General features: G+C 69.3%; 42 protein-coding genes and 2 pseudogenes. 21 read left to right on the forward strand and 23 right to left on the reverse strand.

Annotated elements, in window-relative coordinates:
• A partial coding sequence (locus ACWELJ_RS17035; RefSeq protein WP_452367083.1) for a hypothetical protein occupies positions 1 to 840 on the reverse strand: 840 nt, incomplete at its 3' end.
• Positions 841 to 959: 119 nt separating this feature from the next.
• Between ACWELJ_RS17035 and ACWELJ_RS17040 the strand changes: the two genes are divergently transcribed.
• Both ACWELJ_RS17040 and ACWELJ_RS17045 read left to right on the forward strand, forming a co-directional pair.
• Positions 960 to 1574, forward strand: a complete 615-nt coding sequence (locus ACWELJ_RS17040) for a TetR/AcrR family transcriptional regulator (protein ID WP_452367084.1) — start codon at positions 960 to 962, stop codon at positions 1572 to 1574.
• A gap of 182 nt (positions 1575 to 1756) precedes the next feature.
• Positions 1757 to 2623 (forward strand): Ig-like domain-containing protein, encoded by an 867-nt coding sequence (locus ACWELJ_RS17045; protein WP_452367085.1) that lies wholly within the window; start codon positions 1757 to 1759, stop codon positions 2621 to 2623.
• Positions 2624 to 2645: 22 nt separating this feature from the next.
• On the opposite strand, the gene ACWELJ_RS17050 is transcribed toward ACWELJ_RS17045, so the two are convergent.
• The 6 genes from ACWELJ_RS17050 to ACWELJ_RS17075 form a co-directional block, all read right to left on the reverse strand.
• Positions 2646 to 3290, reverse strand: coding sequence for a response regulator (locus ACWELJ_RS17050; protein WP_452367086.1), 645 nt, complete (start codon positions 3288 to 3290; stop codon positions 2646 to 2648).
• The gene (locus ACWELJ_RS17055) at positions 3287 to 4447 is read right to left on the reverse strand and encodes a sensor histidine kinase (RefSeq protein ID WP_452367087.1); all 1161 of its coding nucleotides are present in this window, start codon (positions 4445 to 4447) and stop codon (positions 3287 to 3289) included. The genes ACWELJ_RS17050 and ACWELJ_RS17055 overlap by 4 nt, the downstream gene beginning before the upstream one ends.
• 120 nt (positions 4448 to 4567) lie before the next feature.
• Entirely contained in the window at positions 4568 to 5716 is a 1149-nt protein-coding gene (locus ACWELJ_RS17060) for an NAD(P)-dependent malic enzyme (protein WP_452367116.1), read from the reverse strand.
• 558 nt (positions 5717 to 6274) lie between these two features.
• The gene (locus ACWELJ_RS17065) at positions 6275 to 7828 is read right to left on the reverse strand and encodes an FAD-binding protein (protein ID WP_452367088.1); all 1554 of its coding nucleotides are present in this window, start codon (positions 7826 to 7828) and stop codon (positions 6275 to 6277) included.
• A gap of 51 nt (positions 7829 to 7879) precedes the next feature.
• The gene (locus ACWELJ_RS17070) at positions 7880 to 8146 is read right to left on the reverse strand and encodes a hypothetical protein (RefSeq protein WP_452367089.1); all 267 of its coding nucleotides are present in this window, start codon (positions 8144 to 8146) and stop codon (positions 7880 to 7882) included.
• On the reverse strand, positions 8143 to 8997 hold the full coding sequence (locus tag ACWELJ_RS17075) for a PHP domain-containing protein (protein ID WP_452367090.1): 855 nt from the start codon (positions 8995 to 8997) through the stop codon (positions 8143 to 8145). Before ACWELJ_RS17075 ends, ACWELJ_RS17070 begins: the two co-directional genes overlap by 4 nt.
• A gap of 71 nt (positions 8998 to 9068) precedes the next feature.
• Between ACWELJ_RS17075 and corA the strand changes: the two genes are divergently transcribed.
• Positions 9069 to 10136 carry a magnesium/cobalt transporter CorA gene (gene corA / locus ACWELJ_RS17080; protein ID WP_452367117.1) on the forward strand — a complete coding sequence of 356 codons (1068 nt, stop codon included), beginning with the start codon at positions 9069 to 9071 and terminating at the stop codon, positions 10134 to 10136.
• Positions 10137 to 10152: 16 nt separating this feature from the next.
• Here corA and ACWELJ_RS17085 read toward each other — a convergent pair whose 3' ends face one another.
• Genes ACWELJ_RS17085 through ACWELJ_RS17095 form a run of 3 tightly spaced genes read right to left on the reverse strand, consistent with a single transcriptional unit; the run spans position 10153 to position 12214 of the window.
• The gene (locus ACWELJ_RS17085) at positions 10153 to 10728 is read right to left on the reverse strand and encodes a suppressor of fused domain protein (RefSeq protein WP_452367091.1); all 576 of its coding nucleotides are present in this window, start codon (positions 10726 to 10728) and stop codon (positions 10153 to 10155) included.
• Between the two features lie 4 nt (positions 10729 to 10732).
• A complete protein-coding gene (locus ACWELJ_RS17090) occupies positions 10733 to 11227 on the reverse strand; it encodes a general stress protein (RefSeq protein WP_452367092.1) in 495 nt (164 codons plus the stop codon).
• Between the two features lie 51 nt (positions 11228 to 11278).
• Complete coding sequence (locus ACWELJ_RS17095) at positions 11279 to 12214, reverse strand: HpcH/HpaI aldolase/citrate lyase family protein (protein ID WP_452367093.1); 936 nt, start codon at positions 12212 to 12214, stop codon at positions 11279 to 11281.
• Between the two features lie 61 nt (positions 12215 to 12275).
• Between ACWELJ_RS17095 and ACWELJ_RS17100 the strand changes: the two genes are divergently transcribed.
• From ACWELJ_RS17100 to ACWELJ_RS17145, 10 genes and pseudogenes are all read left to right on the forward strand, one after another.
• On the forward strand, positions 12276 to 13601 hold the full coding sequence (locus tag ACWELJ_RS17100) for a magnesium transporter MgtE N-terminal domain-containing protein (protein ID WP_452367094.1): 1326 nt from the start codon (positions 12276 to 12278) through the stop codon (positions 13599 to 13601).
• Positions 13598 to 14185, forward strand: coding sequence for a DUF1003 domain-containing protein (locus ACWELJ_RS17105; protein ID WP_452367095.1), 588 nt, complete (start codon positions 13598 to 13600; stop codon positions 14183 to 14185). Before ACWELJ_RS17100 ends, ACWELJ_RS17105 begins: the two co-directional genes overlap by 4 nt.
• 156 nt (positions 14186 to 14341) lie before the next feature.
• Positions 14342 to 15778, forward strand: coding sequence for a lytic transglycosylase (locus ACWELJ_RS17110; RefSeq protein WP_452367096.1), 1437 nt, complete (start codon positions 14342 to 14344; stop codon positions 15776 to 15778).
• Between the two features lie 176 nt (positions 15779 to 15954).
• Positions 15955 to 16818 carry a lytic transglycosylase domain-containing protein gene (locus ACWELJ_RS17115; RefSeq protein WP_452367097.1) on the forward strand — a complete coding sequence of 288 codons (864 nt, stop codon included), beginning with the start codon at positions 15955 to 15957 and terminating at the stop codon, positions 16816 to 16818.
• Positions 16819 to 16871: 53 nt separating this feature from the next.
• A complete protein-coding gene (locus ACWELJ_RS17120; RefSeq protein ID WP_452367098.1) occupies positions 16872 to 18008 on the forward strand; it encodes an Mrp/NBP35 family ATP-binding protein in 1137 nt (378 codons plus the stop codon).
• Between the two features lie 175 nt (positions 18009 to 18183).
• Complete coding sequence (locus tag ACWELJ_RS17125) at positions 18184 to 18561, forward strand: DivIVA domain-containing protein (RefSeq protein ID WP_452367099.1); 378 nt, start codon at positions 18184 to 18186, stop codon at positions 18559 to 18561.
• Entirely contained in the window at positions 18558 to 19130 is a 573-nt protein-coding gene (locus tag ACWELJ_RS17130) for a DNA-3-methyladenine glycosylase I (RefSeq protein ID WP_452367100.1), read from the forward strand. Before ACWELJ_RS17125 ends, ACWELJ_RS17130 begins: the two co-directional genes overlap by 4 nt.
• Before the next feature lie 165 nt (positions 19131 to 19295).
• Positions 19296 to 19463 carry a DUF3117 domain-containing protein gene (locus ACWELJ_RS17135; protein ID WP_071343635.1) on the forward strand — a complete coding sequence of 56 codons (168 nt, stop codon included), beginning with the start codon at positions 19296 to 19298 and terminating at the stop codon, positions 19461 to 19463.
• A gap of 69 nt (positions 19464 to 19532) precedes the next feature.
• Positions 19533 to 19727 (forward strand): annotated as a pseudogene (locus tag ACWELJ_RS17140) (putative RNA methyltransferase); the annotation flags it as partial.
• Positions 19728 to 20198: 471 nt separating this feature from the next.
• Positions 20199 to 20801, forward strand: a pseudogene (locus ACWELJ_RS17145) (methyltransferase domain-containing protein); the annotation flags it as partial.
• 40 nt (positions 20802 to 20841) lie between these two features.
• On the opposite strand, the gene ACWELJ_RS17150 reads toward ACWELJ_RS17145, so the two are convergent.
• Complete coding sequence (locus ACWELJ_RS17150; RefSeq protein ID WP_452367101.1) at positions 20842 to 21747, reverse strand: LysR family transcriptional regulator; 906 nt, start codon at positions 21745 to 21747, stop codon at positions 20842 to 20844.
• Positions 21748 to 21816: 69 nt separating this feature from the next.
• Between ACWELJ_RS17150 and ACWELJ_RS17155 the strand changes: the two genes are divergently transcribed.
• The gene (locus tag ACWELJ_RS17155; RefSeq protein WP_452367102.1) at positions 21817 to 22320 is read left to right on the forward strand and encodes a GNAT family N-acetyltransferase; all 504 of its coding nucleotides are present in this window, start codon (positions 21817 to 21819) and stop codon (positions 22318 to 22320) included.
• A 43-nt stretch (positions 22321 to 22363) separates the two neighbouring features.
• Here ACWELJ_RS17155 and glgA read toward each other — a convergent pair whose 3' ends face one another.
• Positions 22364 to 23533: a glycogen synthase gene (glgA, locus tag ACWELJ_RS17160; RefSeq protein WP_452367118.1), complete on the reverse strand. Its 1170-nt coding sequence runs from the start codon at positions 23531 to 23533 to the stop codon at positions 22364 to 22366.
• Between the two features lie 177 nt (positions 23534 to 23710).
• On the opposite strand from glgA, the gene glgC reads away from it, so the two are divergent.
• Positions 23711 to 24925 (forward strand): glucose-1-phosphate adenylyltransferase, encoded by a 1215-nt coding sequence (gene glgC / locus ACWELJ_RS17165; protein ID WP_452367103.1) that lies wholly within the window; start codon positions 23711 to 23713, stop codon positions 24923 to 24925.
• A 99-nt stretch (positions 24926 to 25024) separates the two neighbouring features.
• Positions 25025 to 26212, forward strand: coding sequence for a DUF7373 family lipoprotein (locus ACWELJ_RS17170; protein WP_452367104.1), 1188 nt, complete (start codon positions 25025 to 25027; stop codon positions 26210 to 26212).
• 12 nt (positions 26213 to 26224) lie between these two features.
• Here the strand turns inward: ACWELJ_RS17170 and ACWELJ_RS17175 are convergent, their stop codons facing one another.
• From ACWELJ_RS17175 to ACWELJ_RS17200, 6 genes are all read right to left on the reverse strand, one after another.
• Positions 26225 to 26719 carry a hypothetical protein gene (locus ACWELJ_RS17175; protein ID WP_452367105.1) on the reverse strand — a complete coding sequence of 165 codons (495 nt, stop codon included), beginning with the start codon at positions 26717 to 26719 and terminating at the stop codon, positions 26225 to 26227.
• A gap of 87 nt (positions 26720 to 26806) precedes the next feature.
• Entirely contained in the window at positions 26807 to 27043 is a 237-nt protein-coding gene (locus tag ACWELJ_RS17180) for a hypothetical protein (RefSeq protein ID WP_452367106.1), read from the reverse strand.
• Positions 27044 to 27257: 214 nt separating this feature from the next.
• The gene (locus tag ACWELJ_RS17185) at positions 27258 to 28919 is read right to left on the reverse strand and encodes an ABC transporter permease (protein WP_452367107.1); all 1662 of its coding nucleotides are present in this window, start codon (positions 28917 to 28919) and stop codon (positions 27258 to 27260) included.
• Positions 28916 to 29851, reverse strand: coding sequence for an ABC transporter ATP-binding protein (locus ACWELJ_RS17190; RefSeq protein ID WP_452367108.1), 936 nt, complete (start codon positions 29849 to 29851; stop codon positions 28916 to 28918). Before ACWELJ_RS17190 ends, ACWELJ_RS17185 begins: the two co-directional genes overlap by 4 nt.
• A 40-nt stretch (positions 29852 to 29891) precedes the next feature.
• Positions 29892 to 30527, reverse strand: a complete 636-nt coding sequence (locus ACWELJ_RS17195) for a TetR family transcriptional regulator (RefSeq protein ID WP_452367109.1) — start codon at positions 30525 to 30527, stop codon at positions 29892 to 29894.
• A 265-nt stretch (positions 30528 to 30792) separates the two neighbouring features.
• Entirely contained in the window at positions 30793 to 31440 is a 648-nt protein-coding gene (locus ACWELJ_RS17200; RefSeq protein WP_357091424.1) for an O-methyltransferase, read from the reverse strand.
• Between the two features lie 235 nt (positions 31441 to 31675).
• On the opposite strand from ACWELJ_RS17200, the gene sigE reads away from it, so the two are divergent.
• The 5 genes from sigE to ACWELJ_RS17225 are packed head-to-tail and all read left to right on the forward strand — an operon-like array spanning position 31676 to position 35745.
• Positions 31676 to 32365: an RNA polymerase sigma factor SigE gene (gene sigE / locus ACWELJ_RS17205; RefSeq protein WP_452367110.1), complete on the forward strand. Its 690-nt coding sequence runs from the start codon at positions 31676 to 31678 to the stop codon at positions 32363 to 32365.
• A gap of 55 nt (positions 32366 to 32420) precedes the next feature.
• Positions 32421 to 32825 (forward strand): hypothetical protein, encoded by a 405-nt coding sequence (locus tag ACWELJ_RS17210; protein ID WP_357283308.1) that lies wholly within the window; start codon positions 32421 to 32423, stop codon positions 32823 to 32825.
• 10 nt (positions 32826 to 32835) lie between these two features.
• On the forward strand, positions 32836 to 34395 hold the full coding sequence (locus ACWELJ_RS17215; RefSeq protein WP_452367111.1) for a S1C family serine protease: 1560 nt from the start codon (positions 32836 to 32838) through the stop codon (positions 34393 to 34395).
• 13 nt (positions 34396 to 34408) lie between these two features.
• Complete coding sequence (gene tatB / locus ACWELJ_RS17220; protein ID WP_452367112.1) at positions 34409 to 34846, forward strand: Sec-independent protein translocase protein TatB; 438 nt, start codon at positions 34409 to 34411, stop codon at positions 34844 to 34846.
• 59 nt (positions 34847 to 34905) lie between these two features.
• Positions 34906 to 35745 (forward strand): hypothetical protein, encoded by an 840-nt coding sequence (locus ACWELJ_RS17225; protein ID WP_357091433.1) that lies wholly within the window; start codon positions 34906 to 34908, stop codon positions 35743 to 35745.
• A gap of 40 nt (positions 35746 to 35785) precedes the next feature.
• On the opposite strand, the gene ACWELJ_RS17230 is transcribed toward ACWELJ_RS17225, so the two are convergent.
• From ACWELJ_RS17230 to ACWELJ_RS17250, 5 genes are all read right to left on the reverse strand, one after another.
• Positions 35786 to 36709, reverse strand: a complete 924-nt coding sequence (locus ACWELJ_RS17230) for a glucosyl-3-phosphoglycerate synthase (protein WP_357091435.1) — start codon at positions 36707 to 36709, stop codon at positions 35786 to 35788.
• Entirely contained in the window at positions 36706 to 37578 is an 873-nt protein-coding gene (gene folP / locus ACWELJ_RS17235) for a dihydropteroate synthase (protein WP_379093716.1), read from the reverse strand. Before folP ends, ACWELJ_RS17230 begins: the two co-directional genes overlap by 4 nt.
• A 180-nt stretch (positions 37579 to 37758) precedes the next feature.
• Positions 37759 to 39528: a long-chain-acyl-CoA synthetase gene (locus tag ACWELJ_RS17240; protein WP_452367113.1), complete on the reverse strand. Its 1770-nt coding sequence runs from the start codon at positions 39526 to 39528 to the stop codon at positions 37759 to 37761.
• Positions 39529 to 39583: 55 nt separating this feature from the next.
• The gene (locus tag ACWELJ_RS17245; RefSeq protein ID WP_452367114.1) at positions 39584 to 40135 is read right to left on the reverse strand and encodes an LOG family protein; all 552 of its coding nucleotides are present in this window, start codon (positions 40133 to 40135) and stop codon (positions 39584 to 39586) included.
• Positions 40129 to 40594, reverse strand: a 466-nt coding sequence (locus ACWELJ_RS17250; protein ID WP_452367115.1) for an LOG family protein, incomplete at its 5' end; no start/stop codon positions are given. The genes ACWELJ_RS17245 and ACWELJ_RS17250, both read right to left, overlap by 7 nt.

The following is a 40594-nucleotide window of genomic DNA, read 5'->3' on the forward strand; positions in this document are numbered from 1 at the left end:
AGCTGGTAGGCGACCGTGAACAGCAACGGTCGCAGCCCATCGAACTCGTCCACCCCGGCCGGCCGATCCGTATCCATCCCCATGTCCGAAGCCTAACTCCGCCGCCAGATGCCACCGATGCTGCTCGATGAACCGCCCCGGCAAGGTCGCCGGAAACTGAACGGTGAGAAGCGCTTTCAGAGTTCCGTCCTGTTCGCCGAACTGGTGGCGGACCCCGCCGATGACCACACCGTCATCGAGAACCGCGTGCCCCGCGATCTGCAGCGGATACCGGGTGTCGACCGGAACGGTCAGCGCATCGCTCGCGGTGTAGTCGACCAGGAACCGGGCCGGCATGGGCGACCCGCCGGTGGTCTCGACGACCTCCTGACGACCATCGGGCAGGCCTCTGAGCAGATAGTGGTCCGGGCAGGCGGCGACCATCTCGGCCTCACGGTTGTCGGCGACCAGGTTCTCGAACCACGCCGCGAACCGTTCCGCGGAGTAGCCCGGGACCTCCAGGCGAATCGCGGAGTGTTCGGTCCGATCGCGGCTCAGCGCCAGCCCAGCGCGAGCCATCCGCTCCGACACGATCAGGTCCCGTTTGAGCAGTGCGTAGATCCCGGCGTGCCCGAGTCGAATCTTCAGTTCGGTCAACGCGACTCGCCGCACCTCGAGTGGCGCGTCGAGCAACTCCGCCATCGTGCGATCCGGCAGCAGTTCAGCGAGAGCCCGCTCCCCGAGCCGGGAGGCGAGCTTCTCCAGCACGGCGGCGGCACGCCGTGATTCCCACGCCCGCACCTGATCTCGCGCGATCCGCCGTCCACCCAGGTCCGCGCGAATCTCGATGGGCTCGGCCATATCGGTGTCCTCTCGTCCCCAGCCTTAACGCAAGTAAACCTAGCATTAAGACGAGAACGCCGGGAAGGCTAAAGCCGGGATTGTTAGCTTTCAACCTCCGAACCTGTTATGAACAGGGCATGGACCAGCCCGGAGACCGCGACCATCCGGATTCACCCCCGCGCCGCAGGACTGGAGGCCGATCCGCCCGAGTCCGCCAGGCCATCCTCGCCGCCACCCTCGACCAGATCGCCGACCACGGCATCGAGGGCCTCACCATCACCGAGATCGCCACCCGGGCCGCCGTCGCCGAGACCACCATCTACCGCCGCTGGGGCACCCGCACCGCCCTCATCGCCGACGCCATCACCGAACTGGCCGCCGAAGCCAACCCCATCCCCGACACCGGCGTCCTCCGCGAAGACCTCCGTCAACTGGCCGCCCAGATCTCCGCACTCATCACCCGCCCCGGCATCCCCCGCCTCCTCGGCGCCATCCTCGCCCTCTCCCCCGACCCGGAGGTAGCGGCCGCGCGCGAGCATTTCTGGACCACCCGCTTCGACCGGAGCGCCGCCATCGTCCACCGAGCCGTCGAGCGCGGCGAACTCCCACCCGACACCGATCCGCACGACGTGATGGAAACTCTCTCCGCCCCCTTGTATTTCCGCCTCCTCACCGGCGACCACCCCCTCGATCCCCCCTTCATCGACCGCTGCATCGCCCACACCATCACCCTCTACGCCACCTCGGGATAACCGAGACGCGGACGCCGCAGATGGTCGTTTGACCAGCAGAGCGGACGATCGGACACCCATCTGACATGGGTTCATTTCGGAATTGGGTCCGCAGGAGTAAACGGCGTGATCTAATTCCGCCAACTCGGGTGAATCCGTGCCTCGATGACGATGTCGAGGGCACCCGGTGCGTGGGAGAAACGATGGTGGACAGAAGTATGCAGCGGGCGGCCGGGTCTGTGGCCGCGTTCGCGGTGGCGGCCGGGTTCGCGGTTGCGGCTATGCCTGGCATGGCCTCGGCCGCGTCCGGGACGGTGACCTGGAACGACGGGAACAGCAAGTTCACACGGACCGTGTCGAACACCAGCCCGATCGCCGGCGAGGTCGTGACCGTGTCGACGACGTTCGAGCGGACCGGCATCCCGGTGGAGTACATCTACTCGATCAAGGACGCGCACCCGACCTGCCTGACCCCGGTCGCGGGCTCCGCGAAGATGGGCGGCGACCAGGTCTCGATCGACACCTCGGCGCCGGACGCCGTCAGCGCCTCGTTCAGCATCATCAAATACCCGGTGTACCCGAACATCTCGCCGAAGTCGCAGACCTTCGAGGTGCAGTACACCGTCGGCGTCAACTGCGCCCGCGACACCCCGCTGGCCACCTCCATGAGCTACACCGGCTCCCTCGGCGCGGGCAACTACACCAACAAGGGCCCGGCCATCACCGTGTCCAGCGACGCCGTGTCGACCACCGTGCTCACCGACGTGAGCGGCGCCAAGGTCAACACCCCGGTCACCCTGGAGGCCACCGTGTCCCCGGCGGCCGCGGGCGGCACCGTCCAGTTCAAGGCCGGCGACCAGGTCCTCGGCGACATCCCGGTCAACGCGAACGGCAAGGCCACCATCGTGTGGACCCCGGGCGCGGCGGGCTCGTACACCATCGGCGCGAACTTCTCCGGCCGCACCGGCGTGGCCGCCTCGTCCACCACCAAGGTGGTCACCGTGGCCGACGTGACGACCCCCACCCCGACCCCGACGCCCAAGCCGAGCACCGGATCCTTCGGATTCTGATCCCCGCCACGGGCTCGGCCGGCTACCCGCCGAGCCCGTGCTGGTGGGCGAACACCACCGCCTGAACACGGTCGCGCACACCGAGTTTGGCGAGCACCCGGGACACGTGCGTCTTGATCGTCTCCTCGCCGACACCCAGCGCGGCCGCGATCTCGCCATTACTGCGAGCGTCGGCCAGCAACAGCAGCACCTCCCGCTCGCGGGCGGTCAGCTGCGCCAGCTCGGGCGGCTCCACCGGCGGCGCGATCCCGGCCGCGAAACGCGGTGCGAGCCTGCGCGTCATGGACGGGTCGATGACCGCGTCACCACGCACCGCCACCCGGATCGCGGCCACAAGCTCTTCCGGGGGAAGACTTTTCAACAGGAATCCGCTCGCGCCCGCCGACAGCGCCCGATGCAGATTGGCCTCACTGTCGTAGGTGGTGAGCAGCAGCACTCTCGTACCACCCGCGGCGACGATCGCCTCGGTCGCGGCCAAACCGTCCAGCTTGGGCATGCGGACATCGAGAATCGCCACATCGGGGTGCGTACGAGCGGCAGCCTCGATCGCGGCGCGACCGTCACCCACCTCCGCCACACACTCCAGATCGGGGTGAGCGTCCACCACCGCGCGCAGGCCGGAACGGAAGACCGCGTGATCGTCGGCGATCAGGACCGTGATGCTCATGCGACTCCGATCGGAACGGAAACCCGGATATCCCACCGGGTTCCGGACGAATCGGCGCCGTGGGCCACGGTCCCTCCGAACAGTTCGGCTCGGCGGCGAATGCCGTCCAGACCGCGATGCACGTCCGCACCCGGCGCTCGGACCGCGATCGGATTGGTCTCGCGAATCTCGACCATCCCTGGGCGGTAAGCGATTTCGAGCTCGGCCGGGTCACCGCCGTGCCGCAGCGCGTTGGTCAGCAGCTCCTGCACGACCCGATAGAGCATGACGTCGAGCGACTCCGGCAGCACCGGCGCCGCGCCCGAGACCGTCACGCGTACGGCCAATCCCGCCTCCCGCACCCGCCGCACCAGGTCGTCGATATCGGCCAGCCCGGGCTGGCGCTCACCGTCGTCCTCGCGGCCGTGCAGCAGATCCAGCTGCCGCCGCAGATCCACCATCGCCGCCCGGCTACTGGTCTCCACCGCGCCGACCGAGCGGGCCGCCGACTCAGAGTCACTGCGCGACAAGGCCATTCGAGCCACACCCGCGTGAATCCCGATCGCGCTCACATGATGGGAGATGACATCGTGCAGATCCCGCGCGATGGCCTCCCGCTCATCGGCCAGCGCCCGATCCAGCGCCGCCCGCTGCTCCTGCCGCCGCAACCGCTCCCGCTGCTCCAACTCCGCGATATAGGCCCCGCGCGCCGCCGTGTACCGGCCCACCAGCCACGGCACCACCCCCGCCCCGAGCGCCGAGATCACCAGCCGCACCGGATTGTTCGCGCCCGCCAGCGCCGCCATGGCGTTCACCGTCAACGCGCCGCCCGCCAGCAGCGTCACGGTCAGCACCGACACCACCCCGCTCAGCCACGCGCCCGCCTGATACCCGGCCACCAGGAACCCGACATCGAAAACCCGCGCGGTGAGCCCGTAATGGTGGGCGAACCACGCCACCGACACCTTCACCACCACCTGCGCCACCGCCACCGCGGCCGCCGTCGCCGCCGGAGCCGCCAGCGCCAGATCCGCGGCCACCGTGGCCACGGTCAGGACGGTGGCCGCCACCGGCGCCAGGCCGAACCCACCGCACATCACCATCTGGGCGCCGTCCAGCACGGCCGCCACCGCGGCCACCAGCAGCGACTGCCGGGCCAGTGACCTGGTCACATCCATGGCCGCACGGTACCGCCCGGACCCCGCCTCCCCCGTGTGGGGGACGACCAACACCCGCGAACGCACAAGGGGCGCTTCGTCGATGACGAAGCGCCCCTCGCGGCTCGGCTCAGCGTGCGATCACGCGACGCCCTCGGCGCGGGCGGCATTGCCCACGGCCTCGGCGACCGCCGGGGCCACGCGCGGGTCCAGCGGGCTCGGGATGATCTTGTCCGCGGACAGCTCACCGGCGACCACATTGAAGATCGCCTCGGCCGCGGCCACCTTCATACCCTCGGTGATGCGGCGGGCGCCGGCATCCAGCGCGCCCTTGAAGACGCCCGGGAAGGCCAGCACATTGTTGAGCTGGTTCGGGAAGTCGCTGCGGCCGGTGGCCACGATGGACGCGTACTTGGCGGCGACCTCGGGGTGGATCTCCGGGTTCGGGTTCGACATGGCGAACACGATGGCCTCCGGCGCCATGGACGCGATGAGCTCCTCGGCGATGGTGCCCGCCGACAGCCCCAGGAACACGTCCGCGCCCGCGAGCGCCTCGGCCGGGCCGCCGGTCACGCCGCGCGGGTTGGTGCGCGCCGCCAGCGCGGTCTTGTACTCGTTCAGGTCGCCGCGGTCCCGGCTCACGATGCCCTTGGAGTCGAGCACCACGATGTCGGAGACGCCGGCGGCCAGCAGGATGTCGGTGCACGCGACGCCCGCGGCACCCGCACCCGAGACCACGACCTTCAGGCCCGACATGTCCCGGCCCTGCACCGCGGCCGCGCCCTTGAGGCCGGCCAGCACCACGATGGCGGTGCCGTGCTGGTCGTCGTGCATGACCGGGCAGTCCAGCGCCTCGACGACGCGCTTCTCGATCTCGAAGCAGCGCGGGGCGGAGATGTCCTCCAGGTTGACCGCGCCGAAGCTCGGGCGCAGGCGGATCAGGGTCTCGACGATCTCGTCGGGGTCCTTGGTGTCCAGCACGAGCGGGATCGAGTCCAGCCCGGCGAACTTCTTGAACAGCGCCGCCTTGCCCTCCATCACCGGCAGCGAGGCGCGCGGGCCGATGTCGCCCAGACCCAGCACGGCGGTGCCGTCGGAGACGACCACGACCAGGCGCTCGGCCCAGGTGTAGGTCTTGGCGAGGGACTCGTCCTCGGCGATGCCGAGACAGACCTTCGCGACGCCCGGGGTGTAGGCGATGGACAGATCCCGCTGGGTCTCCAGCGGTGCGGTGAGTTCGACCGAAAGCTTGCCGCCAAGATGCCCGGCGAAAATTTCTTCCGTGGTGATGTCGGACAGGTTCGCGCCGTTGGACGCTGGGGCCGCACCAGCATTCGAGGGGGCCACAGCGGCATTCACTGCTTCAGTCACGGGTGACACGCTTTCACTCCTGATCGGTTCGGACTCAACCGTTTGACGGTTACCGTTCGGTAATAGCTGTTTTTATGGTTTCGGTGCTCATATATATCTTTTCGCCGCGACGGAATAGTCGACGGCGGCACAGATCGTCGAGCGAGAACCGGAGGGGTGTGTCCGGACGAGACAGTCGGGGTGATCCCGGGTGAACCCGCGAGTCGGAGTTCGTGATCACCGAGTGTCCCGGGCCGGGCGGTGGCTGCGGCCGGGATCGGCCCATTCTGCCAGTCGCTGCGACGGGGTGCCAAATCGACCCCGGGTCCGTCGCGTCGCCTCACCATCGTTGCAGAGTAGGTCATCCGCGTCACGCGCGGGTGAACGGAAACTCGCTGGTGGGAACCCGAACTCGGAGAACTGTCACAACCCGGTCGCGGGGACGGCTGTGAGGTTGTCACGGGGGCTGGTCGACTGATCAGTAACCTACCGCCCGGTTCACGCCGGCGCCGCCTCGGCTACCACGGGTTGCGGTCGCACCCACACGGATTCGAGACCGCCGGAGAGCAACCGTACTCGCCAGTCACTTCCCGCACCGGGGTGGTCGGTACGCCGATGCATACCCCTGGTCTCGGTCCGGGCGAGCGCCGAATATTTGGTCCACCGGGCCACCGCGAGCAGCGCCGCGGCCTGCCGCGCCCACAGCCGGTCGGGCCCTTTTCCGCCCAGCGCCAATTCCACCCCCGGCCACAGACCGTCCAGTTCACCGATGCTGTCGCGCAGACTGCCGTCACTGCGCCAATAACTGCGCCGCAGCGGCAGGGTGTGCTCCTGGACCAGCCCCACCACCGCCCGCGGATCCAGGCGGGACTTGTCCCCCAGACCCACGCCCGGGACCGGCCGCGCCTTGCCCAGCTTGCGGCGCGTCGCCGCGAAACCCGCCGCGCCGGCGCCCGCCCACACCCCCGACGAGATCGACCACGCGCCGTTCTGCCCGCCGAAACCGCTGACCGCGCCGGTGATCGGCTCCCGGGTGGTGACATCCCCCGCGCCGTAGAGGCCGGGCACGGTGGTGGCGCAATCCGTTCCCACCAGGCGCAATCCACCCGTGCCGCGCACGGTGCCCTCCAGCACCGCGCACAACGGCACCTGACCGGTCAGGCTCGGACCCAGCCGCAGCAGCTCCGCGCGGACCGCGTCGGGTAGCTCGTCCAGTGCGGCGTACACCCGCCGGCCATCGGCGATGGCCGCGAAAGCCTGTGCCCGCGAACCACATCCCTGCCCCCACAGCACCGACCGCGATTCGTCGTACAGGGTCGCGAAATGCATGACCTGGTCCGAGGCGAACACCGCCGACACCGGGCGGCCCCCGAGCGGCCGCGAATCGGCCACCGGGGCCAGCGAATACGCGTTGGAGAACTCCATGCCCGACAGTTCGGCCCCGGCCTCCGCGCCCATGAGCAGGCCGTCCCCGGTATCCACATCGGTGCCCGCGCCGCCGGAGAGGAACGCGCAGCCGCCGGTGGCCAGCACCACCGCGCGGGCGCGCACCGTCCAGTTGCGGTCGCCGTGCAGCGCCACGCCCGCCGCACCGGACACCACGCCGTCCTTGTCGGTGATCAGCTGCAACGCCGGGTGATGGTCGAGGATGCGGACCCCCGCGATCACCATGCTGCGCCGCAGCCGCCCCAGGTACTTCGCGCCGTCGAGATAGACCCGCGCCGGACGCTCGGCGTGTTCGCCCCGGAAGCGGAAGCCGCCGTGCACCAGCTGTCCGACCCGGCGGTGCGTCTCCTCCAGCACCCGGTACATCCAGTCCGGCTCACCGAGCCCGCCGCCGTGCGCGAAGTTCTGCAGCACGGCGTCCTCGCGGGCCGCGCCCACCGGGATGTTCCACAGGGTGACCCCACCCCTCGCCGTCGGTCCACTGGATCCACAGCGGGCCTTGTCGGCGACCAATACCCGCGCGCCCGCGGCGGCCGCGGCAAGGGCGGCCCAGGCTCCGGCCGGGCCACCTCCCAGCACCAGCACATCGGCGTCGAATTCGGTCATAACGACAAATGTTCGACGACAGTTCAACCGGCCGCAACCGTTATGCGTATTTCAATTCCACCACTGCGCCCACAGCAGATATCCCGCTATCGCGAAAACTATCAAGCATCCGAAAAAAGCGGCAAAACCTTGACGCCTATCCGCATAAATCTGGGCGGCGACAACCGCCAGTGCGGCTGCCACATGCCACGTCACCGACTCCGCTCCGGGGCCCGGAAAACCGCGCCGAGCACCGATGCTCGCGGCCCCGGCGACGGTCACCGCCAGCACCACCGTGCCCCCGGCGACGATGCCGCTCAGACCCCGGAACACCTTCACGCGGTGATCACCGGAACCCCACTGGCTTTGCCCACAATTTCCTCGAATTGCGTTGGGTCGGTGGTGAATTCACCGAGCCGAATGGTCTTGTTGGCGCCGTGGTAGTCCGAGGAGCCGGTGGTCAGCAGCCCCAGCTCGGCGGCCAGCCCGCGCAGCACCTCCCGGTCGGCCTCGTTGTGATCGATATGGTCGATCTCCAGACCACCCAGCCCGACCTCGGTCAGCTCGCGAATGTGGTCCAGCGCCAGCAGCCGTCCCCGCTTGCGGGCGCGCGGATGCGCCACCACCGACACCCCGCCCGCCGAGGCCACCATCTCGACCGCCCGCCGCAACGGCGTGTCGGCCTTCTCCACGTAGTAGCGGCCGTGCGGAGCCAGCAGATCCTGGAACGCGGCATCCACCGTCGGCACCACGCCCGCCGCCACCAGCGCCCGAGCCAGATGCGGACGGCCCGCCGACGGGCCCACCGAGGCCATCACCTGATCCGGATCGATGGGCAGGCCGTCCGCGGCCATCTGCTCGGCCATCGCCCGCAGCCGCACCACCCGCTCGGCGCGCAACCGCTCCCGCTCCTGCGCGAAGGACTCGTCGGCCGGATCGAACAGGTAGGCCAGCAGGTGCACCGGCACCGGATAACCGTCCTCGCCGAGCCCCACACACGACATCTCCATGCCCCGGACCAGCGTCAGCCCCGGCGGCAGGGCGGCCACGGCCTCGGCCCAGCCGGAAGTGGTGTCATGGTCGGTGAGGGCCACCACGTCGAGACCGGCGGCGGCGGCCTTCGCGATCAGTTCGGCCGGGGTGTCCGTGCCGTCGGACGCGTTGGAATGGGTGTGGAGATCGATACGCACCCCACCTATCTTGCCTGCGGCGCAAACGATCACCCCGACCCGGGACGATTAGCATCGTCGATGTGTCCTCCTTGCCGCCGCTGCCCTCGTTCCACTGGCCCGGGCGGACCGGCGAACCCACGCCCGCCGAACCGGCCGCACCGCACGGCGCGATCGTCGACTGCGCCGTCTATGTGGACGGGCGGCGACTGTGGGACCACTGCACCTACAAGAACGCCCTCGCCGAGGTCCGCGAGCGCAAGGACGGCTTCGTCTGGCTGGGCCTGCTCGAACCCGGCAAGGAGCTGATGGCCGACGTGGCGCGGACCTTCGGCCTGCACGCGCTGGCCGCCGAGGACGCGGTGACCGCCCATCAGCGGCCGAAACTCGAACGCTACGACGACATCCTGTTTCTGGTGCTGCGCACCGTGCAGTACCTCGAACACGAGCTCAACACCGTCGCCGAGATCGTCGACACCGGCGAGATCATGGTCTTCACCGGACCCGACTTCGTCATCACCGTGCGCCACGGCGACCACGGCGGACTGGCCGGCGTGCGAAAAGCCCTGGAGGCCGACCCCGCTCAGCTCGCCATCGGGCCCAGCTCGGTGCTGCACGCGGTGGCCGATCATGTCGTCGACGACTACGTGGCGGTCACCGCCGACATCGAGGAAGACGTCGACGCCATGGAGGAGGAGGTCTTCACCCCCGCCAACAAACTCCAGATCGAGGCGATCTACCAGCTCAAACGCGAAGTGGTGGAACTACGCCGGGCCGTGAAGCCGCTGCAACTGCCACTGCAGGTGCTCACCCACGACACCACCCTGCCGCTGCCCAAGGAGATCCGCCGCTACCTGCGCGACGTCACCGACCATCACACCGCGGTCACCGAGCAGATCCTCGACTTCAACGAATCCCTCAGCGCCCTCATCAATGCCGCGCTGGCCAAGGTGAGCGTCCAGCAGAACATGGACATGCGCAAGATCTCCGCCTACGCCGCCATGGCCGCGGTGCCGACCATGATCGCGGGCGTCTACGGCATGAACTTCGATTTCATGCCCGAACTGCGAACCCATTACGGCTACCCGATCGTGATAGCCGTGATGCTCGTCCTCTGTGGGATCCTCTACGTCAATTTCCATCGGAACAAATGGCTTTGAGCAACCCCGCGGCGAGCTAGAGGCTCGCCGCCGAACGGGCCGGATCGCGGACGTCGATGCCCGCCTCGGCCCACGCGTCGCGCAGCGCCGCCGCGCCGCGGATGCGCACCCACGCCGCCTCGGTCGCCGTGATCGGCGCGACCGTCAGGAACCGCACCGGATCCGCGGGATCCGGCAGCACCACCTCGGGAATGTCGCTGTCGCCCAGCAGGACCGCCGTGAAGGGCGCGTTGGTCCACAGCGGCTCCCCCAGATCCAGCAGCGCGTCGGCCTGCAGCACCACACCCTCCACGGCGGGAGCCGCGACCAGCACGCCCAGGGTCCGGGTCAGCCCCGACCCCGCGCCCGCGCCGCCGCGCAGGGTCAGCACCAGCTCCGCGCGCGGGCCCCGGACCGGATCGGCCAGCGCCGCCGCCGGATCCGTCATCGGATGCCGGGAGCCGCCCAGCGTCGAATAGTGCACGAACTCGCCGTCCGAGATACGCAGGATGTCGATGGGCTCCAAACCCAGGAACGTCACCGACGCCGCGTCCGCGGACTCCACCCCGAAATGTCCGAGCACCGCGGCCCGGACCTGGTCCATCACCTCCATCGATCTAGATGGCCAGTCTGGCGAGCATGTCGCGCGCCTGCTCGGCGGTCTTCGGGTCGCAGAGCACGTCGTAGCGGCCCGCCACCAGCTGCATGGTGGAGGCGAAGTCGCGCTGCCCCCGGGTCGCCGCGTACGGGATGGACGCGGAGATGAGACCGAAGATGATGCCGCCGACCAGGCCGACCACCAGCGGGCCCAGGGCGCCGCCGGAGGTGAACATGCTCAGCAGCAGGCCCAGGAACAGACCCAGCCAGGCACCCGAAACCATGCCGCCGCCAATGACTTTGCCCCAGGTCAGCCGGTACAGCACGCGCTCGACCTGCATGAGGTCGACACCGACGATGGTCACGCCCTCCACCGGGAACTGGTTGTCGGCCAGGTAATCGACCGACCGCTGCGCCTCCGCGTAGGTTGGGTAGGAGCCGATCGGCCAGCCCGACGGCGGCGTCGGCAGGGCGGGCTGCCGGCCCCGGCTCGCATTCCCCATGGGATTCGTCATGACTCCATCATCCTATTTCTCACCGACACCCGCCGGTTCGCCGTGCCGATTTCAGCGGGCAGGCGTGGTGCGCGCCATTCCGGCGGCCCGACCCTTGTCCGCGATCACCTGAGCCATCTTGGCGCTGGCCTCGTCGATCATCTCGTCCCCGAGCATGACCGCGCCGCGCGCGCCGCCCTCGGCGGAGGTGTGGAAGGCGTACGCGTCGAGGATCTCCTCGGCCCGGTCGTAGTCGGCCTGGCGCGGGCTGAAGATCTCGTTGCACGCGGTGATCTGATCCGGATGCAGCACCCACTTGCCGTCGAAACCCAGTGCCGCCGTGCGGGCGGCGTTGCGGCGGAAGCCGTCGATATCGCGGACCGCCAGATAGGGGCCGTCGATGGCCTGCAGGCCGTGGGCGCGGGCCGCGAGCAGGATCGTCATATAGATGTGGTGGTAGGCGTCGCCGGGCTCGTAGCCCTCGGGCTGCTCGCCCACCACCAGGGTGCGCATATTGATCGAGGCCATGAAGTCGGCCGGACCGAACACCAACGTCCGCACCCGCTGGCTCGCGGTCGCGATGGCGTCGATATTGCGCAGCCCCAGGGCGTTCTCGATCTGCGGTTCGATGTCGATCCGCCCGACCGGCAGGCCGTTGGCCTTCTCCAGCTGGGTCAGCAGCAGGTCCAGCGCCCGCACCTGGCCGGCGTCGGTGACCTTGGGCAACAGGATGGCGTCGAGTTCGGAGCCCGCGCCCTCCACCACCGTGATGACATCGGCGTAGGTGTACTCGGTGGTCCAGTCGTTGACCCGGACCACGCGGATCTGGGAACCCCAGCCGCCGGAGTTGAGGGCCGCCACGATATTCGCCCGCGCGGCCGCCTTCGCCGCCGGTGCGACCGCGTCCTCGAGGTCCAGGAACACCTCGTCGGCGCCCAGCCCCTTGGCCTTCTCGATCATGCGCGGGTTACTGCCGGGTACGGCCAGCACCGATCGGCGCGATGTCATGGGTCACTCCTTCTCGTGGCGCGGCGTTTCGGACGCGCTGGACCCACTAGCCTTATCAAACATGGCAGCGACGAAGGTTTTCGCCGCCCGGTTGGCGGGCTTGGTTGTACTGGGACCGGACGGCGAGTCTATCGGCCGCGTCCGCGACATCGTGATCTCCATCCGGTACGACCGGCAGCAGCCCCGGGTACTGGGCGTTCTGGTCGAATTGCCCACCCGGAAGCGGATTTTCGTGCCCATGCTGCGGGTGCAGGCCATCGATCCCGGCGCGATCACCCTCACCACGGGAACCATCAGTGTGCGCCGTTTCGAGCAGCGGCCGGGCGAACTGCTGGCCATCGCGCAGATCCTGGACTCCACCGTGCGGGTCGCCGACCCCGAGCTCGAGCATCTGGCGGGCGTGGACGTGGTGGTGGTCGACCTCGGCATCGACAAGGGGCGCACCCGCGACTGGGTGGTGTCCCGGGTCGCGGTCCGCGAACGCCGCCGCCTCGGTGTGGGTTTCGGCCGCCGCGGCGCGGTGCACGTGGTCGACTGGGCGCAGGTGCGCGGGCTCACCCAGACCGAACTGAACATGCCCGGTCAGGACGTCACCCAGCTGCTGGGACAGTTCGAGGGCATGCGGCCCGCCGACGTCGCGCACATGCTGCGCGAGCTGCCGCTCAAACGCCGCATCGAGGTGTCCGCGGCCTTCGACGACGAACGCCTCGCCGATGTGGTCCAGGAGCTGCCCGAGAACGACCAGGTGGAACTGCTCGAGCAGCTCGGCGTGGAGCGCGCCGCCGACCTGCTCGAGGCCATGGACCCCGACGACGCGGCCGACCTGCTGGGCGAGCTGCCCGCGGGCGAGGCGGAATCGCTGCTGGCGCTGATGGATCCGGAGGATTCCGAACCGGTCCGCCGCCTGCTCGAGCACGCGCCGTACACCGCGGGCGGTCTGATGACCCCGGACGCGGTGGTGCTGACCGCCTCCACCACCGTCGCCGAGGCGCTGGCCCGGATCCGGGATCCCGAGCTCACCCCGGCGCTGGCCTCCATGGCCTTCGTGGTGCGCCCGCCCACCGCCACCCCGACCGGCCGGTACCTGGGCTGTGTGCACTTCCAGCAACTGCTGCGGGAACCGCCCGCGAACCTGGTCGGCGGCATCGTGGACACCGATCTGGTGCAGCTGCGCCCCGATGCCCCGCTCACCGCGGTCACCCGATATTTCGCCACCTACAACCTGGTGTGCGGACCGGTCGTGGACGCGGAGAATCATCTCCTGGGCGCCGTCAGCGTCGACGACGTGCTCGACCACCTGCTGCCCGAGGACTGGCGTGAGCAGGACGAGGATAATCACGATGTGCACGGGTTGCCCGTGATCGAAGGGACGGGAGGCCGCGCATGAGCGAAAGGCTCGACAAATCCAGTGCGCGCCAACGCCTGGAGACACCCCTCGAGAATCGGTTCCGCGGCCTGGACTGGGACGCCGAGGCGCTCGCGGTCACCAGTGAGCGGATCGCCCGATTCCTGGGCACCGGCCGCTATCTGGTGATCCAGACCGTCATCGTGGCGGTGTGGATCCTGCTCAACGTGTTCGCGCTGCGGCTGCAGTGGGACCCGTACCCGTTCATCCTGCTGAACCTCGCGTTCTCCACCCAGGCCGCCTACGCCGCGCCGCTGATCCTGCTGGCGCAGAACCGGCAGGACAACCGCGACCGGGTCTCGCTCGAGGAGGATCGGACCCGAGCGGCTCAGACGAAGGCCGATACCGAGTTCCTGGCCAGGGAGCTGGCCGCCCTGCGACTCGCCGTGGGTGAGGTCGCCACGCGCGACTACGTGCGCAGGGAACTGGACGACATCAAGGAGACCCTGGTCAGATTGGAGAAACTGGCCGTCGACGGGGAGATCGTCCAGGCTCGGAAAGCAAAGAAGGGTACCGATCGAAAGGCTACCGAGGTCGCGATTTCGGCACAGAAAGATGGCGACTGACCACAGAAGTTGTACCGAACAAGCTGACTCATGGGTAACCTGGATCACGTTGTTCCGAGCGACCGACCCAGACACTGCCGCAGCACACGTGTCACCACGGGGCTCCGGCCGCACGACTGAGGGGATTGTGTGGTGGCGAAGAGAATTTCTGCTCCGGTGACAGCGTCTGCGCTGTTGATAGCGGGCCTGGTCACCGCCGGTTCCGCCACCAATACGACGATCCATCCTGTCGCCCCGCAGGCCGCGCCCGACGCGTTGCTCGCGGCGTCCGCGGCGACCAACGCGAGCCTGAACACACCCGTCGACACGCCGTCGGATCGGCTCGTCGGACTGGTTCCGGCGGCTCCGGAGGCGCCCCGCAAACTCAGCGCAATGACCCCGCCCGCGGATGGCTCGCCGCTGTTCGGCGGCACCGTCCCGCTGCGCGACATCGCGCTGCCCGGCGGCGGCGGGCTGCTCGGCATCCCGGAGATCGTGCTGGCCGCCTACCGCAATGCCGAACTGGCACTGCAGTCTTCGGATCCCAACTGCCATCTGCCGTGGTATCTGCTGGCCGGCATCGGCCGCATCGAGTCCAACCACGCCAACAACGGCCGCACCGACGCCGCGGGCACCACGGTCACCCCGATCTACGGTCCGGCGCTGGACGGGACACTGCCCGGCAACGAGATCATCAAGGCCGCCGACGGCAATTACGTGCGCGCCGTCGGGCCCATGCAGTTCCTGCCCAGCACCTGGTCGGTGTACGCGGCCAACGGAAAGGGCAGCGGCACACCCGATCCCAACAATGTCTTCGACGCCGCGCTGGCGGCCGGCAAGTACCTGTGCTCGGGCGGCCTGGATCTGGCCGACTCGCAGCAGCAGCTGCGGGCGGTGCTGCGCTACAACAATTCGGTCTCCTACGCGGCCAATGTGCTCAGCTGGGCCAACGCCTACCGGACCGGCGGCGCGCCGCAGCAGGTGAGCATCTCGCCGGATCTGGTGCCCAACAACTACGTTCCGGTCAACGGCCCGGACATCACGGTGGCCTCCACCACGATTCCGGCCGGACCCGCGCCGGAGGGCACCCAGCAGACGGTCGTGACCACCACCCCCGGCGCGACCCAGGTGATGATCACCATCGCCGGCCTGCCGCCGATCCCGTGCGGCATCTTCTGCCCGGCCACTCCGGCCGTGCCCGCCAATCCCTGTGAGCAGGTGGCGGTTCCGGCCCCGGCGCCGGATCAGAAGCCCGCCGACGCGGCCACCGATCCGGCCGCCGAGGATCCGGCCAAGCCCGCCGACGCCCAGCCCGCCGATCAGAAGCTGGGCCCCGACGGCAAGCCGCTGCCGAAGGATCAGCCCATCATCACCACCTGCACCGCGCCGGTGCAGCAGGCCGAGAACAAGCCGCAGGACCAGCCGCAGCAGGGTGTTCAGCAACCGCAGGACCAGCAAACGGTGACGCCGTCCAAGACGCCGGAAGCGCAGCCGCAGCCGCCCGTGGCCGCCGCCCCGGAGGCCGTCGATCCGACCACTCCGGCGCCCGGCATCACGCTGCCGTTCGGCATCACGATCCCGCTCCCGGCCCCGGCGCCCGCGCCGGTTCCGTAACGAAGGTGTGATTCGCGAGTTTCGGCGCGCCGCTCCGGAACTCGCGTTTGACTAGGGATTCTTTCAAAACCTGAAGGTTGATCACGAAGATGTAACAAGAAGGTCTCGGATGAGGTAACGTGACCTGTGTTGCATCTCCCCGGTATCAACCGATGGCAATGGAGGGTCACCACACAGTGGGTCGTCACCGTAAACCCCCGGTCCCCAGAGTTCGTCGTGGATCGGTCATCGCATTGACCGGACTCGTGCCCGCAGGGCTCGCCACAGTTACCGGAGCGAGTGAGGGCCACCTCACCGACAAGCTCGCGGCAACCGTCCAGCACCAGTTCGGTGACGACGAGCAGCTACCCGCCCCGGAGGCGGCCCCGCCCGCTCCGGCCCCCGAACCCCTGCTGCACGAGGCCAAACAGGTTGCGCCCGTGGGCCCGCCGGAGATCAAGTCCGTCGCCCTGCCCGAAGGCCGGGTGCCCGCCGCCCGCGCCGCCGGACCGCTCGGCATGCCCGGCATCGCCCACGACGCCTACCAGAACGCCGAACGCGTGCTGGCCGTGGAGAACCCGACCTGCAACATGCCGTGGAACATGCTGGCCGGCATCGGCCGGGTGGAATCCACGCACGGCTTCGGCGGCAAGGTCGACGAGGACGGCAACCCGCTGCAGCCCATCTACGGCCCGGTCCTCGACGGAAGCCTGTACGGCAACAACGTCATCCAGACCTCCGAGGGCGGCGACCTGGACGGCCTGTCCGGCAGCTACCGCCGCGCCGTCGGGCCCATGCAGTTCCTGCCCGAGACCTGGCGCAAGTACGCGGCCGACGGCAACGGCGACGGCATCGCCGATCCGCAGAACATCTACGACGCCGCGCTCACCGCGGGCAAGTACCTGTGCTCCGGCGGCCTCGACATGCGCGACCCGGGCCAGCAGACCCGGGCCATCCTGCGCTACAACAACTCCATGGCCTACGTCGCCAACGTGATGGCGTGGGAGACCGCGTACGGCTCCGGCGTCGCTCCCGCGGCCGCCGCCCTCCCCCGTATCTGACATGAGTGTGCCCCGCATCGGAGCCCGAAACCGGCGCTCCTAGACTTGGGCCCATGCCAGTGGTTACGGAATCGGATGTGCGGGGCGCGCTCGCGAAGGTGAACGACCCGGAGATCCGGAAACCGATCACCGAGCTGGGCATGGTGAAGAGCGTCGATGTCGGCGCGGACGGCGCGGTCAAGGTCGTGATCTACCTGACCACCTCGGCCTGCCCGATGAAAACCGCCATCCAGGAACGGGTCACGAAGGCCGTCAACGACGTGCCCGGGGTCGGCGCCATCACCGTCGACCTGGACGTGATGAACGACGAGCAGCGCACCGAACTGCGCCGCAAGCTGCGCGGTGACGCCGCCGAGCCGGTCATCCCGTTCGCCCAGCCCGGATCCCTGACCCGCGTGTACGCGGTCGCCTCCGGTAAGGGTGGCGTCGGAAAGTCCTCGGTCACCGTGAATCTCGCCGCCGCCATGGCCGCGAAGGGCCTCTCGGTGGGCGTGCTGGACGCCGACATCTACGGCCACAGCGTGCCGCGCATGCTGGGCACCGAGCAGCGACCCACCCAGGTCGAGCGGATGATCCTGCCGCCCATCGCGCATGACGTGAAGGTCATCTCGATCTCCATGTTCACCCAGGGCAACACCCCCGTGGTGTGGCGCGGCCCGATGCTGCACCGGGCGCTGCAGCAGTTCCTGGCCGACGTCTTCTGGGGTGACCTCGACATCCTGCTGCTGGACCTGCCGCCGGGCACCGGCGACGTGGCCATCTCGCTGGCCCAGCTGATCCCCAACGCCGAGATCCTGGTGGTGACCACCCCGCAGCTGGCCGCGGCCGAGGTCGCCGAGCGCGCGGGCAGCATCGCCCTGCAGACCCGGCAGCGGATCGCGGGCGTCATCGAGAACATGTCCTGGCTGGATCTGCCGGACGGCTCGCGCATGGAGCTCTACGGCTCCGGCGGCGGTCAGACCGTGGCCGACAACCTGACCCGCACCATCGGGGCGAATGTGCCGCTGCTGGGCCAGATCCCGATCGAGCAGCAGCTGCGCGAGGCGGGCGACGAGGGCACCCCGATCGTGCTGCGCGCTCCCGAGAGCGCTTCGGGCAAGGCGTTGCTCGACATCGCCGAGAAGCTCTCGGTGCGCCGTCGCGGCCTGGCGGGCATGTCGCTGTCCATCGACACCACCCGCCACCTCTAACTCCCCCGCCTCTCCGGGACTTCAGCGCCCGGCTAGGAGCCGTTGATACCCATGCATGCGGGTCGGCGGTCGAGTGCCAACCCGATTCTGGGCGTACCCGGGGAGTTACCCCGACCGTCACGAAATCTGTTGTCACGTTTCGTAACGTCACGAGAGCCCGCCTAAACTCCCGGGCATGCTCACCATGCTGCTGTACGTGCTGATCGTCGGACTGGTCGCCGCCCTGCTGTTCCTGGTGGCCAGTGCGATCTTCGGGCGGTCCGAGGAGCTCGGGCCACTGCCGGAGGGCACCACGGTGACCGTGCTGCCCGTGGCGGGCATCAGCGGGACCGATGTGCGGGCACTGCGCTTCCAGCAGGTGTTCCGGGGCTACAAGGCGGGCGAGGTCGACTGGGCGCTGACCCGGCTCGCCGCCCGCATCGACGAACTCGAGGGGCAGCTCGCCCGGGCGACGGCTCCGGCCGCCACGCCGGAGGAGACGCCACGCCCGGACAGCGAACGGGAAATCCCAGAAGTCCTGCCGGCCGAGCCCGGCCCCGAGAGCGCGCGATGACCGTGCCGATGGAATCGGACGGCCGAATTCGGTGCGGTTGGTCGGAGGGGTCGCAGCTGTACCGGGATTACCACGATCAGGAGTGGGGTCGCCCGCTGCACGGCGATGACGCGCTGTTCGAACGGGTATGCCTGGAGGCCTTCCAATCGGGGCTGGCGTGGATCACGATTCTGCGCAAGCGGCCCGCGTTCCGGGCGGCATTCGCGGGGTTCGCCATCGAGCGGGTGGCGGGGTTCGGGGACGCCGATGTGGAACGCCTGCTGACCGATCCGGGCATTGTTCGCAATCGAGCCAAAATCGAGGCCAGCATCCACAATGCGCGGGTTGCGCGGGATCTCGGTGAGAGTCTCGACACCCTGCTCTGGAGCTTTGCCCCGGCCCCGCGGAAGCGGCCCCGGAAAATGTCCGATGTGCCCGCTGTCACCACCGAATCCACCGCTCTCGCAAAAGAACTCAAGCGACGCGGGTTCAAATTCGTCGGACCCACCACGGCGTACGCACTCATGCAAGCGACAGGGATGGTAGACGATCACATCGCCGATTGCTGGGTGAATGTGGGGACACGCTGAACGCCACGTCGGTCGGTTTTTGGAACTCAGGTACCCGCCCCGATCCGCGATAGGGAAGAATGGGCAAGGTGTAGCCCGCCACATACCGGCGGGCTGCCTGGTTGGTGACAACTGGAGTTCCATGAAAGTGCGCAGCAGACCGCGCAGATCTGGAGGGAGCAGAGGATGGCGGCCATGAAGCCCCGCACCGGGGACGGTCCCCTCGAGGCAACCAAGGAAGGGCGTGGAATCGTGATGCGGGTTCCACTCGAGGGTGGCGGGCGTCTGGTCGTCGAGCTCACGCCGGAGGAAGCCGCGGCGCTCGGCAAAGAGCTCACCGAAGTCACTGCCTGACCGCTCGACTCACCTCGTGCCGGTAAGGCCGATCGTCGGCCGCTGGGCCCCGGGCTTACCGGTACCACGGTGAACAACACAGCACATTCCTCCACAGTCGGCCCGGCCGAGCCTTCCCCCACGGAACGGCTCCTCGCCTGCGCCGACCTGCTGGCCTGCCCGCAGTGCGGGGGGCCGCTCACGGCTCCCGCCGACCCGGCCCGACCCGACCGGACCCTGCGCTGCCCACACGGCCACAGCTTCGACTTGGCCAAGCAGGGCTATGTCAGCCTCCTCACCGGCGCGTCCACCAAGATGACCGGCGACACCCCGGCCATGCTCGACGCCCGCGCCGCCTTCCAATCCGCGGGCCATTTCGCCCCGATCGCCGCCGCCCTCGCCGCGGCGATCGCGGCCATCGCCCCCGGCCCCGCGACAGCGCCCGAAACCGGCTTCGACACTGCGGTATTCGGAGCGGAGTCGGCGACGGCTGCCCTCCCGGCCGAGGACCGACCGGGTCCAGACCACAATCCCGGCGAAGCAGACGCGACTCCGCGCGGACGACGGCACCGAGCCGGTATCACCGCGCCCGGATCGTCCGCGCTCGCGGCCTCGGCCCTGCGCGTGACCGCCATGCTCGCCACCGGCTCCGAACGACTCGCGGCCGGCGCGGGTCCGATCACCGATCCGAATCCGATCGGCGTGGTCGCGCGTCCGCTCGACGGCGAGGCGCACCCGCGCGCGCCTCTCGGTGGCGATGGTGTCCACGACCCGGCCGCCGGCGGGCGCGGCCCGGGGGTCCTCGAGATCGGGGCCGGGACGGGTTACTACCTGGCCGCGGTACTCGACGGCACGCACGAGGCGCGCGGCATCGCGCTGGATGTGTCCAAGGCGGCGGCACGGCGGGCGGCGCGGGCGCATGCGCGGGCCGGGGCGGTGCTGGCGGACGCGTGGCGCGGGCTGCCGGTGCCGAACGGCGCGATGAGTGCGGTGGTGTCGGTGTTCGCGCCGCGCAATGCCGACGAGGTCGCGCGGGTGCTGGCGGCGGACGGGCGGTTCGTGGTGGTGACGCCGACGCCGCGGCATCTGCGGGAGTTGGTCGGACCGCTCGACATGGTGAGTGTGGACGCGGCCAAGGCGGATCGGCTGGCCGGATCGCTCGGGGAACGCTTCGAGTTGGTGGGGCGGGAGCCGGTCGAGTACCCGATGTCGCTCACCCATGCGGATGTGGCGAACGTGGTGGCGATGGGCCCGTCGGCGTTCCACGGGGACGCGGGGCGGGCCGAAGCGATTGCGGCACTGCCCGATCCGGTGGCGGTGACCGCTTCGGTGACGGTCTCGGTGTACCGAAAGCGCTAGGCCGGGCGGATCCGGTCTCCGAAGCACGTGGGGCGCAGGGCTATTCGCGCGGTGCGGTCGGGCGGTTCGGGAGCAGGGCGAGCAGGTTGTGCACCAAGGGGCGGTCGTCGCCGGCGCGGGTCGCCGTATAGATGGTGGTGGCGGCGTCGGTGCCCGTCAGCGGGATGATGCGCACCGAGTCGGGCGCGGTGAAGGTGGCGCTGCGCGGCGCGATGGTGATGCCCAGGCCCGCCGCCACCAGGTAGAGGATGATCGTCCAGTTGGTGGCCTCCTGGACGATATGGGGGCGGCGGCCCGTTTCCAGCAGTGGGGTGAGGTTCTTCTCGTAGGCGAGTTCGCCGGCCGCGCGGGGGAAGAAGACCACGGGGTGGCCGGCGAGTTCGGCGCCGGTCAGGGTGGTGCGGGTGGCGTCGGGGTGGTCGGCGGGGAGGACCGCGACGAACGGTTCGGTGATGAGTGGGGTGGTGACCGTGCCGGGCTGGTCGTCGGGGTCGCGGACGATGGCCATGTCGAGGGTGCCGGTGGCGAGGCGGGCCATCAGGTGGCTGGTGAAGCCTTCGGTCAGGTCGACGTGGACGAGCGGGAAGCGTTCGCGGAATTCGCGGACGCCGCGCAGGGGTTCGAGCGGCAGTACCGAGGGGACGAAGCCCAGGTGCAGGGTGCCCTGGCCGCCCTGGCCGATGCGGACCACCTCGGCGAGGTCGCGTTCGGCGTGGCCGAGCAGGGCGGCGGCGCGGTCGCGCAGCACGATCCCGGCCGGGGTGAGGGCGACGGTGCGGGAGGTGCGGTCGAAGAGCCGGGTGCCGAGCAGCGTTTCCAGTCGCTGGATCTGCTGGGTGAGTGCGGGCTGGGCGATGTGCAGGCGGACGGCGGCGCGCCCGAAGTGCAGTTCGTCGGCGACGGCCAGGAAATAGCGCAGGTGCCGCAGCTCCACCCCGGTGCTCATAAGCCGATGATATCGATCGCAGCTATCAAGTATTGGACGTTATGGTTCCAAGTCCGACATGCTTTTCTGGTGACTCAGCAGACGGAAGCCGGAGCCCTCGAGCTCGATTCGATCGTGGTCGCGCCGATGGCCGGGCCCGAGGACGCGCGCGCCTTCAAGGACCTGAATCTGGAGTGGATCGAGGCCTTCTTCTCGGTCGAGGCCGCCGATCTGGCGACCCTCGACAACGCGGAGGCCATCGTGGCGGACGGCGGCGCGGTGCTCATCGCCCGCCTCGACGGTGCGGCCGTCGGCTGCGTGGCCCTGGTCCAGGAGCATCCGGGCGTCTTCGAACTGTCGAAGATGGCGGTGTCGCCGCGCGTCCGGGGCCGGGGCATCGGCCGCGTGCTGCTGACGGCGGCCATCGCACAGGCGCGCGAGCTCGGTGCGAAGCAGTTCTTCCTGGCCAGCAATGCCCGGCTGGCCAGCGCGGTGCACCTCTACGAGTCGATGGGTTTCGTCCACGTCCCGCCGTCGGAATTGCCGCCCAGCCCGTACGACCGCGCCGACGTGTTCATGCGCTATCCGCTCTGACCCGGCCCCGGTGAATCTCTGACCCGGCCCCGGTGAATCCGGCTCAGCCCTTGCGGACCTGGTCGTAGATGCGGGCGGTACGGGCCGCGATCTGCGTCCAGTCGAAGTGGTCGATGGCCCGGGACCGCCCGGCGGCGCCCATGGCGGCGGCCGTGACGGGGTCGGCGGCCACGGTGTTCACGGCCCGGGCCAGGGCGCGCTCGTAGTCGTGGGGCGCGTGCTCGTCGTAGTGCACCAGGCGGCCGGTCTCCCCTTCGGCCACCACCTCCGGGATGCCGCCGACGTCGGAGGCGACCACCGCGGTCCCGCAGGCCATGGCCTCCAGGTTCACGATGCCCAGCGGCTCGTACACCGAGGGGCACACGAAAACCGTTGCGGCGGCGAGCACCTGCCGGACCAGTTCGGTCGGCAGCATCTCCTTGATCCAGAACACCCCGTCGCGATCGTCGCGCAGCGCCCGGACCGCGGTCGCCACCTCCGCCTCCATGGCGGGTGTGTCGGCGGCTCCGGCCAGCAGCACCAGCTGGATGTCGGGGTCCAGGTGGCGGGCGGCGGCCAGCAGATGCGGCACGCCCTTCTGCCGGGTGATGCGCCCGACGAAGGCCGCGATCGGCCGGTCCTGCGACACGCCGAGTTCGGTGAGCACGTCACGGGAGCCGAGCGCGGGCCCGCCGGGATGCCAGACCCGCGCGTCGATGCCGTTGTGCACCACGTGGACTTTTCCGGGATCGATGTCGGGATAGGCGTCGAGGACGTCGGCCCGCATGCCCGCGCTCACCGCGATCACGGCGTCGGCGTAGGTCATGGCATTGTGTTCCGACCACGACGAGAGCCGGTACCCGCCGCCGAGCTGCTCGGCCTTCCACGGCCGCCGCGGTTCCAGCGAATGCGCGGTCAGCACATGCGGAATCCCGTACAGCTGCGCGGCCAGATGCCCGGCCAGCCCGGTGTACCAGGTGTGCGAGTGCACCACGTCGGCGAAGCTCGCGGCATCCGCCATCCGCAGCTGCGCCGACATCATCTGCACCGCCGAATTGGCGGTGTACAGCATCGGATCCGGTTGATGCACCACGGCATCCGTCCGCGCGACCCCCATGCAGTGCACGGTCACATCGCACAGTTCCCGCAGCCTGGGCACCAGTTCGGTGACGTGCACCCCCGCCCCGCCGTACACCTCGGGCGGGTATTCGCGGGTCATCATCGCCACTCGCAGTCCACGAGCACCGTTGGAGCGGAAACTCACCGGTCCAAAATAATCGCTCGTCCTACAGGTCACCAACGCGACGCCCGCTCACGAGTTCGCGGCCGTCTCGATTCTGGAAGGAGGGAAGAATCGAGACCTCGGGGCCGCGAACCCGCCCGGAGCGAAGCGGAGGGCAGAATAAGCAGCGTGAGGAGCCAGCCGCACGTACTCGGGATCGTGCTCGCCGGTGGCGAGGGAAAGCGACTTTTTCCACTCACCAAGGACCGGGCCAAGCCGGCGGTGCCCTTCGGTGGGGCGTACCGGCTCATCGATTTCGTGCTGTCGAATCTGGTGAATGCCGGCTACCTGCGGATTTGTGTTCTCACCCAGTACAAGTCGCATTCGCTGGACCGGCACATCTCGCAGACCTGGCGGCTGTCCGGATTCGGTGGGGAGTACATCACTCCGGTGCCGGCGCAGCAGCGGCTGGGGCCGCGCTGGTACACCGGCTCGGCGGACGCGATCATGCAGTCGCTGAACCTGATCTACGACGAGGACCCCGAGTACATCGTGGTGTTCGGCGCGGACCACGTGTACCGGATGGATCCCGAGCAGATGGTGCAGGCGCACATCGAGTCCGGGGCGGGCGTGACGGTGGCGGGCATCCGGGTGCCGCGCAGTTCGGCCGGCGCCTTCGGCTGCATCGATTCCGACGAATCCGGCCGCATCATCGGCTTTCTGGAGAAGCCGGTGCATCCGCCGGGCACCCCCGACGACCCGAACGTCACCTTCGCCTCCATGGGCAACTACGTGTTCACCACCAAGGTGCTGGTGGACGCCATCCGCGCCGACGCCGACGACAATGACTCCGACCACGACATGGGCGGCGACATCATCCCGTCGCTGGTGCGCGGCGGCGCGGCCGCGGTCTACGACTTCTCCACCAATGTGGTGCCGGGCGCGACCGACCGCAGCCGCGGCTACTGGCGTGACGTCGGCACCATCGACGCCTTCTACGACGCCCACATGGATCTGGTGTCGGTGGACCCGGTGTTCGACCTCTACAACAAGCACTGGCCGATTCGCGGGGCGGCCGAGAACCTCCCGCCCGCCAAGTTCGGCCGCGGCGGGCTGGCGCAGGAGTCGATCGTGGGCGCGGGCAGCATCCTGTCGGCGGCCACCGTCCGCAATTCGGTGCTGTTCTCCAATGTGGTCGTCGAGGACGGCGCGACGGTGGAGGGCAGCGTCCTCATGCCGGGAACCCGGATCGGCCGCGGCGCGGTGGTCCGGCACGCGATCCTGGACAAGAACGTGGTCGTGACCGAGGGCGAGATCATCGGCGTCGACCTCGAGCGCGACCGGGAACGCTTCGCGGTCAGCAACGGCGGCGTGGTGACCGTGGGCAAGGGCATCTGGGTCTGATCGCGACACGGTAATAGGAGTGGACAGTCGGCGGCTCTTGGCCCGAAAATCTTCGGATAGGGAGCGCTGCCGACGCAGGGCCGCGCGGGAGGGATCATCGTGGGCCGTCCGGCGCGGGTCGTCACCGCAGTCACCTGTCTCGTCCTGATCGCCGCGCTGGCCGCCGGCTGCGGCCGTTCCGGCACCGCCGTCCCCGGTGAGCTGGATGTCCGCACCCTCGACACCGGGTCCTATCCGGTGAACCGCTACACCTACGACCCCAACAATGGCGGCAAGGGCGCGACGCTCGAGGGCATCCGCATGACCGCGGCGGTGGCTCCCGCGGTGAAGATCGATCCGGCGTTGAACATCGGCCGCGGCGGCGCGGTGCTGGCCAGTGTCGATGATGTGCTCAATGTCAGTCACCTGGCCTCCGCGGTGAAGAACGTGCTGGTGAATCGCGGCTTCGTGGCCGGTTTCGCGGCCAGCGGCTCCGATCGTGAGGACGTCAACGACAATCCGGATCCGAACGGCACCACCATCACCACCCGGGTGCTGCGCTTCCCGACCGCGGATGCCGCGAAGCTGGCGGCCCGCGAACTCGAGGACGCCGACTTCAGCGTGGCGTTGAACGCCAACCAGAAACTCACCCTGCCCGACTATCCGGACGCGTACGCGCACTGGCGGCCGGGCGTGCCGACCATCGGAGTGGCGATGGCGCACAAGGAGTTCGTGATCTCGCTGTTCATCCTGCGCCCCACCGCCGACCAGCAGGGCCTGCTGTCCTGGTCCAAGAAGACCTTGGACGCGGAGGTCCCGGTGCTGGACGCGTTCGCGCCGACCCCGACCGATCAGATCGCGCAGCTGCCGGTGGATCCGGATCGGCTGCTGGCCCGCACCCTGGTGATGGACCGCGATCACCGCACGGTGGATCCGGACAAGTTCGCGGTCTTCCCGGCCAACTGGCTGGTGCTGCCGTCGGATGATCTGGGGTTCTGGACCAAGCTGGTGTCCGATACCGGCGCGAGCGAGATGTCGGTCGCCGACGGCGGTTTCGTGATCCGGGTGCGCGACGCGCAGGCGGGCTCGGATCTGGTGGCCGGAATGATCCGGAACCTGCAGGAGACCGCCGCGAGCGCCGTGGACAAGGTGCCCGACTCCCAGTGCGTGCACCGCTCCTCGGACAAGAAGCCCAGCCGCTGCTACGTCCGCTACAAGCAGTACGTGGGTGTCGCCGACGGGGCCAATGACGCCGAGGCGCAGAAGAAGGCGGTCGCGCAGTACGCGCTGCTGGCCAACAGTCTGTAGCGAATCCGGGCCTCAGAAGCGGATGCGGTCCGCGTCCAGCAGCCGCCAGGCGGCGGGCCGATGGGCGCGATCGCCGGTGACGGGTTCCGGCTCGGCGCAGCGCGGGCACTCGGATTCCGCTGCCGCGCAGTCGGTTTCGTGCTCAGCCGGGCACGGCCCGGCCGCGCCGCGGGAGATGGTGTGCCGGGCCCGGGTGGACTCGCCGCGCGGCGTGCTGTCATCGCGGAACCGGTAGTCGCGAAAACCGAACGGCTGCAGCAGCGCTCGCAGGAATTCCACGCCGTCACCGGGCAGCACGGTGCGCTGCTCGCCGAGGATGTCGACGCCCTGGTGGTACCAGACGCGCGCGACCAGCCCCTCGATCGGATCCACCGCCCGGAAGGTGGCGCGGCCGTCCGCGGCGAGCCGGAATTCGGCGATGCGCCGCCACTGCCCGCCGTCGCGGAAGTACAACCCGACCACGGCCGGTACCCGCTGACCCATGGGAACCCCCACTCGTCGAACCATTCTCGTGGAGTATCCGACCGTGCCGTCCGGAAACCTGGAGAGCCGTCCGGAAACCTGGAGACCGTCCGGAAACCTCTACGCGCCCGATCAGTTCGTGATTCCAGGTCCGATCGAGAACCCGGGCGCCGGAGTACCGGTGCCGCAAAACGGCTGACACGAGCCCGTCGTGGTGGGCACGTATCGCGATTCGCGGTCGTCGAATCGGGCCCCGCTCACCAGCATGAGCACCAGCAGCGCCACGCCCAGGATGCCGCCGAAGACGACCAGCGCCGGCCACAGCCATCCCGTCGGCAGGTGTACCCCGAGGGCGAGTCCCTCGAACATCTCCCCCACCTCCTAGCCATAAATCGATCCCCTTCTGGGGTACACCCCCGGCCCCGCCCGAATCCACCCCTGGACACTGCCTCTGCGCCGCCACCGCCGCCCTGACACCGCACCCGCACCGGCAGCTGATGATTCGCTGTGGGCACGCCCGCGCCCCGGGCACGCGAACGGCCGCCCCGGATGTCCGGAGCGGCCGTTCGCGGGGCGGTCGCGGTCAGGCCGAGCGCAGGTCCCGGCGACGGAATGCGATGAGCCCCACCGTGATCAAGGCCACGTCGACCAGGAGCAGCACCACGATCGGGGTGGCGGTGAACGCCGCGCCCGGCACCTTGGGCGCATGCTCGAAGGGGTTCAGATCGCGCAGCCATTGCGGCGCACCGGACAGCGAGCCCAGCAGGAACGCGGCGATGGCGGCGGTCAGCACACCCCAGGCGACGGAACTCCAGCGCGGCAGCAGCCCGAACAGCGCCACGGTGACGGCCGCGAAGGTCCACACCGCGGGCACCTGCACCAGGGCCGCGGCCAGGGTCTGGCCCAGTTTGCCGCCGACGTCCCCGGCGGCGCGCCCGTACACCAGTCCGGCCAGCCCGGCCGACACGACCAGGGCCAGCAGCGGCCCGAACAGCCCGTACGCCAGATGCGATGCCACCCAGCGGGTTCGCGACACCGCTCCGGTGAGCACGGTCTCGGCGTGCGCGGTGCTCTCCTCGGCGTGCAGCCGCAGCGTGGCCGATACCGCGTAGGCGGCCGCGCCGACCGCGACCATCGTGAACGCGTAGTTCACCATCGCCTTCTCCAGCGAGTCCGAGCCGCCCATCCGGGTGATCAGATCCTTGATGGTCTGGCTGGTGCCGAGTTCGTCGCCGATGCCGTGCACCACGCTGCCGATCAGCAGCCCGTACAGCCCGAGCCCGACGGTCCAGGCCAGCAGGGTGCCGCGCTGCAGCCGCCACGCGAGTCCGAACGGACCGTTCAGGGCGGCGCCGGCGGTGGCCGCGCCGGGGCGTTCGGCGAGCAGGCCCGCACCGATATCCCGGTGCGCCAGCAGGTAATACGCGGCCACGGTCAGCACCACGGTGGCGGCCAGATGCAGCAGCAGGATGGCGAAGTGGTCGCCGGCGTACGGCCGCACCTGCAGTGACCAGCCCTGTGGTGAGAGCCAGGTGAGCGGACTGGTCGGCCCGTCGCCGGCGCGGGCGTCGCCGACGGCCCGCAGTGTGTAGGTGACGCCCAGCACCGCGAACGCGAGCCCGCGCGCCACCCGCGCGCTCACCGACAGCTGTGCGGTGACCGCGGCGACCGAGGCGAACACGATGCCGGACGCGGCCAGCGCCAGCCCGAACGCCAGCGATCCGGTCTTCGGCACCGAAGTGCCGGCGAGACTGACGAATCCGAGCAGCCCGGTCGCCAGCGCCGCGCCGTAGGTCATGATCAGCACCGCGGTCAGGCCCGCGAACCGCCCCACCCGGGTGGCGGCGAGCAGTTCGGTGCGGCCGGTCTCCTCGTCGGCGCGGGTGTGCCGGATGACGGTGAGGATGGTGGCGACGCCGATCAGCGTGTGGAACATCCCCGCCTTCCAGATGCCCACCGCCCCCAGGTCGGTGGGGTTGTAGACCGGCCCGTACATGGCGAGCTGGGCGGGGCTGGCGAGAATGCTGGCCGCGAGGTGCGCCAGATCCTGCGGTGTGCTGTAGATCTTCTCGACGCTCTTGATGTAGACGCTGCCCAGCGGCAGCGACAGCAGCAGCACCCACAGCGGCAGCACGATCCGGTCGCGCCGCAGGTACAGCCGCAGCAGCTGCCCGGTGCCGGTGAAATCGGCCGCGCGCAGCGGTGATTCGGCGATGCGGGGCGCGGTGGCGGTGACGGCGGTCATTTCGACACCTTCTCCCGCTCGTCGGCGGGCGCACCGCCGTCGAGCGAATAGTGGCGCAGGAACAGTTCTTCCAGGGTGGGCGGCTGGCTGACCAGGCTGCGCACGCCGGCGTCGCCGAGCACCCGGATGAGCTCGCCGAGGTGTTCGCTGTCGACCTGGCAGTGCAGGGTGTTGCCCTCGACGCTGATGTCCTCGACGCCGGGCACCCGGCTGAGATCGCCGGGGCTGCCGATCATCTCGGCGGTGATGGAGGTGCGCGACAGGTGCCGCATCTGGGCGAGCGTGCCGGTCTCGACGGTCTTGCCCGCGCGAATGATGGTGACCCGCTGGCACAGCTTCTCCACTTCGGACAGTATGTGGCTGGACAGCAGCACGGTGGTGCCGCGCGCCACCGCCTCGGCCACGCATTCGCCGAACACCTGCTCCATCAACGGGTCCAGGCCCGAGGTGGGTTCGTCGAGCAGCAGCAGTCGCGCGTTCGACGAGAACGCCGAGACCAGCGCCACTTTCTGCCGGTTGCCCTTGGAGTAGGTGCGCGCCTTCTTGGTCGGGTCCAGTTCGTAGCGCTGGATCAGTTCGGCGCGCCGGGCCTGGTCGATGCCGCCGCGCATACGGGCCAGCAGGTCGATGGTCTCGCCGCCGGACAGCGAGGGCCACAGCGTGACATCGCCTGGCACGTAGGCGATGTCACGGTGCAGCGCCACGGCGTCGGTCCACGGGTCGCGGCCCAGCACCCGGGCCTCGCCCGAGGTGCGGGACAGGATGCCGAGCAGCACGCGGATGGTGGTGGACTTCCCGGCCCCGTTCGGCCCGAGGAAGCCGTGCACCTCACCGTGCGCGACCTCGAGGTCGAGGCCGTCGAGGGCGTGCACCTGCCCGAAGTTCTTGTGCAGGTCCCGGACTTCGATCGCCGGGGTGGCGGGAGTGGTCATCGAATCTCCTTGTAGGAAAACGATTGTGGGAACCGAAGGGTTATTCGGCTTGCTGTCGCAGGTAGGCGTCCAGCATGGTGCGGTCGGCCAGCAGACCGTTGCTGAAGAGCTCGAGCGCGGGCAGCATCATGTGATCGGCGTACTCGCGCAACGCCTTCCGGTAGTCCACCGGCCCGTCGTGCTCGGCGGCGTACAGCTGCAGGAACATCATCATGCCGCCGCCGTTCTGGGTGGCGATGTAGCGCGCCATGGCCGCGATGTCGGGCACGGCGCGCACGGTGCCGGACGCGATCCCGGCCCGCAGGTACAGCTCGGTGTCCTCGACCATGTGCTCGAAGAAGTTCCGCAGCAGTGGCCCACCCGCCTGGAGACTGCGCATCAGGTAGGCCATCAGCGGCGCGAATTCCTCGATCTCGGCGAGCTGCCGCATCGTCGCGGTGGGCGAGGGGTCCTGGAGCGACTCCAGCTTGGCGGCCTTGACGGTCGCGCGTACCTGGTCGTCACACGCCTCCCGGAGTCCGTCCTTGGACCCGAAATAGTGGATGACCAGCCCGGGGGACACTCCGGCGGCGGTGGCGATGGCACGCACGCCGACTCCGAACCCCTGCTCCCCGAACACGGTGATCGCGGCGTCGCGAATCCGCGCCCGGGTGGTCAGATCGTCGATTGAACGCACGTTTAACAGATTAAACACTCGTTCAAAGCGGGCGCAAGAGGGAGCGTGTGACCCATTCGGTCCGATTGGTCATCAGAGAAATATGGCGCGCGCATCGGGGAGATCCGCGGTCCGGCATCAGGGAAATCGGCGGATCCACGCGGATTTTCCGCGCGCGGAAAAACGCCCGCGAACAATGATCGCGGCGCGGACTATCGACGGGCGGATCACCCGGGCAGGGTCGAAATCATCACCGGCCGTGGGCTTCTCGCCCCACGCCGCCCGCTCAGCCGCGCGAGGCGCAGAGCAGGCCGTCCCCCACCGGGATCAGCACGCTGGTCAGATCCGGGTCCTCGGCGATCGCCCGGGTGGCGGCGCGCACGGCCGTGGTCTGCGGATCGCGCTGGTTCGGATCCGGCACCCGCCCGCCGAGCAGCGCGTTGTGCAGCAGGATCGCCCCGCCCTCGCGTAACAACCGCACCGCCTGCGCCACGTACTGCGGGTGCTCGAGCGGCGCGGCGTCGATGAAGACCAGGTCGTAGGCCCCGTCGGCGAGCCGCGGCAGCACGTCGAGGGCGCGGCCGTTGATGAGCCGGGTGCGCGCGGGCGCGATCTCGGCCGACCGGAACGCCTCGCGGGCCGCACGCTGATGCTCGGGCTCGGAGTCGATGGTGGTCAGCGTGCCGTCCTCGCGCATACCGTCGAGCAGCCACAGCCCGCTCACCCCCGCCCCGGTGCCGACCTCGACCACGGCCCGCGCCCCGAGCAATTGGGCGTACATGCTGAGCAGCGCGCCGACGGCCGGCGCGACCGGGGCGGCGCCGAGTTCGAGGGCGCGTTCGCGCGCGCCGACGAGGATGTCGTCCTCGGCGACCGATTCCTCGACGTATTCGAGGTTGCGCTGCAGGTTCTGTGCCGCGGGAGTCAGGCTCACGAAGTAGAGGCTAACGGCGATACACCGGTAAGGCGTGGCGGTGACCGGCCGGTGTGGCGATTTTTCTCAGGTGTCCCTCAGCCTCTGCATACGGCCGCCACATCACGACCGACCAGAGTAATGCTCACGCCAGGCCAGCGACCGCGGGCTCGGGAACGGGAACAGCCGATCGAACGGATGGGTTGACACCGGTAACCGAGGTTCACGGTCCCGAGTAGGAGGTAACCCCATCCACATGGTCGACGCGGCGCGTGAACACGCCAACACCCTGCCCCCGCAGATTCAGCCGCACGACAGCGACACCCCGCTGGACGGTGCTGTGCTGCTGTCCCCCGCCGACGACGAGGCCGCCCTCACCGGGACCGCCGCCTTCGACGCCACCGGCGACCGCAACGTCATGCCCACCTGGGACGAACTGGTCCGCGAGCACGCCGACCGCGTGTACCGCCTGGCCTACCGCCTGACCGGTGACCCGCAGGACGCCGAGGATCTGACCCAGGAAACCTTCATCCGGGTGTTCCGGTCCCTGCAGAACTATCAGCCCGGCACCTTCGAGGGCTGGCTGCACCGCATCACCACCAACCTGTTCCTGGACATGGTCCGGCGCCGCAATCGCATCCGCATGGAGGCGCTGCCGGAGGACTACGACCGCGTCCCCTCCGAGGGTCCCGATCCGGAGCAGGCCTATCACGACGCCAACCTGGATCCGGATCTGCAGTCCGCGCTGGACTCGCTGGCCCCGGAATTCCGTGCCGCCGTGGTGCTCTGTGACATCGAGGGTCTGTCCTACGAGGAGATCGGCGCGACGCTGGGCGTCAAGCTGGGCACCGTGCGCAGCCGCATCCACCGAGGACGTCAGGCACTGCGCGAGCAACTCGAGCATAATGGGGTGGAGCGGCGCATCGCCGCCGAGCAGATCGGGTGACCCGCGGGCAGCGCTCGCCCGAAGAACTCGAATCGTCCGGAAGGGTGTGCAGCGTATGAACGGCGAGGACCGACCGCACCGTCGTCCCCCGCGTTTCGCCCCCACCGAGCATCTGGCCAGTGAGGCCATCGCCGCCTACGTGGACGGCGAACTGCGCATGAACGCGTATCTGCGTGCCGCTCACCATATTTCCGTGTGCCGGGAGTGCGCGGCCGAGGTGGACGCCCAGCAGCAGGCCCGGATCGCGCTGCGGCAGTCCTCGGATCAGATCTCCGCGCCACTGAGCCTGCACGACACGCTGAGCCGGATTCCGCGGGCGCTGTTGCAGGAGTGCGCCAATCACCCCGCGCCTGATCCGGCCGACCGGGATCGCGGTCCGCTGGCGCGCGGCATGAGTTCCTTCGGGCTGCGCCAAGATTCGTTCGACAGCAGACGGTGGACCTCGTGGTGGCGCAAGTAGAGTCCATAGCGTGACCACCGAATCGAAGAACACCGGGCCCGAGCCCGAACGGGAGGCGACCTCCGATTCGGCGGCCGATCGGGGGAACCTGCGGCCGTCGGACGCACCGGTGCTGGGCCCGCGGCCGGTGTACCGGCCGCATGTGGACAATCACACCGCGCGCGCTTTCCGCCGCCCCAACGGCCTGAACGGCTCGTTCGCGGCCCGCACCGCGGGTGCGGCGGCCGCGGCGGCGCCGGGGGGATCCGAGATTCAGAACCGGCCGCCGGATTCGGTGCTGGCCGAGGCGTTCGGGCGTCCGGAGGGTTCGTCCGAGCTGTTGCAGCGCGATCCCGAGGCCAAGGACGAGAACGCCGCGCCGAGCGCGCCCGCCGATCCGTGGCGGGATCCGAATTCGACCGCGCGCCTGGGCACTCCGGCCGTGCCGCAGCCCCCGGCGCCACCGCTCACCCCCGGGCCCAAGCTGGGCGCGCGCGAGGTGCTGTTCGGTGGCCGGGTGTCGTGGCGGGCGCTGTCGCTGCTGGCCGCCATCGCCGCGGTGATCGGCCTGATCGGTGGTTTCGTCGGGGCCTTCACGGGTTCGTCGGCGTCGGCGCTGACCTCTCGCAAGGTGTCGTTGCAGTCCGCGCCCGCCGCGCCCGAGTCGCACAACCAGATCACCAAGGTGGTCAACGCGGTGATGCCCGCGGTGGTGACGGTCCGCGCCTGGCTGGGCGACACCGGTTCCACGGGTTCGGGTGTGGTGATCGACGGCGAGGGCTACATCGTCACCAATAACCACGTGATCTCGCTGGCCGCCAATGACAAGTCGGGCAAGGCCAAGCTGGATGTGGTGTTCTCCGACGGGCAGCGGGTGCCGACCCGCATCGTCGGGCGCGACACCAAGACCGATCTGGCGGTGCTCAAGGTCGACGTGAAGAACCTGTCGGTGATCCAGCTCGGCAGTTCCGGCGATGTGCAGGTCGGCGACGAGGTGCTGGCGCTGGGCTCGCCGCTGGGCCTGGAGAAGACGGTCACCTCCGGCATCGTGTCGGCGCTGCACCGGCCGGTGAAGGTGGGCGGCGAGGGCACCGACACCGATGCCACCCTGGACGCCGTGCAGACCGACGCCGCGATCAACCACGGCAACTCCGGTGGCGCGCTGGTGGACATGCAGGGCCGGCTGATCGGCATCAACTCGGCCATCAAGTCCGAGAGCGGCGGTTCGGTGGGCCTGGGCTTCTCGATCCCGGTGGATCAGGTCAAGCGCATCTCGCAGGCGCTGATCCACAATGGCGAGGTGTTCCACCCCGTACTGGGCGTGAGCGCCAAGACCAAGCTCGTCGCCAATGACGTGATGAGCGGCGCGGCGGTGGCCGACGTGCAGGCCGGGGGCCCGGCCGCCAAGGCGGGCATCGTCGAGGGCGACGTCATCGTGAAGGTCGGCGACCGTGACGTGTCGGGGCCGGAGGAGCTCACCGTGGCGGTGCAGTCGCACGAGATCGGTCAGACCGTGAACGTGAAACTCATTCGCGACGGCCGTGAGGTCGATGTTCCGGTGACGCTGGAAACGGATAAGAAGAACGGGTAGGTAGCCTGTACTCGTGTTCAGCAATATCGGCTGGGGCGAGATGCTCATTCTGCTTGTCGCCGCCCTCGTGATTCTGGGTCCGGAGCGACTGCCGGGCGCCGTTCGCTGGACCGCGCACGCCTTGAAACAGGCCCGCGATTACGCCACCGGCGCTTCCCAGCAATTGCGCAATGAGCTCGGCCCGGAATTCGACGAGATCCGGAAACCATTGGAACAGTTGAACGAACTGCGGGGTATGAATCCACGGTCGATGGTGACCAAACACCTGCTGGACGGGGACGACTCGATCCTGAACAGCTTCACCGACCTGACCAAATTCGACAAGCCGGGCAGCACCGCGAACAGCGGAAACGGTTCCAGCAATACCGGATACGGCCCGATTTCCATGCCGCCGGAACAGAAACCGCTGGAGCGCAACGAACGTCCGCCGGTGGATCCCGACGCCACCTGAGATCAATTCTGTCTACCGGACTTGACGCATGACGCTGTCCAGCTATCTAGACTGCGCACATGTCGGCCGACGAGGTGGCCCGGGTATTCGCGATCGAGGACAAGGTCGAACGCCTGAAAGCCGCCACCGAAGGCGTGGCAGCCGCGCAGCAGCAGATCAATGAGCTGACGCGCATCCGCCGCGCAGTCATCCGCGAACTACATGCCGAGGGCTGGACGTTCGCCAGAATCGGTGCGGCCGCGGGCCTTTCCCGCGCCCGCATCCATCAGGTGAGCACGCAGGGCCCGGTGCCCGAGGGCCTGTTCTTCGGTCATGGTCCGCTCACCATCCTGACCCCGGACGTGCGCAGCACCACCCGCTCCATGGCCCTGGTCGGCGCGCCCGACGCGGCCGCGCCGCACCGGCTGGTGGAGTTGCTGCGCGAGCTCGGCTTCACCGCGAATGTCCAGCGGTTCCTACCGGGCCGGCCGCTCGATCTGGATCGGGACGGCCTGATCGTGCTCGGGGGACCCGAATTGTCGCCCAGTCTGCGATATCTGGTGGCCGCCGATCCCCGGCTGCGCCGCACGGTGGCGCGGGCCGGGCGGGTGCGCCGGGGCATCGAGGACCGGGCCGCGCGGCGGGTCTACCGTCCGGGCGGCACCGAGCCCTACGACATCGCCTACCTGGCCCGCCTCCCCCGCCCGGACGGCAAGGGCAGCGTGCTGGTCATCGACGGCCTGCATCCGCCCGCCTCGCTGGGCGCGATCCGGCTGCTGGCGACCCGGCTCGCCACCCTGCACGAGCGGGCGGCCACCCACCCGTTCTCGGCGGTGGTGGGCGTGCGGTACGACCGCTCGACCGGCGAGCCCATCGAAGCGGATCTGCTCACTCCGATCTATCGCCACGACAGGGCTTGATTGCCCTCCGCTTCGCTCCGGGCCACTGCCCGGCGGTCCTTCAGGCCGCGGCCTCCTCGGAGCGCAGGGTGTTCATCGGGGGTCGGTCGGCAAGTGAGACGTCGGTCGTGTTCGCGATGAATTCGCCTGCCACCATGGGGAATTGGGTCAGGGCGGCCCCCGAGTCCTGGATGCCGCTGCGGCCCAGGACGGTGCCCAGGATCTGACGGCTCATGACGCCGAGGTCGGCCAGCGGGCGGTTGCGGTGCTGGCGGACACCGAGATTCACCTGTCCGATGGCCGAGAGGCCGAGCAGGTCGTAGGTGTCGAGCAGCAGGCCGATCTCCACGCCGTAGCCGGGGGCGAAGGGCACGGCGGTGAGCAGTTCGCGGGTGCCCGCGTACTCGCCGCCCAAGGGCTGCAGCACATTCGAGAGTTCGGGGCGCAGCGCGGCCAGCAGCGGACGGGCCACCAGTTCGGTGACGCGGCCGCCGCCGTGATGGTCGACGGATTCGCCGGTGCGCAGCGGACGGCGGTAGTACGCCTTGACCAGGTGCATGCCGTCGACGGTCAGCAGCGGGCCGAGCAGCTTCGGCACGAAGTTCGGGTCGGGGTCGATGAGGTCGGAGTCGACGAAGGCGATGAGGTCGCCGCTGGTGACCGCCAGCGACCGCCACAGGCATTCGCCCTTGCCGGGGACCGGGTCGAGTTCGGGGACGGCCTGTTCACGAGTGACCACGCGGGCGCCGGCGGCCTGTGCGCGGGCGGCGGTGGCGTCGGTGGACCCGGAGTCCAGGACGACGAGTTCGTCCACCAGCGTGCCGAGCAGGGGCCGGATGCTGGCCACCACGGCGGCCACGGTGGCCTCCTCGTTGAGGGCGGGCAGGACCACCGAGACGGTGCGGTCACCCTTGGCCGCGACGAGTTCGGGGACCGACCAGTCGGGCCGGTCGAAGGTGTTGGTGTTCACCCAGTCTGTTTTCATGCGAGACCTCGCAAAGTACGGGCGGGTGGGCGGTGACCCTGGATGGCGGCGATCATGTCCACGACCCGGCGGGTCTGGGCCACCTCGTGCACTCGAAAGACGCGAGCACCCGCGGCGGCCGACCAAGCAGTCGCTGCCAATGTGCCCTCCAATCGTTCGGACAACTCGACACCAAGAGTCTCTCCGATGAAATCCTTATTGCTCAGCGCCATCAAGACGGGCCATCCGGTTTTCACAAGAACGTCTATCGCCCGCAACAATTCGAGCCCGTGATAGGTATTTTTCCCGAAATCGTGGGTCGGGTCGATCAGAATCGAGTCCTTGGCCACCCCGGCCGCCGCAGCATTTTCGGCCGCGGCCACCACCGTCTCGGTGACCTCGGTCACCACATCGGCGTACCGCACCCGATGCGGACGGGTCCTCGGAATGGCGCCCCCGGTATGTGAGCACACGATTCCCACACCCAATTCGGCGGCCACGCCGACCAGTTCCGGGTCCGCGCCCGCCCAGGTGTCGTTGATCAGATCCGCGCCCGCGGCGACCGCGGCCCGCGCCACGTCGGCCCGCCAGGTGTCGACGCTGATCAGCAGCTCGGGATAACGCTCGCGGATAGCCGCCACGAACGGCACCACCCGGCGCGACTCCTCCGCGGCGTCCACCTCCGAGCCGGGCCCGGCCTTCACCCCGCCGATGTCGACCAGATCCGCGCCCCCGGCGACCGCGGTGTCCACGGCCCGCAGGGCGGCCTCGTCGGTGAACGTCGCGCCCTTGTCATAGAAGGAGTCCGGCGTCCGGTTCACGATCGCCATGACAAGCGCCCGATCCGTCGCCACCGGCTTCCCGCACAATGTCGGCAACGGCGCACACATGCCCCCGACTGTACTGTGTCTAATTTGCCCCTCCGCTTCGCTCCGGGGCGGTTCGCGGCCCTGGAGGTCTCGTTCTTCCCTCCCTCCGCTCCTCCGCTTCGCTCCCCCGCTCCACTCAGTCCAGAACGAGCGGCTCCATAGACCTGCGCCTTGGCCGCGAACACCCAGCGAGTCCAAGAATCAACCGCGCGGAACGTTGCCCGCAGCGACGTCCGCCACGTACTCGGGATAGGCCGGAACATAGCCGTCAGTGCGGCCCGCAAGGACGTAGAGCGTGCTCTCGACGTCCGGGGCATAGCCCTGCTTGCGCAGTTCGACCTTCCGGTTCTTGAACGTGGAGGTCTGCTCGAGTTCCGGCACCACCCGGATGAACAGCGGCACCGCGTAGGTCGGCAGCCGGTCGTAGAGGGCCTTGGCGGCCACCTTGCCGTCGAAGTGCGCGCCCTCGTGCAGGGTCACCGCGGCCATGCCCGCCTTGCCGTCCGTGCCGGGGATGTCGACGCCGTACACGACCGCCTGGGTGACGGTGTCGATGCCGTCGAACGCGCCCTCGACCTCGGTGGTGGCCACGTTCTCGCCCTTCCAGCGGAAGGTGTCGCCGAGCCGGTCCACGAAGGCGATGTGACCGTAGCGCTGGTCGCGGACCAGGTCGCCGGTGTCGAACCAGCAGTCGCCATCGGCGAAACCGTCACGCACCAGCTTGGATTCGGTGGCGGCGGCGTCGGTGTAGCCGTCGAACGGCGAGCTGTCGGTGACCTTGGCCAGCAGCAGCCCGACCCCGCCCGCGGGCACCCGGCGCAGCCGGCCGTCGGCGTGGCGCAGCGCCTTGCCGGTGGCGTCGTCGTATTCCACGATGGCGAAGGGCAGCGGGGTGAAGCCGGCGGTGCGGGACACGGAGAAGGCGTTGATGAAGGCGACGTTTCCCTCACTCGCACCGTAGAACTCGACGATGCGCGCGATGCCGAACCGCTGCTGGAACTCGTCCCACAGTTCGGGGCGCAGGCCGTTGCCGACGCACAGCCGGATGCGATGCTCGCGGTCGGCGGGGGTGGCGGGCTGGTTGAGCAGGTAGCGGCACAGTTCGCCGATGTAGACGAAGGCGGTGGCCCGGTTGGCGACCGCCTCGTCCCAGAAGCGGGTGGCCGAGAACTTGCGGCCCAGCGCGAAGGTGGCGCCGCCCGCGATCACCGAGGACAGGGCCACGGTGAGGGCGTTGTTGTGATAGAGCGGCAGGCAGCTGTAGAGCGTGTCCTTGCCTTCCAGCCGCACGCCGAGCCCGCCGATGCCGGCCATCGACTTGGTCCAGCGCATGTGGGTCATGACGCTGGCCTTGGGCAGGCCGGTGGTGCCGGAGGTGAAGATCAGGTAGGCGCGTTCGCGGGCCGTGATCTGTTCGGTGACAGTGGGATTCGAGGCATCGGCGGTGGCGGCCTCGGTCTCCAGCTGCTCGGTCCACAGCAGCGTGGGCCGGGCCTCGGTGAGGGTCTCCAGCGCGTCGGCGCACTCCTCGCCGATGACGTCGAGCACCGAGTCGAGCAGCCCGAAGCTGTGCTGCAGCACCACGTCTCGCTGATTGTGGTTGAGCAGGCCCGCGGTGGCGCCGAGTTTCACGGTGGCGAGCACGGTGAACAGCGCTTCGGGCCGGTTCACCATGAGGATGCCGACCACGTCGCCGCGCGTGACGCCGTGCGCCGCGAGCACCTTGGCGTACCGGTTGACCAGGGCGTTGGCCTCGCCCCAGGTGTATTCGCGCCCTTCGAATCTCAGGAAGGGCCGGTCCGGGTGCTGGGCCGCGCCGCGCTGGAAGAACAACCCGATCGAGGCCTGGTCGCCGGATTTGACGGCCAGGCGCCCGACGTTGCGGATCATGCCGGGTGCTTGCCGTGCCATGCCGGGCAGGGCGCGAACCAGGTCGAGCAGGCTCACCGTCGAGCGCGCGTCGGTATTCATGAGCACACCCTTACTGATCCGCCCGATCTTGTCGAGTGAAACCGTGGAGTTCCGGTCAGCGGGTGAGACGCAGCCCGGCGAAGGCGGTGTCGAAGCTCTTGGTCACCAGCACCCGGTCGATGGCCTCGAGCCCCGCGTAGCCGCGCACCCGCAGCTCCCCGATCCAGTCGAACAGGCCGCGGTAGTGGTCCTGCGGGTCGAGCACCACCACCGGTTTGGCGTGCACGCCCAGGTAGGCGCCGGTCCAGGTTTCGAAGAGCTCCTCGAGCGTGCCGATGCCGCCGGGCAGGGTGAGGAAGGCGTCGGCGCGCTCGTCCATGACCTGCTTGCGCTCGCGCATGGTGTCGGTGACGATCAGCTCGTCGGCGTCGGTGTCGGCGACCTCCTTGTGCACCAGGTGCTTGGGGATCACCCCGACGGTGTGCGCCCCGGCGGACCGCGCCGCCCGCGCGACCGCGCCCATCATGGAGACATTGCCGCCGCCGGACACCAATTGCCAACCGCGACGGCCGATCTCGGCGCCGACCCGGGTGGCCAGCTCCAGCGCCACCGGATCGTCGACGCTGGCCGAGCAGTACACGCAGACCGCGTAGGCGTCACTCACCACTGGTCCTCCACCCCCGCCTCGTTCATCTCCTTGCGCGCCTGCGCGGCCAGGGTGACGATCTCCACCACCTCGTCGACGCTGTCGGTGACGTGCAGCAGTCCCAGGTCGCCGGCCGCGATCTTGGCCGAGCCGAGCAGCGAGTCACGCATCCAATCCACCAGTCCCGCCCAGTATTTGGTGCCGAACAGGATGATCGGGAAGCGGGTGATCTTGTGGGTCTGCACCAGGGTGAGCGCCTCGAACAGCTCGTCGAGGGTGCCGAAGCCGCCCGGCATGCAGACGAATGCCTGGGAGTACTTGACGAACATGGTCTTGCGCGCGAAGAAGTACCGGAAGTTGATGCCGAGGTCGACCCACTCGTTGAGGTGCTGTTCGAACGGCAGCTCGATGCCGAGGCCGATCGAATAGCCGCCCGCCTCCGACGCGCCCCGGTTGGCCGCCTCCATGGCGCCCGGGCCG

This window comes from Nocardia sp. NPDC004582 (assembly GCF_053602115.1).

Excerpts from the sequence above, each read along its gene's own strand:
- ACWELJ_RS17190 (WP_452367108.1), bottom strand. The coding sequence starts at position 29,851 with ATGACCACTCCCGCCACCCCGGCGATCGAAGTCCGGGACCTGCACAAG.
- ACWELJ_RS17185 (WP_452367107.1), bottom strand. The coding sequence starts at position 28,919 with ATGACCGCCGTCACCGCCACCGCGCCCCGCATCGCCGAATCACCGCTG.
- ACWELJ_RS17230 (WP_357091435.1), bottom strand. The coding sequence starts at position 36,709 with ATGAAAACAGACTGGGTGAACACCAACACCTTCGACCGGCCCGACTGG.
- ACWELJ_RS17100 (WP_452367094.1), top strand. The coding sequence starts at position 12,276 with ATGGCAGCGACGAAGGTTTTCGCCGCCCGGTTGGCGGGCTTGGTTGTA.
- ACWELJ_RS17065 (WP_452367088.1), bottom strand. The coding sequence starts at position 7,828 with ATGACCGAATTCGACGCCGATGTGCTGGTGCTGGGAGGTGGCCCGGCC.
- folP (WP_379093716.1), bottom strand. The coding sequence starts at position 37,578 with ATGTGTGCGCCGTTGCCGACATTGTGCGGGAAGCCGGTGGCGACGGAT.
- ACWELJ_RS17240 (WP_452367113.1), bottom strand. The coding sequence starts at position 39,528 with ATGAATACCGACGCGCGCTCGACGGTGAGCCTGCTCGACCTGGTTCGC.
- ACWELJ_RS17135 (WP_071343635.1), top strand. The coding sequence starts at position 19,296 with ATGGCGGCCATGAAGCCCCGCACCGGGGACGGTCCCCTCGAGGCAACC.
- ACWELJ_RS17040 (WP_452367084.1), top strand. The coding sequence starts at position 960 with ATGGACCAGCCCGGAGACCGCGACCATCCGGATTCACCCCCGCGCCGC.
- ACWELJ_RS17105 (WP_452367095.1), top strand. The coding sequence starts at position 13,598 with ATGAGCGAAAGGCTCGACAAATCCAGTGCGCGCCAACGCCTGGAGACA.
- ACWELJ_RS17095 (WP_452367093.1), bottom strand. The coding sequence starts at position 12,214 with ATGACATCGCGCCGATCGGTGCTGGCCGTACCCGGCAGTAACCCGCGC.
- ACWELJ_RS17090 (WP_452367092.1), bottom strand. The coding sequence starts at position 11,227 with ATGACGAATCCCATGGGGAATGCGAGCCGGGGCCGGCAGCCCGCCCTG.
- ACWELJ_RS17120 (WP_452367098.1), top strand. The coding sequence starts at position 16,872 with ATGCCAGTGGTTACGGAATCGGATGTGCGGGGCGCGCTCGCGAAGGTG.
- ACWELJ_RS17180 (WP_452367106.1), bottom strand. The coding sequence starts at position 27,043 with ATGTTCGAGGGACTCGCCCTCGGGGTACACCTGCCGACGGGATGGCTG.
- ACWELJ_RS17130 (WP_452367100.1), top strand. The coding sequence starts at position 18,558 with ATGACCGTGCCGATGGAATCGGACGGCCGAATTCGGTGCGGTTGGTCG.
- ACWELJ_RS17085 (WP_452367091.1), bottom strand. The coding sequence starts at position 10,728 with ATGGAGGTGATGGACCAGGTCCGGGCCGCGGTGCTCGGACATTTCGGG.
- ACWELJ_RS17045 (WP_452367085.1), top strand. The coding sequence starts at position 1,757 with ATGGTGGACAGAAGTATGCAGCGGGCGGCCGGGTCTGTGGCCGCGTTC.
- ACWELJ_RS17210 (WP_357283308.1), top strand. The coding sequence starts at position 32,421 with ATGAACGGCGAGGACCGACCGCACCGTCGTCCCCCGCGTTTCGCCCCC.
- ACWELJ_RS17225 (WP_357091433.1), top strand. The coding sequence starts at position 34,906 with ATGTCGGCCGACGAGGTGGCCCGGGTATTCGCGATCGAGGACAAGGTC.
- ACWELJ_RS17055 (WP_452367087.1), bottom strand. The coding sequence starts at position 4,447 with ATGGATGTGACCAGGTCACTGGCCCGGCAGTCGCTGCTGGTGGCCGCG.
- ACWELJ_RS17150 (WP_452367101.1), bottom strand. The coding sequence starts at position 21,747 with ATGAGCACCGGGGTGGAGCTGCGGCACCTGCGCTATTTCCTGGCCGTC.
- ACWELJ_RS17125 (WP_452367099.1), top strand. The coding sequence starts at position 18,184 with ATGCTCACCATGCTGCTGTACGTGCTGATCGTCGGACTGGTCGCCGCC.
- ACWELJ_RS17050 (WP_452367086.1), bottom strand. The coding sequence starts at position 3,290 with ATGAGCATCACGGTCCTGATCGCCGACGATCACGCGGTCTTCCGTTCC.
- sigE (WP_452367110.1), top strand. The coding sequence starts at position 31,676 with ATGGTCGACGCGGCGCGTGAACACGCCAACACCCTGCCCCCGCAGATT.
- ACWELJ_RS17175 (WP_452367105.1), bottom strand. The coding sequence starts at position 26,719 with ATGGTTCGACGAGTGGGGGTTCCCATGGGTCAGCGGGTACCGGCCGTG.